At 61.2% G+C, this 55381-nt stretch carries 53 protein-coding genes, 5 tRNA genes and 3 pseudogenes; 16 read left to right on the forward strand and 45 right to left on the reverse strand.

Annotated features, from left to right (window positions below):
• The first annotated feature begins 220 nt into the window (after positions 1-220).
• The 4 genes from B3397_RS00530 to B3397_RS00545 all read left to right on the forward strand — a co-directional run bounded on the left by B3397_RS00530 (position 221) and on the right by B3397_RS00545 (position 5392).
• A complete protein-coding gene (locus B3397_RS00530; protein WP_296246285.1) occupies positions 221-1993 on the forward strand; it encodes an N-acetylglutaminylglutamine amidotransferase in 1773 nt (590 codons plus the stop codon).
• A 3-nt stretch (positions 1994-1996) separates the two neighbouring features.
• On the forward strand, positions 1997-3739 hold the full coding sequence (gene ngg / locus B3397_RS00535; protein WP_296246287.1) for an N-acetylglutaminylglutamine synthetase: 1743 nt from the start codon (positions 1997-1999) through the stop codon (positions 3737-3739).
• A 142-nt stretch (positions 3740-3881) separates the two neighbouring features.
• On the forward strand, positions 3882-5069 hold the full coding sequence (locus B3397_RS00540) for an osmoprotectant NAGGN system M42 family peptidase (protein WP_296246290.1): 1188 nt from the start codon (positions 3882-3884) through the stop codon (positions 5067-5069).
• A gap of 95 nt (positions 5070-5164) precedes the next feature.
• The gene (locus tag B3397_RS00545) at positions 5165-5392 is read left to right on the forward strand and encodes a YheU family protein (protein WP_296246291.1); all 228 of its coding nucleotides are present in this window, start codon (positions 5165-5167) and stop codon (positions 5390-5392) included.
• Between the two features lies 1 nt (position 5393).
• Here the strand turns inward: B3397_RS00545 and csrA are convergent, their stop codons facing one another.
• The 3 genes from csrA to B3397_RS00560 form a co-directional block, all read right to left on the reverse strand.
• Positions 5394-5591 carry a carbon storage regulator CsrA gene (csrA, locus tag B3397_RS00550; RefSeq protein ID WP_296246294.1) on the reverse strand — a complete coding sequence of 66 codons (198 nt, stop codon included), beginning with the start codon at positions 5589-5591 and terminating at the stop codon, positions 5394-5396.
• A gap of 305 nt (positions 5592-5896) precedes the next feature.
• A complete protein-coding gene (locus B3397_RS00555) occupies positions 5897-6229 on the reverse strand; it encodes a YnfA family protein (RefSeq protein ID WP_296246372.1) in 333 nt (110 codons plus the stop codon).
• A gap of 41 nt (positions 6230-6270) precedes the next feature.
• Positions 6271-7086 carry an SDR family oxidoreductase gene (locus B3397_RS00560; protein WP_296246296.1) on the reverse strand — a complete coding sequence of 272 codons (816 nt, stop codon included), beginning with the start codon at positions 7084-7086 and terminating at the stop codon, positions 6271-6273.
• 232 nt (positions 7087-7318) lie between these two features.
• Here B3397_RS00560 and B3397_RS00565 point away from each other — a divergent pair, with 232 nt between their 5' ends.
• Positions 7319-7477, forward strand: coding sequence for a DUF3309 family protein (locus tag B3397_RS00565; RefSeq protein WP_122479270.1), 159 nt, complete (start codon positions 7319-7321; stop codon positions 7475-7477).
• A 59-nt stretch (positions 7478-7536) separates the two neighbouring features.
• On the opposite strand, the gene B3397_RS00570 is transcribed toward B3397_RS00565, so the two are convergent.
• The 5 genes from B3397_RS00570 to B3397_RS00590 form a co-directional block, all read right to left on the reverse strand.
• Positions 7537-9195 (reverse strand): cation acetate symporter, encoded by a 1659-nt coding sequence (locus B3397_RS00570; protein WP_296246298.1) that lies wholly within the window; start codon positions 9193-9195, stop codon positions 7537-7539.
• Positions 9192-9503, reverse strand: coding sequence for a DUF485 domain-containing protein (locus B3397_RS00575; protein WP_296246300.1), 312 nt, complete (start codon positions 9501-9503; stop codon positions 9192-9194). Before B3397_RS00575 ends, B3397_RS00570 begins: the two co-directional genes overlap by 4 nt.
• A 285-nt stretch (positions 9504-9788) precedes the next feature.
• Positions 9789-10643 carry a glycine betaine ABC transporter substrate-binding protein gene (locus tag B3397_RS00580; protein ID WP_296246302.1) on the reverse strand — a complete coding sequence of 285 codons (855 nt, stop codon included), beginning with the start codon at positions 10641-10643 and terminating at the stop codon, positions 9789-9791.
• A 259-nt stretch (positions 10644-10902) separates the two neighbouring features.
• Positions 10903-11682, reverse strand: coding sequence for an ABC transporter permease (locus B3397_RS00585; RefSeq protein WP_296246303.1), 780 nt, complete (start codon positions 11680-11682; stop codon positions 10903-10905).
• Positions 11679-12611, reverse strand: a complete 933-nt coding sequence (locus B3397_RS00590) for an ABC transporter ATP-binding protein (protein ID WP_296246305.1) — start codon at positions 12609-12611, stop codon at positions 11679-11681. The genes B3397_RS00585 and B3397_RS00590 overlap by 4 nt, the downstream gene beginning before the upstream one ends.
• A gap of 373 nt (positions 12612-12984) precedes the next feature.
• Here B3397_RS00590 and B3397_RS00595 point away from each other — a divergent pair, with 373 nt between their 5' ends.
• Both B3397_RS00595 and B3397_RS00600 read left to right on the forward strand, forming a co-directional pair.
• Positions 12985-15432, forward strand: a complete 2448-nt coding sequence (locus B3397_RS00595; RefSeq protein ID WP_296246306.1) for an acyl-CoA dehydrogenase — start codon at positions 12985-12987, stop codon at positions 15430-15432.
• Between the two features lie 87 nt (positions 15433-15519).
• On the forward strand, positions 15520-15930 hold the full coding sequence (locus B3397_RS00600) for a PA2817 family protein (protein ID WP_296246308.1): 411 nt from the start codon (positions 15520-15522) through the stop codon (positions 15928-15930).
• A gap of 202 nt (positions 15931-16132) precedes the next feature.
• On the opposite strand, the gene B3397_RS00605 is transcribed toward B3397_RS00600, so the two are convergent.
• The 4 genes from B3397_RS00605 to B3397_RS00620 all read right to left on the reverse strand — a co-directional run bounded on the left by B3397_RS00605 (position 16133) and on the right by B3397_RS00620 (position 16545).
• Positions 16133-16208 (reverse strand) — tRNA-Gly (locus tag B3397_RS00605).
• A gap of 3 nt (positions 16209-16211) precedes the next feature.
• Positions 16212-16287 (reverse strand) — tRNA-Glu (locus B3397_RS00610).
• Between the two features lie 102 nt (positions 16288-16389).
• A tRNA-Gly gene (locus tag B3397_RS00615) sits at positions 16390-16465 on the reverse strand.
• A gap of 4 nt (positions 16466-16469) precedes the next feature.
• A tRNA-Glu gene (locus B3397_RS00620) sits at positions 16470-16545 on the reverse strand.
• Positions 16546-16866: 321 nt separating this feature from the next.
• Here B3397_RS00620 and B3397_RS00625 point away from each other — a divergent pair.
• A complete protein-coding gene (locus B3397_RS00625; RefSeq protein WP_296246310.1) occupies positions 16867-17637 on the forward strand; it encodes a hypothetical protein in 771 nt (256 codons plus the stop codon).
• 30 nt (positions 17638-17667) lie between these two features.
• Here B3397_RS00625 and B3397_RS00630 read toward each other — a convergent pair whose 3' ends face one another.
• Together B3397_RS00630 and B3397_RS00635 are read right to left on the reverse strand one after the other, a co-directional pair.
• Positions 17668-18159 (reverse strand): GAF domain-containing protein, encoded by a 492-nt coding sequence (locus B3397_RS00630; protein WP_296246311.1) that lies wholly within the window; start codon positions 18157-18159, stop codon positions 17668-17670.
• On the reverse strand, positions 18156-19046 hold the full coding sequence (locus B3397_RS00635) for an ATP-binding protein (RefSeq protein WP_296246313.1): 891 nt from the start codon (positions 19044-19046) through the stop codon (positions 18156-18158). The genes B3397_RS00630 and B3397_RS00635 overlap by 4 nt, the downstream gene beginning before the upstream one ends.
• Positions 19047-19174: 128 nt before the next feature.
• Here B3397_RS00635 and B3397_RS00640 point away from each other — a divergent pair, with 128 nt between their 5' ends.
• A complete protein-coding gene (locus B3397_RS00640; RefSeq protein WP_296246315.1) occupies positions 19175-21484 on the forward strand; it encodes a hybrid sensor histidine kinase/response regulator in 2310 nt (769 codons plus the stop codon).
• 12 nt (positions 21485-21496) lie between these two features.
• Here B3397_RS00640 and B3397_RS00645 read toward each other — a convergent pair whose 3' ends face one another.
• A complete protein-coding gene (locus tag B3397_RS00645; RefSeq protein ID WP_296246317.1) occupies positions 21497-21979 on the reverse strand; it encodes a glutathione peroxidase in 483 nt (160 codons plus the stop codon).
• 20 nt (positions 21980-21999) lie between these two features.
• Positions 22000-22407 (reverse strand): peptide-methionine (R)-S-oxide reductase MsrB, encoded by a 408-nt coding sequence (msrB, locus tag B3397_RS00650; protein WP_296246319.1) that lies wholly within the window; start codon positions 22405-22407, stop codon positions 22000-22002.
• Between the two features lie 164 nt (positions 22408-22571).
• Between msrB and B3397_RS00655 the strand changes: the two genes are divergently transcribed.
• The 4 genes from B3397_RS00655 (at position 22572) to B3397_RS00670 (ending at position 30255) form a co-directional block, all read left to right on the forward strand.
• Positions 22572-23783 carry a pyridoxal phosphate-dependent aminotransferase gene (locus B3397_RS00655; protein WP_296246320.1) on the forward strand — a complete coding sequence of 404 codons (1212 nt, stop codon included), beginning with the start codon at positions 22572-22574 and terminating at the stop codon, positions 23781-23783.
• A 130-nt stretch (positions 23784-23913) separates the two neighbouring features.
• Complete coding sequence (gene htpX / locus B3397_RS00660) at positions 23914-24801, forward strand: protease HtpX (RefSeq protein WP_296246321.1); 888 nt, start codon at positions 23914-23916, stop codon at positions 24799-24801.
• A gap of 169 nt (positions 24802-24970) precedes the next feature.
• Positions 24971-25738 carry a DODA-type extradiol aromatic ring-opening family dioxygenase gene (locus B3397_RS00665; RefSeq protein ID WP_296246323.1) on the forward strand — a complete coding sequence of 256 codons (768 nt, stop codon included), beginning with the start codon at positions 24971-24973 and terminating at the stop codon, positions 25736-25738.
• Positions 25739-25965: 227 nt separating this feature from the next.
• Positions 25966-30255 carry a DEAD/DEAH box helicase gene (locus B3397_RS00670; RefSeq protein WP_296246324.1) on the forward strand — a complete coding sequence of 1430 codons (4290 nt, stop codon included), beginning with the start codon at positions 25966-25968 and terminating at the stop codon, positions 30253-30255.
• Between the two features lie 24 nt (positions 30256-30279).
• Here B3397_RS00670 and B3397_RS00675 read toward each other — a convergent pair whose 3' ends face one another.
• On the reverse strand, positions 30280-30546 hold the full coding sequence (locus B3397_RS00675; RefSeq protein ID WP_296246326.1) for a type B 50S ribosomal protein L31: 267 nt from the start codon (positions 30544-30546) through the stop codon (positions 30280-30282).
• A 181-nt stretch (positions 30547-30727) separates the two neighbouring features.
• Here B3397_RS00675 and B3397_RS00680 point away from each other — a divergent pair, with 181 nt between their 5' ends.
• Together B3397_RS00680 and B3397_RS00685 are read left to right on the forward strand one after the other, a co-directional pair.
• On the forward strand, positions 30728-32347 hold the full coding sequence (locus tag B3397_RS00680) for an FMN-binding glutamate synthase family protein (protein WP_296246328.1): 1620 nt from the start codon (positions 30728-30730) through the stop codon (positions 32345-32347).
• Between the two features lie 155 nt (positions 32348-32502).
• Positions 32503-33648, forward strand: a complete 1146-nt coding sequence (locus B3397_RS00685; protein ID WP_296246331.1) for an OpgC family protein — start codon at positions 32503-32505, stop codon at positions 33646-33648.
• On the opposite strand, the gene nadA is transcribed toward B3397_RS00685, so the two are convergent.
• The 28 genes and pseudogenes from nadA to B3397_RS00825 all read right to left on the reverse strand — a co-directional run bounded on the left by nadA (position 33649) and on the right by B3397_RS00825 (position 54413).
• Positions 33649-34707: a quinolinate synthase NadA gene (nadA, locus tag B3397_RS00690; RefSeq protein WP_296246332.1), complete on the reverse strand. Its 1059-nt coding sequence runs from the start codon at positions 34705-34707 to the stop codon at positions 33649-33651.
• Between the two features lie 216 nt (positions 34708-34923).
• A complete protein-coding gene (locus B3397_RS00695) occupies positions 34924-35565 on the reverse strand; it encodes a hypothetical protein (RefSeq protein WP_296246334.1) in 642 nt (213 codons plus the stop codon).
• A gap of 2 nt (positions 35566-35567) precedes the next feature.
• The gene (locus B3397_RS00700) at positions 35568-35831 is read right to left on the reverse strand and encodes a PAAR domain-containing protein (protein ID WP_296246336.1); all 264 of its coding nucleotides are present in this window, start codon (positions 35829-35831) and stop codon (positions 35568-35570) included.
• 31 nt (positions 35832-35862) lie between these two features.
• Positions 35863-36111: a hypothetical protein gene (locus tag B3397_RS00705; protein ID WP_296246338.1), complete on the reverse strand. Its 249-nt coding sequence runs from the start codon at positions 36109-36111 to the stop codon at positions 35863-35865.
• On the reverse strand, positions 36104-36439 hold the full coding sequence (locus tag B3397_RS00710) for a hypothetical protein (protein WP_296246340.1): 336 nt from the start codon (positions 36437-36439) through the stop codon (positions 36104-36106). Before B3397_RS00710 ends, B3397_RS00705 begins: the two co-directional genes overlap by 8 nt.
• Positions 36440-36864: 425 nt before the next feature.
• Positions 36865-37432 (reverse strand): annotated as a pseudogene (locus B3397_RS00715) (type VI secretion system ATPase TssH); the annotation flags it as partial.
• 15 nt (positions 37433-37447) lie between these two features.
• A pseudogene (locus B3397_RS00720) lies at positions 37448-37537 on the reverse strand (type VI secretion system tube protein Hcp); the annotation flags it as partial.
• A gap of 18 nt (positions 37538-37555) precedes the next feature.
• Positions 37556-39304 carry an OmpA family protein gene (locus B3397_RS00725; RefSeq protein ID WP_296246342.1) on the reverse strand — a complete coding sequence of 583 codons (1749 nt, stop codon included), beginning with the start codon at positions 39302-39304 and terminating at the stop codon, positions 37556-37558.
• Positions 39301-39972: a type VI secretion system protein TssL, short form gene (gene tssL / locus B3397_RS00730; protein ID WP_296246344.1), complete on the reverse strand. Its 672-nt coding sequence runs from the start codon at positions 39970-39972 to the stop codon at positions 39301-39303. The genes B3397_RS00725 and tssL overlap by 4 nt, the downstream gene beginning before the upstream one ends.
• 8 nt (positions 39973-39980) lie before the next feature.
• Positions 39981-40157: pseudogene (gene tssK / locus B3397_RS00735) on the reverse strand (type VI secretion system baseplate subunit TssK); the annotation flags it as partial.
• A gap of 626 nt (positions 40158-40783) precedes the next feature.
• Positions 40784-40859 (reverse strand) — tRNA-Lys (locus B3397_RS00740).
• Positions 40860-40919: 60 nt separating this feature from the next.
• Complete coding sequence (queC, locus tag B3397_RS00745) at positions 40920-41594, reverse strand: 7-cyano-7-deazaguanine synthase QueC (RefSeq protein WP_296246373.1); 675 nt, start codon at positions 41592-41594, stop codon at positions 40920-40922.
• Positions 41595-41610: 16 nt separating this feature from the next.
• Positions 41611-42258, reverse strand: coding sequence for a 7-carboxy-7-deazaguanine synthase QueE (queE, locus tag B3397_RS00750; protein WP_296246346.1), 648 nt, complete (start codon positions 42256-42258; stop codon positions 41611-41613).
• 162 nt (positions 42259-42420) lie between these two features.
• Positions 42421-43260, reverse strand: coding sequence for a tol-pal system protein YbgF (ybgF, locus tag B3397_RS00755; protein WP_296246348.1), 840 nt, complete (start codon positions 43258-43260; stop codon positions 42421-42423).
• Positions 43261-43266: 6 nt separating this feature from the next.
• Positions 43267-43770, reverse strand: coding sequence for a peptidoglycan-associated lipoprotein Pal (gene pal / locus B3397_RS00760; protein WP_296246350.1), 504 nt, complete (start codon positions 43768-43770; stop codon positions 43267-43269).
• Between the two features lie 52 nt (positions 43771-43822).
• Positions 43823-45106 carry a Tol-Pal system beta propeller repeat protein TolB gene (gene tolB, locus B3397_RS00765; protein ID WP_296246351.1) on the reverse strand — a complete coding sequence of 428 codons (1284 nt, stop codon included), beginning with the start codon at positions 45104-45106 and terminating at the stop codon, positions 43823-43825.
• A gap of 17 nt (positions 45107-45123) precedes the next feature.
• Entirely contained in the window at positions 45124-46203 is a 1080-nt protein-coding gene (gene tolA / locus B3397_RS00770) for a cell envelope integrity protein TolA (protein ID WP_296246375.1), read from the reverse strand.
• Positions 46200-46655, reverse strand: coding sequence for a protein TolR (gene tolR, locus B3397_RS00775; protein WP_296246352.1), 456 nt, complete (start codon positions 46653-46655; stop codon positions 46200-46202). Before tolR ends, tolA begins: the two co-directional genes overlap by 4 nt.
• A gap of 14 nt (positions 46656-46669) precedes the next feature.
• The gene (tolQ, locus tag B3397_RS00780) at positions 46670-47365 is read right to left on the reverse strand and encodes a protein TolQ (RefSeq protein WP_296246354.1); all 696 of its coding nucleotides are present in this window, start codon (positions 47363-47365) and stop codon (positions 46670-46672) included.
• A gap of 2 nt (positions 47366-47367) precedes the next feature.
• On the reverse strand, positions 47368-47823 hold the full coding sequence (gene ybgC, locus B3397_RS00785) for a tol-pal system-associated acyl-CoA thioesterase (protein WP_296246355.1): 456 nt from the start codon (positions 47821-47823) through the stop codon (positions 47368-47370).
• A 140-nt stretch (positions 47824-47963) separates the two neighbouring features.
• Positions 47964-49019: a Holliday junction branch migration DNA helicase RuvB gene (ruvB, locus tag B3397_RS00790; protein ID WP_296246357.1), complete on the reverse strand. Its 1056-nt coding sequence runs from the start codon at positions 49017-49019 to the stop codon at positions 47964-47966.
• Entirely contained in the window at positions 49020-49628 is a 609-nt protein-coding gene (ruvA, locus tag B3397_RS00795; RefSeq protein ID WP_296246359.1) for a Holliday junction branch migration protein RuvA, read from the reverse strand.
• Positions 49629-49746: 118 nt separating this feature from the next.
• Positions 49747-50271, reverse strand: coding sequence for a crossover junction endodeoxyribonuclease RuvC (gene ruvC, locus B3397_RS00800; RefSeq protein WP_296246361.1), 525 nt, complete (start codon positions 50269-50271; stop codon positions 49747-49749).
• 96 nt (positions 50272-50367) lie between these two features.
• Entirely contained in the window at positions 50368-51114 is a 747-nt protein-coding gene (locus B3397_RS00805) for a YebC/PmpR family DNA-binding transcriptional regulator (protein ID WP_296246363.1), read from the reverse strand.
• Between the two features lie 105 nt (positions 51115-51219).
• Positions 51220-52995: an aspartate--tRNA ligase gene (gene aspS / locus B3397_RS00810; RefSeq protein WP_296246364.1), complete on the reverse strand. Its 1776-nt coding sequence runs from the start codon at positions 52993-52995 to the stop codon at positions 51220-51222.
• Between the two features lie 103 nt (positions 52996-53098).
• Positions 53099-53320: an FmdB family zinc ribbon protein gene (locus tag B3397_RS00815; protein ID WP_296246366.1), complete on the reverse strand. Its 222-nt coding sequence runs from the start codon at positions 53318-53320 to the stop codon at positions 53099-53101.
• Between the two features lie 59 nt (positions 53321-53379).
• Entirely contained in the window at positions 53380-53751 is a 372-nt protein-coding gene (locus B3397_RS00820) for a ribbon-helix-helix domain-containing protein (protein ID WP_296246368.1), read from the reverse strand.
• Between the two features lie 191 nt (positions 53752-53942).
• Positions 53943-54413, reverse strand: a complete 471-nt coding sequence (locus B3397_RS00825; protein ID WP_296246370.1) for a Dps family protein — start codon at positions 54411-54413, stop codon at positions 53943-53945.
• Between the two features lie 316 nt (positions 54414-54729).
• Between B3397_RS00825 and B3397_RS00830 the strand changes: the two genes are divergently transcribed.
• Positions 54730-55320, forward strand: a complete 591-nt coding sequence (locus B3397_RS00830) for a cold-shock protein (protein ID WP_296246371.1) — start codon at positions 54730-54732, stop codon at positions 55318-55320.
• Positions 55321-55381: the final 61 nt, after the last annotated feature.

Consider the following 55381-nt stretch of genomic DNA (forward strand, 5'->3'; position numbering starts at 1 on the left):
CCCTTTCCCTGAGGGAGAGGGGGTTTTGAGCTCCCTCTCCCTCAGGGAAAGGGCTGGGGTGAGGGGACCATTCACCACCGTCCTCAAATCTCGCCACCCCCCGTACATCCAGCCGCCTTATAACCGATCGATCTAAAACTCCTACTCCCCTCCCCGGTCAGTTTCTTACCTGGCCGAGCTTCCCTCGGCCCATCCCCAACGGAAAGACCGGTAAGGACTTATGTGCGGATTAGCTGGTGAGTTACGTTTCGACTTTCAACCTGCGGACCTCGCGGCCGTGGAACGCATCACCCATGACCTGGCCCCACGTGGCCCGGACGCCTGGGGTTTCCAGGCCCAAGGGCCCGTCGCCCTCGGCCATCGCCGCCTGAAAATCATGGACCTGTCCGACGGGTCCGCACAGCCGATGACCGACGGTCAATTGGGCCTCAGCCTGGCCTTCAACGGTGCCATCTACAACTTCCCGGAACTGCGCACCGAACTCGAAGCATTGGGCTACAGCTTCTATTCGGGCGGCGACACCGAAGTGCTGCTCAAGGGCTATCATGCCTGGGGTGAAGCCCTGCTGCCCAAGCTCAATGGCATGTTCGCTTTCGCCATCTGGGAACGCGATGCCCAACGCCTGTTCATTGCTCGCGACCGTCTGGGCGTCAAGCCGCTGTACCTGTCGCGCACCGACAAGCGCCTGCGCTTCGCCTCGGCCCTGCCTGCGCTGCTCAAAGGCGGCGACATCAGCCCGATGCTGGACCCAGTGGCACTCAACCACTACCTGAATTTTCACGCCGTGGTGCCAGCGCCTCGCACCCTGATCGCCGGCATCGAAAAGCTGCCACCCGCGACCTGGATGCGCATCGATGCCGACGGCACCACCGAGCAGAAAGTCTGGTGGACTCTGCCCTACGGTCCTCGCGCCGATGAACTGAACCTGACTCTGGAAGACTGGCGCGACCGCGTGTTGCAGAGCACCCGCGACGCCGTTGCCATCCGTCAGCGTGCTGCGGTGGATGTAGGCGTATTGCTCTCGGGCGGCGTCGACTCGAGCATGCTGGTGGGTCTGCTGCGAGAAGTGGGCGTGGAAAATCTGTCCACCTTCTCCATCGGTTTCCAGGATGCCGGCGGCGAGCGTGGTGATGAGTTCCAGTATTCCGACCTGATCGCCAAGCATTACGGTACCCAGCATCATCAGCTGCGCATCGACGAACGGGAGATCATCGAGCAACTGCCGGCGGCTTTCCGCGCCATGAGCGAACCGATGGTCAGCCACGACTGCATCGCCTTCTACCTGCTGTCGCGGGAAGTGGCCAAGCATTGCAAGGTGGTGCAGAGCGGCCAGGGCGCCGACGAGTTGTTCGCCGGCTATCACTGGTATCCCCAAGTGGACGGCGCCGCCGACCCTTATCAGGCCTACCGTGATGCGTTCTTCGACCGCAGCTACGACGACTATGCCGCCACGGTGGCACCGAAATGGCTGACGGCCAACGACGCTGCTGGCGATTTCGTACGGGAACATTTCGCTATGCCCGGCGCCGATGCCGCCGTGGACAAGGCACTGCGTCTGGATAGCACAGTGATGCTGGTGGACGACCCGGTCAAACGCGTCGACAACATGACCATGGCCTGGGGCCTGGAAGCGCGCACGCCTTTCCTGGACTACCGCCTGGTGGAGTTGTCGGCACGGGTGCCGGGCAAGTTCAAATTGCCGGACGGTGGCAAACAGGTGCTCAAGGAAGCGGCGCGCCTGGTGATCCCAAGCGAAGTCATCGATCGCAAGAAGGGCTATTTCCCGGTGCCGGGCCTCAAGCACCTGGAAGGCAATACCCTGAACTGGGTCCGCGAGCTGCTGCTCGACCCCAGCCAAGACCGCGGTCTGTTCAATCCGACCATGCTCGACCGCCTGCTGACCGACCCGCAGGGCCAGCTCACGCCTCTGCGGGGCTCGAAACTGTGGCAGTTGGCGGCCCTGAATCTGTGGCTCAGCGAACAAGGAATCTGATCGATGAAAGCTCATGCCACGGCATTCAACCAGCGCTTGCTGCGCGGCCAGGCGCCGTCCTATGAGCGGCTGCAGGCGCGCTTTGCCGAAGATGGCAACAGTGACGAACTGAGCCAGCGCCCGCTGCACTGCGGTTGGGGGCGCCTGCTGATCGGCCACACCTACCCCGACCCGGCCGCGCTGGCCGCCGACCTGCTCAAGGAGCAGCAGGGCGAGCGCGACATTGCCCTGTACGTGGCCGCGCCGCAGCAGGTGCTGGCGCAGGCACCGCAGCAGTTGTTTCTCGACCCCTCGGATACGCTGCGCCTGTGGTTCAGCGATTACCGCCCGGCCCAGCGCGTGTTCCGGGGTTTCCGAATCCGCAGGGCACAGACCGACGGCGACTGGGAGGCGATCAACCAGCTGTATCTCAAGCGCCGCATGCTGCCCATCGACCACAATCTGCTGACGCCGCGCCATCAGGGCGGACCGGTGTACTGGCTGGCAGAGGATGAAGACACTGGCCACGTGATCGGCAGCGTCATGGGCCTGAATCATCAGAAGGCCTTTCGCGATCCCGAGCACGGCAGCAGCCTCTGGTGCCTGGCCGTGGACCCCCGCTGCACCCGCCCCGGCGTGGGTGAAGTGTTGGTGCGCCACTTGGTCGAGCACTTCATGAGTCGCGGCCTGGCCTATCTGGACTTGTCGGTACTGCACGACAACCGCCTGGCCAAGAACCTGTATGCCAAGCTGGGTTTTCGCAACCTGCCGACCTTCGCCGTCAAGCGCAAGAACGGCATCAATCAGAAGCTGTTTCTGGGGCCAGGCCCTCAAGCCGAATTCAATCCGTACGCGCGGATCATCGTCGACGAGGCGTTCAGACGGGGCATCGACGTGCAGGTGGATGACGCCGAAGCGGGTCTGTTCACGTTGATCCACGGCGGACGCCGAGTGCGTTGCCGCGAATCGCTGTGCGACCTGACCAGCTCGGTCAGCATGACCCTGTGCCAAGACAAGAGTCTGACGCACAAGGTCCTCAAGGCTGCAGGTCTGAGCCTGCCAGCGCAGCAGTTGGCGGGGAGTGCCGACGACAATCAGGATTTCCTCGATGAGCACCAGCGCATCGTGGTCAAGCCGCTGGATGGTGAGCAAGGCAACGGTGTTGCCGTGGACCTCGACAACCTGGAAGAGGTACAAGCCGCTATCGAGCACGCCCGGCAGTTCGACAGCCGGGTCCTGCTGGAAAGCTTCCACGAAGGTGCCGACCTGCGCATTGTGGTGATTGGCTATGAAGTCGTTGCCGCCGCCATTCGCCGGCCAGCCCAGATCATCGGCGACGGACAGAACTCGATCAGCCATCTGATCGACGTTCAGAGCCGCCGCCGGCAAGCTGCCACGGCGGGTGAAAGCCGTATTCCGATGGACCAGGAAACGCAGCGTACCGTGCAAGCCGCCGGTTTCGACATGGACAGCGTCCTGCCCCGTGGCCAGACGCTGGCCGTGCGCAAGACCGCCAATCTGCACACGGGCGGTCACCTGGAGGACGTCACCGATATCCTCCATCCGGTCCTGGTGGACGCCGCCGTACGGGCCGCTCGCGCGCTGGACATTCCGGTGGTGGGCCTGGACCTGCTGGTGCCTGCCGCCGACCAGCCCGAGTACGTGTTCATCGAAGCCAACGAGCGGGTCGGGTTGGCCAACCATGAACCTCAGCCCACTGCAGAGCGTTTCGTCGACCTGCTGTTTCCTCACAGCCGCCCGATGTAACCGTTCGCACGCCTCTCACCGGCAAGGAGTCCCTTGCCGGTGAGCCAGGCCAGTGCTCCGCTTTGCCCGCGCGAGGCCCTGACGAACATCCACATCCAAAGCCGGGCATCCGCCCATTCCACTATCCAAATCAGGAGTTTCCATGACCTCTAAAATTCCCGAACCGGATATCCAGTACTTGCAGAAAGTCCTACTGGAGATGCTTGCCATCCCTAGTCCCACAGGCTTTACCGATACCATCGTGCGCTACGTGGCCGAGCGCCTCGAAGAGCTTGGCATCCCGTTTGAAATGACCCGCCGTGGCACCATTCGCGCCACCCTCAAGGGTAAGCAGAATTCCCCGGACCGGGCCGTTTCGGCCCACCTGGACACCATCGGCGCCAGCGTGCGCGCCGTGCAGGACAACGGCCGCCTGTCGCTGGCGCCGGTTGGCTGCTGGTCGAGCCGCTTCGCAGAAGGCAGCCGGGTCAGCGTGTTCACCGATAACGGCGTGATCCGCGGCAGCGTATTGCCGCTGATGGCCTCGGGACACGCCTTCAACACGGCCGTGGACCAGATGCCGGTCAGCTGGGACCACGTCGAACTGCGCCTGGATGCCTACTGCGCAACCCGCGCCGACTGCGAGTCGTTGGGCGTGAACATTGGTGACTATGTAGCGTTCGATCCACTGCCAGAGTTTACCGACAGCGGTCATATCAGCGCCCGCCATCTGGATGACAAGGCGGGTGTGGCTGCACTGCTGGCCTCGCTCAAGAGCATCGTGGAAAGCGACTACGAGCCCATGATCGACTGTCACCCGCTGTTCACCATCACCGAGGAGACAGGCTCCGGAGCCGCCGCCGCGCTGCCGTGGGATGTGAGCGAGTTCGTCGGCATCGATATCGCGCCGGTCGCGCCAGGGCAACATTCCAGCGAACACGCGGTGAGTGTGGCGATGCTCGACTCCGGTGGGCCGTACGACTATCACCTGTCCCGCCACCTGTTGCGCCTGGGTGAAGAGAATGAATTGCCGGTGCGTCGCGATCTGTTTCGTTACTACTTCAGCGATGCGCATTCGGCTATCACCGCAGGGCACGACATCCGCACCGCATTGCTGGCCTTCGGCTGTGACGCGACCCATGGTTATGAACGCACCCATATCGATAGCCTGAGCGCACTGAGCCGAATTTTGACCGCCTATATGTTGAGCCCGCCGGTATTTGCCAGCGATGCCAAGCCCAACAACAGTTCGCTGGAGCGGTTCAGCCATCAGATCGAGCACGATGCGCAGATGGAGTCCGATACGCGGGTCCCTGCCGTTGAGGATGTGGTCGGGCAAAGGAACGAGTAAACGGTGCCCCTTCCCCAGTCCTCCCCGGAGGGCTGGGGTGAGGGGACCCGCCACCACTGTAGTATCCTGTCCCCCCGCCCTCAGAGCCCCACCTCATGCTGATCCCCTACGACCACCTCGAAGCCGACACCCTTACCCGTCTTATCGAAGACTTCGTGACCCGGGACGGCACCGACAACGGCGACGAAACCCCACTCGAAACCCGAGTCCTGCGGGTTCGTCACGCCCTGTCGAAAAAGCAGGCGTTCATCGTTTTCGACCCCGACAGCGAGCAGTGCACGCTGATGCTCAAGCACGATATCCCGCCGGAACTCTTCGACTGAGCTACACCACCGGCACCTCCTTGCGCGCCTTGCCGAGTTTGTCCTGAATGCGTCGATACACTTCGGCGCGGTGCACTTCCACCGTCTTCGGTGCCTGGATACCAAAGCGCACGGTGTTGCCGCGCACGTCCAACACCTTGACCCATACGTCATCGCCGATGGAAATCAGTTCGCCCACATGTCTTGTCAGTACCAGCATGGTTTCGCTCCCTCAAATGAATGCCTTCTGAGGGTGGACCCTGTTTTTCAAGTGCACAATACAAGCGGAATAATACAGTCGAAACCTACGAAAGTTGGTAACTTGCCTGTCAGAAGTTTCGTACCTGATTTTCGGAAGTTGTACGAAGTTGAACCCGAATATTACCACCTCGCTGTAGGGGCGGCGTTCAGCCGCGAATAGCCATACTTTCGCACATAGGCTGGAAGATACGCTGGGCGGGCGGGCGCATTCGCGGCTTGGACGCCGCTCCCCCCCCTGTAGGAGCGGAGTGGAGTCAGGGGGGATCAGGCGGAGTGGAGTCTGGGGCCCCACAGGATGATGCTGGCGCCGATCACGCAGAGCAACGCGCCCAGCCAATCCGAGCCAGCGGGTCGGACCTTTTCCACCACCACCAGCCACAGCAACGAACTGACGATGTAGATACCGCCGTAGGCTGCGTACGCTCGGCCTGCATAAGCCGCCTCGACGCGGGTCAGCAACACTGCGAAGGCGCTCAGGCTGAGCATCGCGGGCACCACCCACCAGGCGCTCTTGCCCAGGCGCAGCCACAGGTAGAAGCCATAGCAACCGGCAATCTCGAACAGCGCAGCAAGGAAGAACCAGACGTAATTGAGCACAGCGCGCAGCCTCATGGAGTTCAGCGCGCCAGCATAATGGCTCAGGCTCGCGACTGGCGAGCCTTGGCACGCATCTTTTCGGCCATGTCGGCCATCTGCTGATGGATCAACTCCGGCTGTTGCTGCTTCACCGCCCAGGCTTGTCGGCCCTCTTCGTGGGGCAGAATCATGAAGTCGCCCACCGCTACCCGTTCATGGATGTAGTCGGCAATGAAAGCCGCATCGATCGGCGAGCTCTCCAGCAACTTGCCCACCGCCGCTTTCATTTCTGGCGTGGGGCCACGGAAACTGTCGAGCAGATTGGTTTGAAAGAACGACGGGCATACCACATGAACCGCCACTCCCTGCCCGCGCAACTCCACCAGCAAGCTTTCGGACAATGCCACCACGCCGGCTTTGGCGACGTTGTAGTTGCTCATCGCCGGTCCCTGCATGAGCGCCGCCATGGAAGCGATGTTGATGATTTTGCCCCTGCTTGCCAGCAATTGCGGCAAGAAGGCCCTGCAGCCTTTGACTACGCCCATCAGGTTGATCGCCAACTGCCAGTCCCAGTCTTCCAGCGAGAGTTCGTCGAAGAACCCGCCTGAAGCCACCCCAGCGTTGTTGACGATTACATCGATGCCGCCAAAGCGCTCCTGGCAGGTCTGCGACAAGGCCGTAAGCTGACTGAAATCACGTACGTCGCAGCGTTGGGTGAAGCCGCTGCCGCCGACCGCCTCGACCAGGCGCAGGGTCTGCGCGACCCCCGCATCGTTGATGTCCGCCAATGCCATGCGCCAGCCCTCGCGCGCCCAGCGTACGGCGATTTCACGACCCAGCCCGGAACCGGCGCCGGTGATCATCATACGGTTAGCCATGGTGGAACCCCGTGAGATTAATGTGCCAGCGAGTCTAGCCAACTCCCTGTGCTCAGCCATCCACCATCACCCGGCTGAATACCGAACCTTGCGATTCTTCGTACTGGATGGGCTTTGCTGTAGAAACATTTTCAAAAACTTTGGGGACTTTTTACGTATAGACACAGTCCGACCTATTAAGCGGTCGAGCCCCTGGCTGACTGACGAACACCTCAAAAGTCCAAATAAGGAAATCGCCATGGGCACCATACTTATCATCGTACTGATTCTGCTGTTGATTGGCGGTCTGCCAGTATTCCCGCACTCCAGAAGTTGGGGCTATGGCCCGTCGGGTATCATCGGTACCGTGCTGGTCATTCTGCTGATCCTGGTACTGTTGGGCAAAATATAGTTGTTGCCCAGCCATGAAAAAGGCGGCCCATTGGCCGCCTTTTTCATGGCTGTTGCAGATTAGTGCGATACCGCCCCACTCGCGCCCAGACCGGTCTGCGAGCGAACGAACTGCGGGTAGAACAGCGCCCGCTCTTCGTCGGCAGCGGCCGACTTGTCGGTGATGGAGAAGAACCAGATGCCCACGAAGGCGATAGCCATCGAGAACAGCGCCGGGTACTCGTACGGGTAGATCGGTTTCTCGTGGTGCAGGATCTGCACCCAGATGGTTGGGCCGAGGATCATCAGGCCAACGGCACTGATCAGCCCCATCCAGCCGCCGATCATGGCGCCGCGAGTGGTCAGCTTTTTCCAGTACATCGAAAGCAGCAGTACCGGGAAGTTGCAACTGGCGGCGATGGAGAACGCCAGGCCAACCATGAACGCGATGTTCTGGCTTTCGAAGGCAATGCCCAAGCCAATCGCCAGGACGCCGAGGCAGACCGTGGTGATCTTCGAGACCCGGATTTCATCCTTGTCGTTGGCCTTGCCCTTCTTGATCACGCTGGCGTACAGGTCGTGAGACACCGCCGAGGCGCCGGCCAGGGTCAGACCTGCAACCACCGCCAGGATAGTGGCGAACGCTACCGCCGAAATGAAGCCCAGGAAGATACTGCCACCCACCGCGTTGGCCAGGTGCACCGCGGCCATGTTGTTGCCGCCGAGCAAGGCGCCTGCCGCATCCTTGAACGCCGGATTGGTGCTGACCAGCAGGATCGCGCCAAAACCGATGATGAAGGTAAGGATGTAGAAGTAGCCGATGAAGCCCGTGGCGTAGAGCACCGACTTACGGGCTTCCTTGGCGTCGGACACGGTGAAGAAGCGCATCAGGATGTGTGGCAGACCGGCCGTACCGAACATCAATGCCAGACCCAGCGAGAAGGCCGAAATCGGATCCTTCACCAGGCCGCCGGGGCTCATGATCGCCTCGCCTTTGGGGTGAACCTTGATGGCTTCGGAAAACAGCGCATTGAAGTCGAAGTTGACGTGCTTCATCACCATCAACGCCATGAACGAAGCGCCGGAGAGCAGCAGCACCGCCTTGATGATCTGCACCCAGGTGGTGGCCAGCATGCCGCCGAACAACACGTACAGGCACATCAGGATGCCCACCAGGATCACGGCTACGGTGTAGTCCAGGCCGAACAGCAACTGGATCAGCTTGCCAGCGCCAACCATCTGCGCGATCAGGTAGAACGCGACCACCACCAATGATCCGCAGGCCGACAGGGTGCGGATCTCTTTCTGCTTCAGACGATACGAGGCCACATCGGCGAAGGTGTATTTGCCCAGGTTGCGCAGACGTTCGGCGATCAGGAACAGAATGATGGGCCAGCCCACCAGAAAGCCGATGGAGTAGATCAGACCGTCGTAACCGGAGGTGAACACCAGGGCGGAAATGCCCAGGAAGGACGCCGCCGACATGTAGTCACCGGCGATGGCCAGACCGTTCTGGAAGCCGGTGATCTTGCCACCGGCGGCATAGTAGTCGGCAGCCGACTTGTTGCGTTTGGAGGCCCAGTAGGTAATGCACAGGGTCGCGCCCACGAACAGCACGAACATGATAATGGCGGCGACGTTGAGCGGCTGCTTCTGCACCGCGCCGGTCAGCGCGTCCGCCGCCATGGCGCTGGGCGCCAAGGCCGCGACGCCCAGGGTGGTCAGTAGGCGCCGGCTCATTGCTGTGCCTCCTTCAGGATCGCTCGGTTCAGATCGTCGAACTCGCCGTTGGCGCGCTTGACGTAGATACCGGTCAGCACGAACGCCGAAAGAATCAAGCCGATCCCCATGGGAATCCCCCAGGTGATCGATGACCCGGCGCTGATCTTGGCGCCGAGAATCTGCGGCCCGTAGGCAATCAGAAGGATGAAGGCCGAATACAGCCCGAGCATGATCGCCGAGAGAATCCAGGCGAACTTTTCCCTTTTTTGCACCAGCTCCTTGAAACGCGGGCTGTTTTGAATCGAGAGGTAAATGCTGTCGTTCATTGTTTTTGTCCTCGCAGCACAGATGGGTAGAACGTATTCCACTTTATGCTGCTGTAGAACGCGCTCCAGACGACCTTAGTATTAGATCGACATGAGTCGGTGCGCCAATGAGGGGGTACATAAAAACGAAAAGGTCGCCATTGGGCGACCTTTTGGGGTGTCTGTGTGTGCTCCATCGCGGGTAGAACCCGCTCCCACAAGGGTTATCCGCAGGGACTGGAACCACCCTTTTGTACGGTGGGAGCGGGTGCTACCCGCGATGAGGCCCTTCAACTCAATAGTTAATTACTTGCCAACCCACTCAGCCACACGCTCAGGGTGCTTGGCTACCCAGTCCTTGGCGGCCGCTTCCGGCTTGGCGCCATCCTGGATGGCCAGCATCACTTCACCGATCTCATCCTTGGACGACCACGAGAAATTCTTCAGGAAAGCGGCCACTTCCGGCGCCTTCTTGTCCAGTTCCTTGCTGCCAATGCTGTTCACGGTTTCAGCCGCGCCATACACGCCCTTCGGGTCGTCCAGGAAACGCAGTTTCCACTTGGCGAACATCCAGTGCGGCACCCAGCCGGTGACGGCAATGGACTGCTTGGCGTTTTCGGCGCGGGTCAGTTCGGAAATCATGCCGGCGCCAGAACTGGCCTGCAGCTTATAGCTGGTCAGCTCGTAGTCCTTGATCGCCTGGTCGGTCTTGAGCATCACACCCGAACCGGCGTCGATGCCGACAATGCGATTCTTGAAGGTGGTGTCGGTCTTGAGGTCATCGATGGTCTTGGCTTTCACATACTCGGGCACGATCAGACCGATCTTGGCATCCTTGAAGTTGGCGCCGTAGTCGACCACCTTGTCCTTGTTCTTGGCCCAGTACTCACCGTGGGTGACCGGCAGCCAGGCGGAGAGCATCGCGTCGAGCTTGCCGGTGGCCACGCCTTGCCACATGATCCCGGTGGCAACGGCTTGCAGTTTGACGTCGTAGCCCAGCTTCTGCTTGATGACCTCGGCGGCAACGTTGGTGGTGGCGACGCTGTCTGACCAGCCGTCAACGTAACCGATGGTGACTTCCTTGGCGGCAGCGTTGGCCCAGGTACAGCCCATGGCCAGAATCAGAGCGGCGCTCGCTCCGAGAACTTTTTTCATGTTCATCCTGCTTCCCCGATAAGGCGGCGCCCGGCGGATGCCGAGCGGCATGTTGGCGTACAGATCATCGACCTCACGGGCCAACCAGCATGCTCTGCCTACGACCTTGAACCATCGAGAAACGACAAAAACCGGCCATTAGCCATAAACCGTGTACGGGCATCCGCCACCCCCATCCAGGCCTTGCACGGCGGGGGCTCCAAGACGGGGCAAGACACGCCGCGGTGCGCCAGTTTGGGCCACATCGCGGCGATCTCCGCGCACCTCAGCTACGCATACCGCGCCCGCTCACCAGCAGTTTTACGCAGGCGACGTAGAGCACCACGGTGGCAACCACCATGAACGCCACGGCAACACCGATGCTGATGTCACTGACACCCAGAATGCCGTAGCGAAAGGCATTGACCATGTGCAACACCGGGTTGGCCAGCGACACGGTTTGCCAGAACGGCGGCAACAGGCTGATGGAGTAGAACACCCCGCCCAGGTAGGTCAGTGGCGTCAACACGAACGTCGGGACGATGGAAATATCGTCGAAGTTGCGCGCAAACACGGCGTTGATGAAGCCCAACATGGAAAAGATGGTAGCGGTGAGGATCACCACCAGCACGGTGATCCCCAAGTGGTGCACCTGCAGGTGGGTGAAGAACAGCGACAGCGCGGTGACGATCACCCCCACCATCAAGCCGCGCAGCATGCCGCCGATCACGTAACCCGTGAGGATCGTGTGAGGTGACAGTGGCGATACCATCAGTTCTTCGATAGAGCGCTGAAACTTGGCGCCGAAAAAGCTCGATACCACGTTGCCGTAGGAGTTGGTGATCACCGACATCATGATCAACCCCGGCACGATGTACTCCATGTAGCTGAAGCCACCCATGTCGCCGATCTGCCGGCCGATCAGGTTACCGAAGATGACGAAGTACAAGACCATAGTGATGGCTGGCGGCAGCAGTGTCTGCGGCCAGATGCGGGTGAAGCGCCGCACTTCGCGGTAGACGATGGTGTTGAGCGCCACCATGTTGGCCTGGAATTCGGAACTCATACCGCCACCTTCTTCAGATTCTTCTCCACCAGGGAGACGAACAGCTCCTCCAGGCGGTTGGTCTTGTTGCGCAGGCTCAGTACCTGGATGTTCTGCAATGCCAGTTGGCCAAACAGCGCGGTGATGCCCACCTGTTTGTCGACCTGGACCTCAAGTGTATGGGGGTCCAGCAGCGTGCACGGGTAACCCTCCAGATACGGCGGCGCGGTAAGGTTCTGGCCCAGGTCGAGCAGAAAGGTCTCCACATGCAGGGTACCCAGCAGCTGACGCATGCTGGTGTTCTGCACGATGGTGCCGTGGTCGATGATGCCGATGTTGCGGCACAGCTGCTCGGCTTCTTCCAGATAATGGGTAGTGAGGATGATGGTGATGCCTTTCTCGTTCAACTCGGTGAGAAAGCTCCACATCGAGCGTCGCAGCTCGATGTCGACGCCTGCTGTCGGCTCATCGAGGATCAACAGCCGCGGCTCGTGAATCAGTGCGCGGGCGATCATCAAGCGGCGCTTCATGCCCCCGGACAGCGAGCGAGACGGGGTGTCGCGCTTGTCCCACAGCCCGAGCTGGGTCAGATACTGTTCCGCACGCTCCTTGGCGACTTTCATCGGAATGCCGTAGTAGCCGGCCTGGGTCACGACGATGTCGAAGGTTTTCTCGAACTGGTTGAAATTGAATTCCTGGGGCACTACACCGATGCTGCGCTTGAGCGCGGCCGGCTGGCGGTCCAGGTCGTTGCCGAAGATGTTCACCGTGCCGCTGGTCTTGTTGACCAGGGTGGAGAGGATGCCGATGGTGGTGGATTTGCCCGCGCCATTGGGGCCCAGGAGTGCAAAAAAGTCGCCTTCCGCTACGTCGAGGTCGATGCCACTGAGGGCCTGAAAGCCATTGCCGTAGGTTTTGGTCAACTGTCGGATGGACAGAGCAGAACTCATAAAGGGTCTATACGCCGTAATAGGAAGTGTATTCAGGTGAGGGCGGCCGCGATCAATTGCAACCAGATGTTTGAGCCAAGGCTGAATGATGAAGGCCACTCGACCGCCCGTACAGTGAGCATTATCGATAGTAAACATCAGCCCGACGCAGTCCACGCCGTCTTATGGTAGGCCGCACCCGCCTGTAAACGTTCAGGGCAGTGTGAGACACGCCGAACTCCCCTACCCGTGGAGGGTCACTATCGAGGCAAGCCCCAGCGTTTTCCCACATACCGAAGCTGGCAGTTCCGACCGCTCGATTTCCGCCTGCCGTCTAAGCTCTGGGGGCACTCGCAAACGGGTCGTCGCGCCCGGTCTTCACGGAGGAACCCCTATGCTGTTGTTGTGGATCGTAGTTCTGGTTGTCGGCATTGCCTGGTTGGCCCACCGGCGTACCCCCGCCCTGCCCGCCATGGGCGTGGTCGCGGTTTACCTGTTGGCCATGGGCATTTTCAGCCATGCCCCGGGTTGGCTACTGGGCCTTTTCTGGCTGCTGCTGATCGCCGCCGCCCTGCCTCTGCTGTTGCCGGACCTGCGGCGCCGGCTGTTCACTGCGCCCCTGTTCCAGTGGTTTCAGAAAACCCTGCCGCCGATGTCCGACACCGAGCGCGACGCCATCGACGCGGGCACCGTGTGGTGGGATGGCCAACTGTTCAGCGGGCGCCCGGACTGGCACACCTTGCTGGCCTACCCCAAGGTGCAACTGACCGAAGAAGAACAGGCGTTCATCGACGGTCCCACCGAGCAGCTCTGCGCCATGGTCAGCGACTGGCAGATCGGCCAGGACATGGACCTACCGCCCGAGGCCTGGGCACACATCAAGGAACACGGGTTCTTTGCCCTGATCATTCCCAAGGAGTTTGGCGGCAAGGGCTTCTCGGCCTACGCCCACTCCCAGGTGGCAATGAAGCTGGCCACCCGCAGCGGCGACCTGGCCTCCACCGTGATGGTACCCAACTCGCTGGGCCCGGCCGAGCTGCTGCTGCACTACGGCACCGACGAACAGCGCAACCACTACCTGCCCCGCCTGGCGCGGGGTGACGATATTCCCTGCTTCGCCCTCACCGGCCCGCTGGCCGGCTCCGATGCCGGGGCCATGCCGGATGTCGGCGTGATCTGCAAAGGTCAGTGGAACGGTGAGGAGGTCATCGGCCTGAGCCTGACCTGGGAAAAGCGCTACATCACCCTTGGCCCGGTGGCGACCCTGCTGGGCCTGGCGTTCAAGGCCCACGACCCGGACCACCTGCTGGGCGACAAGGAAGACCTGGGCATCAGCCTTGCGCTGATCCCCACCGACACCCCTGGCGTCGAGATCGGCCGCCGTCACCTCCCCCTGGGGGCGGCCTTCATGAACGGGCCCAACTCGGGCAAGGATGTGTTCATTCCGCTGGACTACCTGATTGGCGGCCAGCCCATGCTGGGCAAGGGCTGGATGATGCTGATGAATTGCCTGTCGGTGGGCCGCTCGATCTCGCTGCCCGCCGTCGGCACGGGCGCGGCCAAGTACACCAGCCTGGTGACCGGTCAATACGCTCAGGTGCGCGAGCAGTTCAATGTGCCCCTGGCGGCCTTCGAGGGTATTCAGGAATCCCTAGCGCGCATCGGCGGCAATGCCTGGCTGATGGACAGCGCCCGCATGCTCACGGCCAATGCCGTGGACCTGGGCGAAAAACCCTCGGTGCTGTCGGCCATTCTCAAGTATCACCTGACCGAACGCGGTCGCGAGTGCATCACCCACGCCATGGACGTCCACGGCGGCAAGGGCATCATCATGGGCCCGAACAACTACCTGGGGCGCAACTGGCAAGGCGCACCGATCTTCATCACGGTGGAGGGCGCGAACATTCTGTCGCGCAACCTGATGATCTTCGGCCAGGGCGCCATCCGCTGCCACCCCTTCGTGCTCAAGGAAATGGCCTTGGCCGCCCGCGAAGACAAGGCCCAGGCTCTGGTGGAATTCGATCACCTGCTGCTCAAGCACATTGGTTTCGCCGTGAGCAACGCCGCCAGCACCTTTGTGCTGAACCTGGGCCTTGGCCATTTCGAGCCAGCGCCCGGAGACTCCCTGAGCCAGGGCTATTTCCGCGCCCTGAACCGTCAGGCGGCGGCCTTCGCCCTGCTGGCCGACTTGAGCATGATGCTGCTGGGCGGTGAGTTGAAACGCCGCGAACGGCTCTCGGCTCGCCTGGGTGACGTATTGAGTTATCTGTACCTGAGCTCGGCAGCCCTGAAGCGCTATCACGACCAGAACTCGCCGGAGTACCTGCGACCGTTGCTGTGCTGGGCCATGGAAGAAAGCCTGGGCAAGGCCGAGCACGCCCTGGACGAGATTCTCAAGAATTTCCCCAACAAGGTCCTTGGCTATCTGCTGCGCGCTGTGGTGTTTCCTTTTGGTCGCCGCCACACCGGGCCGTCGGACAAGCTGGACGCCGAAGTCGCAGCCATCACCGGCCGGCACAAGGGTGACCCGGCCCTTGAGGAAATGCTGGCTGGCTGCTATCGCCCGCAAGGCGCCGACGACCCGGTGGGTGCTTTGCAGGTGGCGTTCGATCAACTGCGCGCCAGCCAGCCGTTGCACAAGAAGCTGCAGCAGGCCTACAAGGCTCGGCAGTTCAAGGCCACGCCAGGCCAGTCGCTGATCGACGCAGCGCTGGAAGCCGGCGTGCTGCAGGCCAACGAAGCGCAAACCCTGCACCAGGCTGAAGCCGCACGGCGCAAGGTGATCGACGTGGATGATTTCAGCAAGGAAGAGTTGCTGGCCACTGAAGGCAAAGTGCGCTGATGCATCGGCAGCAATAACAGCTGCATAAGACAGCGGGCGCGTGGAGCTTTATACTCCCGCGCCCGTTTTGCTCAAGAGGACCCCATCATGGCCAATGCCCATCTCGAACACCACCTGGTCCTGCTGGACCACCTGCGCGGCATACTTGTAGCGCTGGGTGAGGCGGAACAGGTTCCCGAAGAGAGCCACGCGCTGTTCCTGGACCGCTTCGATGACCTGCGTGCGCAATTGCCGGTCGAACCGCTGGAGAGCCAGTATCTGGGGCAGGATCTGATGTGCCAGGTGATCACCCGTTACCCGCAGATCGCCCACCTGGTGCCGCGGGATCTGCTGTGGTTCTTTGCGGGGGATTGCTTGCATTACATGCCCGACGAAGAAATCGAACTGTACCAGGCGCTGGAAGAGCGGCGTTTCGAAGCCGAAGAGAACGAGGAGCCGTTTGACTGGAATCAGGAGAAACAACTGCTGGCCATGTCCACGCCGCAGACCCCCCACTAACCCCCCCCCATCCGCTGTAGCAGCGGCGTAAGCCGCGTCACGTATCCCGCTGTAGTAAGCCGCGTCACGCATCCCTCAATGGCGTAAGCCGCGTCACTTATCGCGGTGAATCAACTGCAATGAGGGGGGAGGACGCGGCTTACGCCGCTGCTACAGACGAACGAAAACGCCGCTCATTGCTGAGCGGCGTTTTCATTGAATTTGGAGCGGGAAACGAGACTCGAACTCGCGACCCCGACCTTGGCAAGGTCGTGCTCTACCAACTGAGCTATTCCCGCAAATGGCGTCCCCTAGGGGACTCGAACCCCTGTTACCGCCGTGAAAGGGCGGTGTCCTAGGCCACTAGACGAAGGGGACACGCTAACTGAAACACATGGTGTGTATTTCAGCGCCCAGATCAAATCCAGAGACTTGACGCTGGTTTCACTCGATGCCGCCCGAAGGCCACACCGCTTAAACTGGAGCGGGAAACGAGACTCGAACTCGCGACCCCGACCTTGGCAAGGTCGTGCTCTACCAACTGAGCTATTCCCGCAATATGGCGTCCCCTAGGGGACTCGAACCCCTGTTACCGCCGTGAAAGGGCGGTGTCCTAGGCCACTAGACGAAGGGGACACACGTACAACATTCACTCCCTGCCGCGCTTCGCTGTGTGCTTTACGCTGCAAGTGGCGCGCATTCTAGGGATGCTTGAGAGGGTCGTCAACCCCCTGTTATAAATTTATTTAAATCAATGACTTCGCTGCCGTTTGCAGGGGGTGGCACGAAGCGTGCGAGCGACTTTATCCATCGCCGTTTTTTGACACCATCGGTAGCACTACGCCCCAAACGTATGAAGCCGAGCCAGTAACAAGCCCGGCCAGCCGTCCGCTGCACTACCGATGCCACTGTATAGCCATTACACTGACCCCTACCCCTTTTGCCGAGGTCTCGCCGGTGACACCACTCATGATCACCCTGTACATCGTTACCGGGATCGCCATCCTTATCGTGATCGGCATTCTCAACAATATGGTAGAGAGCAACAAGCTGGCCAAGGCCCGCAGCAAGGTCGAGCTCAACGACCGCCTGCGTCGCTGCGGTCAGATCAACGAAACCTTCCCTGGCCAGTTGGTGACCCCTGGCCTGAAGATGTTGTTCGCCCGACTCGAGTTCAACATCAACCAGCGCCTGCTGCAGTTGGACAAGCACAACACCGCACTCAAAGGGCGGCTGGCCGAACTGGAAACGGAAATAGCCAAGGGCGATGCCATCACCATCAACAACCCGCCTGCGCCGATCATGACCGAGGCCAAGGCCAAGGACATACGCTTCCTGCTCGAGGCGCTGCACGCCCAGGTCACCCGCGCAGCACAAGAGGGGTTCCTGCCGCCCAACGAGGCCAAGCACTGGGTCAAGGAAATCCGTCATATCCTGGTACTGCTGCACATCGAGTTCTTCAACAATCTTGGCCAGCAACTGCTGGAGACCGAACAGCCGGGCCAGGCCCGGCTGGCATTCGAGCGCGGTGTGCAGTATCTCAAGCACCAGCCGGAGCCGCTGTTGTATCAGGAGCAGTTGCAGTATCTGGAGCGGCTGCTCAAGCGCACCACCGCGATGGTGCTCAGCGAAATGGAGCCGGCCGAAGATGAAGTCAACGAATTGACCGAAGGCCTGAAGGCCGATGAGGAAGAGGATCCGTTCAAGAAGAAGGTGAACTACGACTGACGGCACCACCGGCACCGCCAGTCGGACCACTCAATAGTGGCTGCAATCGGTCAGGCGCAGAAAGATCGCCGCCAGTTGCTCGATGCCCTGTTGGTCGGCTGCACCGAAACGCGCCAGCTTGGGGCTGTCCAGATCCAGCACGCCGATCAGCGCGCCATCCTTGACCAACGGCACCACCAGCTCACTGTTGGACGCACTGTCGCAGGCAATATGGCCGGGAAACGCATGCACGTCTTCGACGCGTTGGGTTTCACGCGTCGCCGCTGCCGCCCCGCAGACGCCGCGATTGAACGCAATCCGCACGCAGGCCACCTGTCCCTGGAAGGGGCCCAGCACCAGCTCTTCATTGCGGTTCAGATAAAACCCGGCCCAGTTCAGATCCTCCAGCTGGTTGAACAGGAATGCAGAAAACTGCGCGGCGTTGGCGACGAAGTCGCGCTCGTCCGCCAGCAGCGACTCCAGCTGGGCGCAGAGCATCGGGTAGCCTTCCAGGCCCTGACCCTGGCTGTCGAGGTCGATCATGGTTGTTGCTCCAGCAGTTTGAGACCCACCCAATAACGGGCAAATTGATAAGCACAGCGCCCGTTGCGATTGCCCCGCCCGGTCGCCCAGCGCACGGCAAGCACGTCCAGTTGTTCATCGCGTGACCATTGCAACCCGCTTGGCCTGGCCAGCTCGCCGATCCAGTGCTCGACCACGCTGAGGAAATGCTCCTGGGTAAAGGGGTAGAACGACAGCCACAAGCCGAAGCGATCGGACAGGGCGATCTTGTCCTCGACCGCTTCGCTGGGATGCAGCTCACCGTCGACGCGGGACCAGTTCTCGTTGTCGCTCTGATGTTCGGGCACCAGGTGGCGGCGGTTGGACGTGGCATACAGCAGCACGTTGTCCGGCGCCTGCTCCAGGGAGCCGTCGAGCACGCTCTTGAGCACCCGGTAGTCGCCCTCCCCGGCCTCGAAGGACAGATCGTCGCAGAACAATACAAACCGCTGCGGCAGCTTCTGCAGTTGTTCGACCACCCGCGGCAGGTCGGCCAAGTGGTCGCGCTCGATTTCGATCAGGCGCAGGCCGGCCTTGGCGTGCTCGGCCAGCAGGGCCCGCACCAGCGAGGACTTGCCGGTGCCGCGCGAGCCCCAGAGCAAGGCGTGGTTGGCAGGATGGCCGTCGAGGAACTGCTGGGTGTTGCGGGCCAACTGCTGGCGCTGCAAGTCGACCCCGATCAGGTCGGACAGGCGCATGTCCAGGCTCACTTCCAATGGCAGCAGGTAACCACTGCGACCCTCGCGTTGCCAGCGTGCAGCCAGGCATTGATTCCAGTCGATGTCGGGCCGCAGGGCGGGCAGCAGGGGTTCCAGGCGGGCCAGCACGGATTCGGCACGCTCCAGAAAGGCGTTCAAACGAGGTTCCACGACTTCTCCTCGGGGCAAGTTGCGTGTAAAAGGTTCGGCGAGGCAATCAAGCCGCCACGCCATAAGGGGCCGGGGCGCTGGTCTATGCTTCGCCTTGCGCACGGAAACGGAAATTTGGCTCAGTACCCATGGATATAAAGTTCACCCAGCGGCTGTCCTACAAGCAAGCGCGCCTCACGGTACTGGTCGGCTTCATTCTGGGGGCATTGCTCAGCGTTATCCAGATCTGGATCGATTATGCCAATGTCGACGAAGCCATCAACCGGCAGATGGGCTCGTTGCTGGAGATCAGTCACAACCCGGCGTCGCGCATTGCCTATAACATCGATGCCGAGCTGGCCAAGGAACTGACCCTTGGCCTGCTGCAGTCCGAGTCGATCGTCGGCGCCCGACTGACCGACAACCACGGCAATGTGCTGGCCAGCGTGCAGCGGCCGCGGCTGGAGAGCAACTACCGCTTCCTCAGCGACTTGCTGTTCGACAGCCAACGTCAATATCAGGACCCATTGTTCCTGTCGCACATGCCCAACGACCGGCTGGGTACGTTGCAACTGACCGTCGACACCTTCGCCATCGGCAATCGTTTTCTCAAGCGCTCGGAAATCACCCTGGCCAGCGGCTTCCTGCGCACGGCATTGCTGACCGGCATTCTGCTGTTCTTCTTCTATATGATGCTGACCAAGCCGCTGAACCGCGTCATCCGGGCGTTGAGCAGCAGCGATCCGCAACAGGCCAAGCCCGCGCGACTGGATTTCCCGCCCGGCCACGAGCATGACGAAATCGGTGTGCTGGTGAAGGTCGCCAATCAGCAGTTCGTCAGCATGGCCACCGAGATCCAGCAACGGCGTACGGCGGAGAACCGCCTGACCGACTACCTCAGCGAGCTGGAAAACATCGTTTCCTCCCGCACCACCGAGCTCAAGGCCAGCAACGTGCGCCTGAGCCTCTCCAACGAAGAGCTGGAAAAGGCCCGGCGCACCGCGCTGGACATGGCTCAGGCACGGGCCGCGTTTCTGGCCAACATGAGCCATGAGATCCGCACTCCACTCAATGGCCTGCTGGGCATGATCGCACTGTCGCTGGACAGCCCGTTGAATGCCGAGCAGCGCCAGCAGCTGTCGATTGCCCATGACTCCGGCAAGGTGCTGGTGGAGTTGCTCAACGATATTCTCGACCTGTCCAAGTTCGACGCCGGCCAGCTGGAACTCGAGCGCATCCCGTTCGACCTGGGCGCGCTGATCGAGGACACCGCCAACCTGCTGTCGCAGAACGCTGCGCCGAGTGTGGAGCTGACCTGCCTGATCGACCCGCACTTCCCGGCGTTGGTGCTGGGCGATCCGACTCGGGTCAGACAGATCGTCAGCAATCTGCTGTCCAACGCACTGAAATTCACCCGTTTCGGCCGGGTCGATGTGCGCCTGTACACCCGGCCCGGCGGCGTGCGTATCGAAGTCAGCGATACCGGTATCGGCATCGCCCAGGAAGCTCAGGTCAAGATTTTCCAGCCCTTTACCCAGGCCGGTGCAGGCATCACCCGCCAGTTCGGCGGGACGGGACTTGGGCTGGCCCTGACCAACAACCTCTGCGAGGCCATGCAGGGGCGCCTGAGCATCAGCTCGGAAGCGGGCTTTGGCAGCCAGTTCTATGCCGACCTGCCGCTGCAGGCTCATAGCCCTGCCAGCCCCCCTGCCCTGCTACGCGGCCAGGTGGCGATGATTGGCCATGCCGGCAGCGGCCTGGCGGAATTGCTGCTGGACCTGTTGCCGCTGTGGGGCATCGACTATCAGCGCTATGACCTGGGCGCCGACCTGAGCAATATCGCGCCGGATCTGGTGATCACCGACAACCTCGATGCGCTGTTCAATCTGCGCCCGGCCATCCAGGCGCCGATCCTGTTGGTGACCGCCTATGGCAACTTCCTGCCGACCGAGCAGGCCAATGCCCTGATGCCCTTGCAGCAGCAGGCGCGACCGCTGGCACGCAATGCGTTGTACCAGGCCTTGCGGCGCAGCCTGGCCGGCCACGAACCGGCGGTGCTGGACACCTACAGCGCCAGCAGTTCACCTCAACGTCGGGCGCGGATTCTGTTGGTCGAGGACAATCCGGTGAACCAACTGGTGGCCAAGGGCATGCTCAGCAAGCTGGGCTGCGAAGTCACCGTGGCGGCTCATGGCGGCGAGGCGCTGACCGAATTGGAGAACCGCGAATTCGATCTGGTGCTGATGGACTGCAACATGCCGGTGATGGACGGCTACGAAGCCAGCCGGCAGATTCGCCGCAGCGGGCGCTGGCCGCAGTTGCCCATCGTCGCCCTGACCGCCAACGCCATGCCCGAGGAGCGCGAGCGCTGCCGGGCGGCGGGCATGAGCGATTATCTGGCCAAGCCGTTTCGACGCGAAGAATTGATCATGCTGATCGATCAGTGGGTGCCCGTCTGAGGCAGCACCCGATCAACGCAAGGCTTTTTCGATCTCGTCGGTCAGGGCCGCCGGTTTGGTGGTGGGTGCAAAGCGTTTGACGCTGCCGTCGGCCGCGACCAGGAACTTGGTGAAATTCCATTTGATGCGCTCGGAGCCGAACAGCCCCGGCGCGCTCTTCTTCAACTGCACGAACAGCGGATGAGCCAGCTCGCCGTTGACGTCGATCTTGCGGAACATGGGAAAGCTCACGCCGAAGTTCTTTTCGCAGAACTGCACGATATCCAGCGTGTCACCAGGTTCCTGATTGCCGAACTGGTTGCAGGGGAAACCCAATACCACCAGGCCCTGCTTGCGGTAGGTCTGCCACAGTTCCTCCAGCCCCTTGTACTGAGGGGTGAAACCGCACTGGCTGGCGGTATTGACCACCAGCAAGGCTTTGCCGGCGAAGTCACCGACGGTCTTGTGCTGGCCGTCCAGGGTGATGCAGGGGATGGAGAGTAGCTCTTTGCTCATGGTCACTTTCTTGTCAGGGGTCAGGCGGGCTGTTCGGCCCGGGGCTGGAAGTCCAGGCACACCGAATTGATGCAGTAACGCAGGCCGGTGGGCGGCGGGCCGTCCGGGAATACGTGGCCCAGGTGCGAATCACAGGTAGCGCATTTGACTTCGGTGCGGATCATCCCGTGGCTGGTGTCGCGAATTTCCACCATGGCCTGCTCACCAATAGGCGCATAGAAGCTCGGCCAGCCGCAGCCGGAATCGAATTTGGTCCGGGAGTCGAACAGTGGTTCGTCGCAGCCCACGCAGGTGAAGATTCCGTCAGCTTTGAAGTCGTTGTACTTGCCGGTGAACGGCCGCTCGGTGGCGCTCAGGCGGCAAACGTTGTATTGCTCGGGGTCGAGCATGTCTTGCCATTCTTTTTCAGTGCGGGTCAGCTTGTTCATCAGTACACCTCGGCGGTTCAAAAAGCCCGATCTGTATCTTTTGCAACGATCAGGTGGCACGTATGATTGCGCCTTTGGACAGCAGTCTGTCACCCGCGTTTCACCGGTTCAATTTTTTCATGTCCACGTCCGGCGCGGCGCTCTTCACCTTTCGGGATCACATCATGCAGTTCAGTAAATCGAACAAGCTTGCCAACGTCTGCTACGACATCCGCGGGCCTGTGCTCAAGCACGCCAAACGCCTGGAAGAGGAAGGTCATCGCATCCTCAAGCTGAACATCGGCAACCCGGCACCGTTCGGTTTCGAAGCGCCTGAGGAAATCCTTCAGGATGTGATCCGCAACCTGCCGACCGCCCAGGGCTACAGTGACTCCAAGGGTCTGTTCAGCGCGCGCAAGGCCGTGATGCAGTACTACCAGCAGAAACAGGTGGAAGGTGTCGGTATCGAAGACATCTACTTGGGCAATGGCGTGTCCGAACTGATCGTGATGTCGTTGCAGGCCTTGCTCAACAACGGTGACGAAGTGCTGATTCCAGCGCCGGATTACCCGCTGTGGACGGCTTCGGTGAGCCTGGCCGGCGGCAACGCGGTGCATTACCTGTGCGACGAGCAGGCCAACTGGTGGCCGGATCTGGACGACATCAAGGCCAAGATCACGCCCAACACCAAGGCCATGGTGATCATCAACCCGAACAACCCCACCGGCGCCGTCTATTCCAGGGAAGTGCTGTTGGGCATGCTGGAGATTGCCCGCCAGCACAACCTCGTGGTGTTTTCGGACGAAATCTACGACAAGATCCTCTACGACGACGCCGTGCACATCTGCACCGCCTCTCTGGCGCCCGACCTGCTGTGCCTGACCTTCAACGGGCTGTCCAAGTCGTACCGAGTGGCGGGCTTCCGTTCCGGCTGGATCGCCATCTCCGGGCCCAAGCACAACGCCCAGAGCTACATCGAAGGCATCGATATCCTGGCCAACATGCGCCTGTGCGCCAACGTGCCGAGCCAGCATGCCATCCAGACCGCGCTGGGCGGCTACCAGAGCATCAACGACCTGGTGCTGCCCAACGGTCGCTTGCTGGAACAGCGCAACCGCACCTGGGAATTGCTCAACGACATCCCGGGTGTGACCTGCGTCAAGCCCATGGGCGCGCTCTATGCATTCCCGCGCATCGACCCGAAAATCTGTCCGATTCACAACGACGAGAAGTTCGTGCTCGACCTGCTACTCTCCGAGAAGCTGCTGGTGGTGCAAGGCACCGCGTTCAACTGGCCCTGGCCCGACCACTTCCGCGTGGTCACCTTGCCGCGGGTCGATGATCTGGAGCAGGCCATTGGCCGCATCGGTGGTTTCCTGAAGAATTATCGTCAGTAACGGCGTTGCCTGAGCAAGTGTTCAAGTGCGTGTACACAGTTTGAAATAGTCGCCCGGTTGAATCGGCCGGGCGCGCACCTTATATACCCGCATACGCAACACTTTTATCCGTCAGGAGAACGTTACAACCATGATGCGCATCTTGCTGTTTCTGGCCACTAACCTTGCGGTCGTGCTGATTGCCAGCATCACCTTGAGCCTTTTTGGCTTCAATGGGTTCATGGCGGCCAACGGGGTTGATCTGAACCTCAATCAGCTGCTGATCTTCTGTGCCGTGTTCGGCTTCGCCGGTTCGCTGTTCTCGCTGTTCATCTCCAAATGGATGGCGAAGATGAGCACCGGAACCCAGATCATCACCCAACCGCGCACCCGTCACGAACAATGGCTGCTGCAGACCGTCGAGCAGCTGTCCCGCGAAGCCGGCATCAAGATGCCCGAAGTGGGTATCTTCCCAGCCTACGAGGCCAACGCCTTCGCCACCGGCTGGAACAAGAACGACGCGCTGGTTGCGGTGAGTCAGGGCTTGCTCGAGCGTTTCTCGCCCGATGAAGTCAAGGCCGTGCTGGCCCACGAGATCGGCCACGTCGCCAATGGCGACATGGTCACCCTGGCGCTGGTGCAGGGTGTGGTGAACACCTTCGTCATGTTCTTCGCACGCATCATCGGCAACTTCGTCGACAAGGTCATCTTCAAGAACGAAGAGGGCCAAGGTATCGCCTACTACATCGCGACCATCGTCGCCGAGCTGGTGCTGGGTATCCTGGCCAGCGTCATCGTCATGTGGTTCTCGCGCAAGCGTGAGTTCCGCGCCGACGAAGCCGGCGCCCGGTTGGCGGGTACCAGCGCAATGATTGGTGCCTTGCAGCGTCTGCGTTCGGAACAAGGCGTACCGGTGCACATGCCCGATACCCTGAATGCCTTCGGCATCAACGGTGGCTTGAAGCACGGCCTGGCCGGCCTGTTCATGACCCACCCGCCGCTGGAAGATCGTATCGAAGCACTGCGCCGTCGCGGTTGATCGCGGCTTGCATGAGAAAGGGCGACCTCGGTCGCCCTTTTCTTTGCCTGATCGACAGCCGCCCGCTCTGACACAACGATGTTTTCGATCAATACGGCGTAAAACTTATATTAGATGTGGATGTGTTCATGAACGAAGATAGGCTCATTCCATCGTTCAGGACATCGCCATGCTTCCCAGCCTGTTCATCTCCCACGGATCCCCCATGCTCGCCCTGGAGCCCGGCGCCAGTGGCCCAGCCCTGCGTCGGCTGGCCGAGCAGTTGCCGCGGCCCAAGGCCGTGGTACTGGTGTCGGCGCACTGGGAAAGTCGCGGCCTGCTGGTAGCCAGCGGCGCCCAGCCGCAAACCTGGCACGACTTCGGCGGTTTCCCGGCAGCGCTGTTCGCGGTGCAGTACCCGGCGCCCGGCGACCCATCGTTGGCGGCACGCGTCGCACAGCACCTGAGCGACGCCGGGCTACCGGCGCAACTTGACCCTGAGCGGCCGTTCGATCACGGCGCCTGGGTGCCGTTGTCACTGATGTACCCCGCTGCCGACATTCCCGTGGTGCAGGTTTCGCTGCCCAGCCATCTGGGCCCCGAATTGCAGCATGCGGTGGGTCAGGCGCTGGCACCGCTGCGCGAGCAAGGCATTCTGCTGATCGGTTCGGGCAGCATCACCCATAACCTGCGCGAGCTGGAATGGCGGGCCGGGCCAGAGAAAGCCACGCCGTGGGCCCTGGAGTTTCGCGACTGGATGGTGAGCAAGCTGGCGTCGAATGACGAAGGTGCCTTGCACGACTACCGCCGACAGGCGCCCCACGCCGTGCGCAATCACCCTAGCGACGAGCACCTGTTACCGTTGTTTTTCGCTCGCGGTGCGGGCGGGGCGTTTGCGGTAGCGCATCAGGGGTTCACGCTGGGGGCGTTGGGGATGGATATCTATCGGTTTGGTTAAGATGGGTGGTGGGCAGATGCTCACCCCAGCCCTCCCGAATCGCCATATCGGCCCGAGGAAGATGGAGCCATAGCAGATCGCCGATAGCCGCAACCCCTCCGTACGACCCCCTCTCCCTCAGAGAGAGGGCTGGAGTGAGGGGACCATCCACCACAAAATCCACCCGCCAACCCCCGAACCAAAAAGCCCCCACTGCAACTTCCACCCCGCGCTGCCCTCAATAGCACATGACCCTCCCCGCCCTACCCGATCCAGCACTAGACGGTTTCCATCCCGCCGTACGCGCCTGGTTCCAGCACAGTTTCCCCGCCGTCACCCCGGCGCAGGCCCAGGCATGGCCGCTGATCCAGGCCGGGCAATCGACGCTAATCGCCGCGCCCACCGGCTCCGGCAAGACCCTGACCGCTTTTCTCGCTGTGCTCGACGAACTGATACGCCAAGGCCTCGAACATCAAGGCCAGCTACCACCGTGCACCCAGGTGCTGTACATCTCGCCGCTCAAGGCCCTGTCCAACGACATCCAGCTGAACCTGCAACGCCCACTTGAAGGCATCAACGCTCAGCTCGTCACCCTGGGCCTGCCCCCAGTGCCCATCGTTGCCAGCGTGCGCACCGGAGACACCCCGCAGCGGGAGCGTGCTGCCATGCGCAAGCGTTCTCCGCATATCCTGGTGACCACGCCCGAATCGCTGTACGTATTGCTGGGTTCTGATTCCGGTCGCAGCATGCTGGCCGATGTCGGCACCGTGATCGTCGATGAAATTCATGCCATTGCCGGCAGCAAACGCGGCAGCCACCTGGCCTTGAGCCTGGAGCGCCTGCAGGCGCTGTGCACGAGCCCATTGCGACGAATTGGTCTGTCAGCGACGCAGAAGCCCGTGGAGCAAGTCGCCCGCTTTCTCGCGGGCCACCAGCGCCCCTGCGCGATCGTCGACATCGGCCACGCCCGCCCTCGCGACCTGGCCATCGAAACGCCGCCCGTGCCACTGACCGCGGTGATGGCCAATGATGTCTGGGAGTTGGTCTACGACCGTCTGGCGCAACTCGCCCGGGAGCACCGCACCACCCTGATATTCGTCAATACGCGCCGTTTGGCCGAGCGTATGGCCCGTCATCTGAGCGATCGTCTGAGCCGGGAGTCGGTGGCGGCCCACCACGGCAGCCTGGCCAAGGAACACCGACTCGACGCCGAACAGCGCCTCAAACGGGGCGAGTTGCAGGTGCTGGTCGCCACCGCATCCCTTGAACTGGGCATCGATATCGGCGATGTCGACCTGGTCTGCCAGATTGCCTCGCCTGGCTCGATCTCGGCGTTTCTGCAGCGTGTCGGCCGCTCTGGTCATCAGGTCGGCGGCACGCCCAAAGGCCGGCTGTTTGCGACCTCACGGGACGATCTGATCGAATGTGTGGCGCTGCTCGACGCCGTGCGTCGCGGTGAACTGGATATCTTGCACATCCCCAACGCGCCGCTGGACGTGCTGGCGCAGCAGATCGTCGCCGAAGTCAGCTGCCAGGAATGGCCGGAACAGAAGCTGCTACAGATGTTTCGCAAGGCGACTCCCTACGCCCAGATGGATGAAAAGCACTATCAGGCCCTGCTCGGCATGCTCAGCGAAGGCTATAGCGGCCAGCAGGGCGTGCGGGGCGCCTATCTGCACCGCGACAGCGTCACCGCGACGCTACGGGGCCGCCGAGGCAGCAAGCTCACTGCCGTGACCAGCGGTGGAGCCATTCCCGACAACGCCGACTACAACGTCATGCTCGATCCACAAGGGCTGAACATCGGCACCGTCAACGAAGACTTCGCAGTGGAAAGCATCGCTGGCGACATCTTCCAACTCGGCAACCGCTCCTACCGCATCTTGCGTATCGAAGGCGGCCGAGTGCGTGTCGAAGACGCTCAAGGCCAGCCGCCGAACATTCCGTTCTGGCTGGGCGAAGTGCCGGGCCGCAGCAACGAGTTGTCCGCTGCCGTTGCGCGGCTGCAGGCCGAGATCGATACGCGTCTGCAGGCCAGCGAGGGCGACACCGGGCCACTGGCCGTGTGGCTGGGCGAGGATCTGGGGCTGGACCGCGACAGCGCCGAGCAATTGCTGGATTACCTGGCGCGTACGCGCTCGGTGCTGGGCGCCCTGCCGTCTCAGCAGACGCTGGTGATGGAGCGTTTCTTCGATGAGTCCGGCGGCACCCAACTGATCATTCACAGCCCATTCGGCAGCCGCATCAATCGCGCCTGGGGTCTGGCGTTGCGCAAACGGTTCTGCCGCACCTTCAATTTCGAATTGCAGGCAGCGGCCAGCGAGGATGCCATCGTGCTGTCGCTGTCGACAAGTCACAGCTTCGCGCTGGAAGAGGTGTGGCGCTACCTGCACAGCAACAGCGCCGAGCATGTGCTTGTCCAGGCCTTGCTCGATGCGCCGCTGTTCGGCGTGCGCTGGCGCTGGAACGCAGCGACCGCGCTGGCATTGCCTCGCTATGCCGGTGGGCGCAAGGTGGCACCACAGCTGCAACGCATGAAGAGCGAGGACCTGATCGCCAGTGTCTTTCCCGACCAGATCGCCTGCCTGGAGAACATTGTCGGCGAGCGGGAGATTCCCGATCACCCGCTGGTCGAGCAGACTCTGGACGACTGCCTGCACGAAGCCATGGACAGCGAGAGTTGGCTAACGCTGCTGCGACGCATCGAAACGGGCGATATCCGCCTTCTCAGCCGCGATCTGCCCGCCCCGTCGCCACTGGCCGCGGCCATCCTCAACGCGCGCCCCTATGCATTTCTCGACGACGCGCCCCTGGAGGAGCGCCGCACCCAGGCGGTCCTCAACCGCCGCTGGAGCGAACCGCAATCGGCGGACGATCTAGGTGCCCTGGACTCCGATGCCATCAGCGCCGTCGAAACGCAAGCCTGGCCCGCCCCCGGCAGCCGCGACGAAATGCATGAAGCGCTGATGACGCTGGGCGCCGTTGCCGGCGAAGAAGTCGACCCGTCGTGGTCGGCACTGCTGGCTGGCCTGGCGGACTCGAGTCGCGCCACGCGCCTTGGACTCAGTGATGGGCGCCATCTGTGGGTAGCCCTGGAGCGCCTCGAAGGTTTGCAGACGCTTTACCCCCAAGCCCCCCTGTCGCCACCGCTGACCCCGTTACACCGGCTCGATCATGCCTGGGACAAGGAAACTGCAGTACTGGAGTTGGTACGCTCACGGCTCAGCGGTTTCGGGCCCTTGCGGTTGGGCGAGGTGGCAGCGCCGTTGAACCTGCATCCGGCACTGGTGGAGCAAGCGTTGATCCGCCTGGAAAGCGAAGGCTACGTGCTGCGCGGCGAGTTTCGCCCCGGCGTGCAGGAAACCCAATGGTGTGAGCGGCATCTGCTGGCGCGTATTCATCGCTACACCGTCAAGCGCCTGCGCCGGGAAATCGAGCCGGTCAGCCTGCAGGATTTCATGCGTTTTCTACTCGACTGGCAACACCTGGCACCCAGCTCACGCTTGCAAGGCGAAGCGGCCCTGGGCGAGGTGCTGCAATTGCTGGAAGGCTACAGTGCTCCCGCCGCAGTCTGGGAGAGTGATCTGCTGCCGGCGCGCCTCAAGGATTACAACCCACAATGGCTGGACCAGTCCTGCCGCAGTGGCAAGACCGTGTGGGCACGCCTGGCCGGCAGCGCCAAGGGCGCCACTCTCAAAGGCACGCCCATTGTGCTGCTGCCGCGCGCCCGGCTGGCCATCTGGCGCAGCCTGGCACCGCCCAGCGATCTGCAGGCGCTCTCGCTGCGGGCGCAGAAAGTCCACCAGGCGTTGCAGGAACAAGGCGCCATGTTCTTCGACGAATTGAGCCATGAAGCCCACCTGCTGCGTACCGAACTGGAAAATGCGCTGCAGGAACTGGTCGCTGCAGGACTTGTAAATGCCGATAGCTTCGCTGGCCTGCGAGCCTTGATCACCCCTGCCAGCAAACGGCAGACACGCAGCAGCCGGCGCGGACGTGGCGCCTTCATCGGCGGCATGGACGACGCTGGACGCTGGGCATTGCTGCGACCGCCCGGTACCGCAGCCGACGATGTGGCTGAGCAAGTGGTGATGACGCTGCTGCGTCGATATGGCGTGGTGTTCTGGCGCTTGTTGCAGCGCGAAGCCGACTGGCTGCCCAGCTGGCGAGACCTGCTGCGCGCCTGTCACAGACTCGAAGCGCGCGGCGACATCCGCGGCGGGCGCTTCGTGAGTGGCTTGGCCGGCGAACAGTTCGCCTTGCCCGAAGCGATCCCGGTGCTGCGCGAGGTGCGCAAACGCCCATTGGACGGCAGCCTGGTCGCTGTCAGTGCCAGTGACCCACTGAATCTGGTCGGCACCCTGCTGCCGGTGGGCGCTGCCAACGCTGAGGGCGCTCATCGGTTGGTGCCAGCACTGGCCAGCAACCGCATCGTCTATGCAGACGGCTTGCCCGCCGCCGCGCTGGTGGCGGGCAAGCCGGTGTTCTGGAGCGAGGAGACGGCGCCGCTTCGCGAGAAGCTGGTGCGCCATCCGTAAGCGCAGATTGGCCTGAGCTGTTGCTTACTGAGCGGCGCTCTTGCCAGCAAAACCACCAAAGCGCTTGTTGAAACCAGCGATACGGCCTTCCGCCTGAGTCTTGCGCTGCTGACCGGTATAGATCGGATGAGAAGCGCTGGACACGTCCAGGGCCACGTAAGGGTAAGTGTTGCCATCGCTGTGCTTGTGTGTGCGATCGGTGTCGGCGGTAGAGCCAATCAGGAAATACACGTCAGCGGCGGTGTCGTGAAACAGCACGGTGCGATAAGCGGGGTGGATTCCGGGTTTCATGGAAGCGTCTCCTGAGCAATGAATGACTTGTTATATCATAACATTTATTGCCCGTACACTTCTGAAGCTTTCTTCATGTGAGGCTTGCCGCCGGCTCCGCGCCTGTCGCAAATGCCTTGATCGGATATAGTCCAAACGACCGACAGGCCGAACCGAGCCTGAGCCTCTGAAAGGAAACCGTATGAGCCTATCGCTGCTGAGCCGCTACGCCTTCTTCGTCGCGTGCGTGGTGTTCACACTTGCCTGCATCCCCTTCATGCACCACGAATGGCTCTGGCCGTTCGCCCTGACCACAGGGGTGCTGAGCGTGATCGGTGTGTTCGACCTGCTGCAGACTCGCCATGCCGTGCGCCGCAACTACCCGATACTGGGCAACATCCGCTACCTGGTGGAAGGCATCCGTCCAGAGATTCGCCAGTACCTGCTGGAATCCGACAGCGACGCCCTACCCTTCTCGCGCGCGCAGCGGTCGCTGGTGTATTCCCGTGCCAAGAACGAAACGTCCGACAAGCCTTTCGGTACGCTGATCGACGTCTATCAAACCGGTTTCGAATTCATCGGTCACTCCATGCGGCCTGCGGCACTGAGCGATCCCAGCGCATTTCGGGTGACGGTGGGCGGCCCACAATGCAGGCAACCGTACTCGGCCTCGGTCTTCAATATTTCCGCGATGAGCTTCGGCTCACTCAGTGCCAACGCCATCCGCGCCTTGAACCAGGGGGCCAAGCTGGGCAACTTCGCCCACGACACTGGCGAAGGCAGTATCAGCCCCTACCACCGCGAACACGGTGGCGATTTGACCTGGGAGCTGGGCAGCGGCTATTTCGGCTGCCGTACCAGTGACGGCCACTTCGATCCGGAGCGCTTTGCCAAACAGGCTCAGGACCCGCAGGTACGAATGATCGAAATCAAGATGAGCCAAGGCGCCAAGCCTGGCCACGGTGGCATCTTGCCCAAGCACAAGGTAACACCCGAGATCGCGGCGACCCGCGGCATTCCCCTGGGCGAGGACTGCGTCTCGCCTTCGCGCCACAGTGCGTTCAACACCCCTCTGGAGCTGATGCAGTTCATCGCCCAACTGCGTGAACTGTCCGGTGGCAAGCCGGTGGGGTTCAAGTTCTGCCTGGGCCATCCCTGGGAGTTCATGGGGATTGCCAAGGCCATGCTGGAAACCGGCATCCTGCCGGACTTTATCGTGGTCGACGGCAAGGAAGGGGGTACAGGCGCCGCGCCTGTAGAGTTCACCGATCACATCGGCGTGCCGATGCGCGAGGGCTTGCTGTTCGTTCACAACACCTTGGTAGGGCTCAATCTGCGCGACAAGATCAAGCTCGGTGCCAGCGGCAAGATCGTCAGCGCCTTCGATATTGCCAGCGTGCTGGCTATCGGTGCGGACTGGGCCAACTCGGCGCGCGGGTTCATGTTCGCCATCGGTTGCATTCAGTCACAAAGTTGCCACACCAACAAATGTCCCACGGGCGTGGCCACTCAGGACGCCCTCCGCCAACGCGCGCTGGTCGTTCCCGACAAGGCACAGCGCGTGTTCAATTTCCACCGCAGTACCCTTAAAGCACTGGCCGAAATGCTCGCGGCCGCGGGTCTTGAGCACCCTTCCCAACTGGAAGCCAAACATCTGGTACGACGCATGTCGGCCACTGAAATCAAGCTGTTCTCGCAGCTGCACCTCTTCCTCAAGCCTGGCGAACTGCTGACAGGCGAAGCTGGCGGCGAGTTCTACCAACGCATGTGGGCCATGGCACGCGCCGACAGTTTCGATGCCAACGAGGCGGTTGCCGCATAACAGCGTTGTGACATTCGGTAATACCCAAACTTTTGCAATTGATTGCGAAAGCCGCCACCCTGCGCGCCGCTGATCGATAATGGCCGCGCGTGGGGGAACCTCCCTTGCCGCTGGCCTATCCCTACTACATATTTCTTGTGCAAGAGCCCGCCGCCATGACTAACGATCGAGACCATCGGATCGATTTCTATCGGGGTTTGGCATTGATCTTCATATTCTGGGATCACATACCGCAAAATCCGCTCGCCAGCTTCACCCTGCGCAATTTCGGCTTCAGCGATGCTGCCGAGGTATTCGTGTTCCTGGCCGGCTACGCGGCGGTGCTGGCCTACGGCAAGATCGCCCTGCGCGACGGCTACCTGGTGGCCAGCGTGCGCATCCTCAGGCGCGCCTGGGTGCTCTATGTGGTGCACATCTTCCTGCTGGCGGTGCTGATGGGGATCATTTTTGTAGCCAACAATCATGTCGAAACCCGAGACATGATTCAGGAAATGAACCTGTCATATTTCGTCGCCAACCCTCAGCAAGCGATGGTCGATGAGTTGCTGCTGCGCTTCAAGCCCAACCTGATGGACCCGCTACCGCTTTACATCGTGCTGCTGGCCGGATTGCCAATCATGTTGCCGCTGCTGATCAAGCGTCCTGGACACGCTATTGCCCTGTCCCTGGCCCTGTACGGGCTGGTGCAGTGGCAGGGCTGGAACATTCCCGCCCACGACAACGGCCTGTGGTATTTCAACCCCCTGGCCTGGCAGGTGCTGTTCGTGCTCGGCGGTGCGGCGGCGCTGCACTCCAGAGCCTCCACGCCCGCGGCCTCGGTCAGATCGCTTGGCCAACAACCTTTGTTCGTGGCCAGCGCCGGCGTCGTGGTGATCAGCGCGCTGTTGGCAATCGTTGCACGGTGGCCTGAACTGCAGGAGGCCCTGGTGCCATCCTGGATGACCGAGTTGCTCTACCCGGTCGACAAGACCAACCTGGCGTTATCCCGACTGGTGCACTTCGTTGCCCTGGCGTATTGCGCAGCCAAGCTCATCCCTCAGGGCCCCTGGGTCCAGCATTGGTCGGTGCGCAAGGTCGGACTGATGGGCCGCTATTCCCTGGAGGTGTTCTGTCTAGGCGTAGTGTTGGCACCATTGGCCGATATGGCCAATGCGTTGGCGGACGATAGCCTGGTCATGCAACTGGCCAGCGCCATGGCAGGCGTCGGCCTGATGCTGGCTTTGGCCGAATGGCTGGATTTGAATAAACGGCTGGGGCGCCCGACCGTCGCGGCCGCCCCAGTACTGCCCAAACGCGCTTGATCAGGCGTTGCCGGCCAGTTTCAGGCGGGCGGCTTGTGTGAAATCCAGCATGCGCTTGAGCGGCCGGATTGCATGGGGAATGACGGCCGGATCGACGAAAATCTCGCCGCTGCCGTGGCGCAAGCAATCGAGCGTGCGCTCCAGGGTGTTCATGGCCATCCACGGGCAATGGGCGCAGCTGCGACAGGCCGCGCCATTACCCGCCGTGGGTGCCTCGATCAGGATCTTGTCCGGTACCGCCTGCTGCATCTTGTAGAAGATGCCTCGATCGGTGGCCACGATCAGGGTCCGGTGCGGCAAGGCTTTCGCCGCTGCGATCAATTGGCTGGTAGAGCCTACGGCATCGGCCAGGGCAATCACCGCTTCGGGTGACTCGGGGTGCACGAGGATCGCCGCGTCCGGGTACACCGCACGCATGTCCTCGAGTTGCCGCGATTTGAACTCCTCATGAACGATGCACGCCCCGTCCCAGAGCAGCATGTCCGCGCCGGTGTGCTTCTGGATGTAGTTGCCCAGATGTTTGTCAGGCGCCCAGATGATCTTCTCGCCGTTGTCCATCAGGCTTTCGACGATCTCCACCGCGCAGCTGGAGGTTACCACCCAGTCCGCACGCGCTTTCACTGCGGCCGAGGTATTGGCATACACCACCACGGTGCGCTCCGGGTGCTTGTCGCAGAATGCCGAGAACTCCTCAACCGGGCAGCCCAGGTCCAGCGAACAAGTGGCTTCCAGGGTCGGCATCAACACGCGCTTTTCCGGATTGAGGATTTTCGCCGTCTCACCCATGAACCGCACACCCGCCACCACCACGGTCTTGGCCGCATGCTGGTTGCCGAAGCGGGCCATCTCCAGGGAGTCGGACACGCAACCCCCAGTCTCTTCGGCCAAAGCCTGGATCACCGGATCGCAGTAATAGTGGGCCACCAGCACGGCGTCCTGAGCCTTGAGCTCGGCGGCGATGGCGGATCGGTAGTCGGCTTCCTGTTCAGGTGTCAGCGGCTTAGGCTGCTTGGCATCCAGGTGAGCCTGAACCAGGAGGCGTTCGGATATCTGCGTCATGAGGCAAGACCTGCGGGCGCTGGTGCGCGAGAGTCGAGTATACCACCCGGGCGGACACGAGCCTGGGGAGTGGATACCCCGAGTTTATTAGGGTTTTTCAGGGCTGGCGCAGGCTACAGATAAAACCGTTGGATTCCAACGGTTTTCACGTACTCACCTACAACGACGCCGCGCAGCCACCTTCTACCGCGACCAGGCGAATATCCACCCGCCGATTCAAGCCCTGCCCGGCCATCGCCACGTTACCTTCCAGCGGCTATCCGGCAGTCGCCACCCAGGCTTCAGCGCGATGGACGAGCCGGGCGTGGAGCGCTCGACCAGACCCATCATCTGTTGACGCAACGCCATCAGCGGCACGATATCCGTTCCTGTCACAAGCACCAGCAGATCGTGCAGACGCTCGAGGCCAGCCTGGGCTTCATTCAGGCTCCGGGCCTGTGACCTGAGGGCGGCCTGACCGCTGCGCAACCCCTGAAGCTGCGCCTGCGGCCCTTCGCTGCCCGTCGTGCGCAAGGCCGTGTGCAGGCTCACCCCCAACACCTGTTGAGAGCGCCGGCCGCAACGGCGGCGCTGCCATAAATCGGTTTCTCGTGCGGCGTCCCAGGCGTCAGCGGCCTGGTGCCCGCCCACATAGACGATCCAACGCACGAACAGCAGCACGGCCCATACCAGTGCCGGCAGCACCAACCCTATCGCCCACGAACGTCCCGGTGGTTGATCGGGCCCCTGATCGGCAAACAGCCACACCTGTGCAACGCCAACTATCAGCAGCACCAGCAGCAGGGTAAGCCAACGCCACAACCGAGGGCTGTCGGGGCGCCACGCCGGCGCAGGCACATGATCCAGTCTGACCGCCATGATCAACGTGCACACGCTTGGGGCAGGGACGAAATCAAGGTACAGCCACAGGCGCAACGGTGGCCATGAAAAGCGATGGGAACGCCGTCCTCGTGGAACGTCGGATGCCCTTCGACAATGACCGTATGCCCATGGCCAGGCAGGGGACAGACCGCCTCGTCGCCCTTGCGCGCCACACCGATGCCGGCAAAGCGCATGGCGCTTGACCCGGACACGACCAGGCCACCGCTGCTCAGCAGATCCCCAATACGAATGATGCCGTTCATGTGTTATTCCTTGTAATAAGTTGCAAGCCAATCATTGACTTTGTGCTGTATCAGCGAGGACATCGTGGCGTTCAAAGCGTTGACCGTCGAATTGATATCGGCTCATTTCAATCGGTACCCCGACTGGGTCATAGTTGTTGTCCCAACGAATACTGAACCCTTCCTCATTCCAGCCAATAGAGGAGAAATCGGTCGCCTGCCCGCGCTGCCCCGTGCGCTGGCTCAACAAACCGAATGTTTCAAGACAACTGCTGATCAATACACTTGTGCGCTCATGCAAAAATGGTTTCCTGCACTTCGTAGACATACAGCCATGTTTCATGACCGGCACCACAAAAACCACCAGGGCGATAGGGACTCGAAGCTACCTGCTGGAGCACCGCAATGAACTCGCGACCACCCACAACATGCCTGACTGATTCAAACAGCACTTTGTCGGCGTCCAGGCGAGCCCTGATCTTGAATACCGCACCGTCGTCCATCTGCAACTTCACCAATGGACGTTCTGCCGTTTTCCATACACCGATGGTCTGAGCGGCGACGCCATTGCCGAGCATAATGAGTACGGCCACCGCGATCGCTCTACTCACCCAATACATGGTCTGCATAACACACTCCTGTGTAGGACCATACATGCTCTTCAGTCTGACCTTCCCTGCCCTTCTGGTAAGTTTCCTTGTCACGCTCGCGAAGTTCCGACTCGGTCTTTCCAGGAGATACCCAGGTAAGTTCCGGACCCGATGATACAACTTTGGTTATTCCCGTACCCGAAGCATCGGTAGCCCCGGCGTGCTTTAAAACTTTCATAGTGTTTCCCTGACAATATGTTCGAGTTATTTTATTTTTTTGCGCCGGTTATCCGCATGGCTTCTTCACCAGGAGCCATAAGGAATTCCGTGCTGGTCGATGTAGGCCTGCGCTTTGGGATTAGGCGCTCGGTAGTAGCGATGGTCACCGTTTCTGTGAGGTCCGATGGGTTCAACTTTGGCTTGGAACCGGCCGACTTCGGTAAACCCCAGACACGCGCCGCCCTCTTGAGGCTGTCCGGTACGTTGCCTTGAGCAATGCACAAGGCCAGCCCTTCGACCAGCGCCGTCTTGCCCACACCCGGATCGCCGATCCAGGATGGGATTGTTCTTGCGGCGCCGGCTCAGCACATCGATCACCTGACGGATCTCGTTGTCCCGGCCATACACCGGGTCGACTCCGCCATCGCGCGCCTGGCCGGTAATATCATGGGTAAACCGATCAAGCACCGCTTGCCGGGCATCGGCAAGCCCGGCGACGTCCTGCTGAGCACTGGGGTCGCACGAGACAGACGGCGCAGCGCGCTGCTGCAACTGCGGCCGCTCTTCGGAATGCTTGTCCAGCAGCGGCAGTAACTGTTGCAACTGCTGTTGCCCCAAGCTGAACAGTGGCCAGGCTGCCTCGCATGCCACCAGGCTCGGCGTTTCCCTGAGCCCGTACAAAAGATGCGCGCTACGCAGACTCGTACTCTGGTCGTCTACCGATGCATGAAGCCAGGCGTTCCTGATCAGCAGATGCAGGCTGTCGCTCAGTTGCGGCTTGCCATGAACGCTGCGTGGCAGGCCGTCCAGGTGGTGGGCGACGATCTAGATGCTGCCCTCACGACCCTGCACGTCAACCGAACCCTTGATGTCCGCGTCGCCGTCGTTCTTCAGCCATAGGTATACGGGGATTGCCATTTGGAGCTCCTTGGTTGCTTATTGAATGCCGCTCACTGCGGCACCGGGTTGGACGCCTGACACTGCAGCGGGGCGCGTACAGCCCCCCGCGTGCGGCAGCAGGCGGATATCGACGCGACGGTTGGCCGTGCGTCCTGATTCGGTGTCGTTGCTGGCGATCGGTTGGCTTTCGCCGAAGCCCTGGACGGCAAAACAGTCGGCAGGTAAATCGCCCATGCTTTGCAGCCATTGGCGTACGGCCGCAGCACGCGCCTGGGATAGCGCCAGGTTGTGTTGTGGGCTGCCGATGGCGTCGGTGTGCCCGGCAATGACGATCAGCCTGTCGGGCTGAGCCTTGATATCGGCCAACGCACCGATCATTACCTTGGTGGCGTCAGGGCGCAGTTGTGCGCTGCCACTGTTGAACAGCGAAAGACTGTTCAACCGAATGGTCGGCTCGCCACTGTCTGCCTGTGGCGCGATGCGCTGCACGGGATGGCGACCGATCACATTCCATATCAACGGTCGCAGCAATTCGCCGCGGTACAGGCCCAAGCCCAGCCCAAGTGGCTCGCCTTGGCTGAAATAGTTGTCCAGGACCAGAGCATGTCGACGCAGTACGGCAACGGCCGCTTCGCTCCGGGCAGGATCGGCTTGCCCACCGTGCGGCGGATACATCACTCGCTGATAGCGCCAGAGGTCATCTGCCACCTGCCGGACCAGCTGGTGGTTGTGCCAACCGGAGCTGATGATGGCCAGCATCAGTGCGGACACGAATAGCCAAAGGGCTATGCGGTTCGCCCGACTTTGTTGGGTCGAACGCGGGCCCGCTGCCAGCAATGGCAACAAGGGGTCCGGGAACGGCAGCCAGGTGCTGGGCTCCTGGCCTTGGGGTGCATCGACCATCAGTGCGGTGCGACTGCGCGACCAGTGCTGCCACAGGTTGCCGTCCACGGTCCCGGGCACGGTAGGTACGAAGGTAAAGGCCACGGCAACCAGTGGGCCACTGCCAGGGCCCCGAACGTGTGCCTGGAACGCCGGCAGGATTTGATCCTGGAACCAGGTTGCCAGGCTTTCGAGCTGTATGCTGATGCGCAGGCGGGCGGCGCACTCAAGGCTGTCACCCGCTTGACGCTGCCAGTCGCTCAGCGTGGTGCACGCACCGTTGTCGCGCACCCAAGGCTGGGACTCGCCAGCTTCCCAACTGAACCATGGGCCTTCGCCGGTGGCAGCCTGAGCGTAGCCAACCAGCATCAGGGGCAGCGGTGCTCCCAGCGTGCGGGCGATGGTCAGTTGGTAGATAAAGGTTCGCAACGCGCCGGCCAGCACGGCAGCGTCGCGATGCGCGCTGGGGCTGACCGTCAGCACGATACGCAGTTGAGCCTGCCAGTCCGGACGCAGCGACAGCAGCTCGCGGACCAGGCCGGATAACTGTGGAACGGCAGGTACCCGCACATAGCAGCCTTCATTGGTGCTGCGCAGTTGCAGCACGCCCGGTGCGAACGGACCAAACAGTCCGCACGGGCTGTCCCCGCAAACCAGTATGACCGGCAGCCGATAATCGTCCGGGGGCAAATTGGGGGCGTCGGCCAGCATCGACAGACTGTCTGGCTGTACGGTCCGACGCCCTGCTTGCCTGCATGCCCAGGCAACCACAGCAATGGCCAGCGCCGACATCGCCAGTCGCCAACCGGTGTTCCCCGGGATCACCATGAGCAGACCGACGATCAGCACTCCAGTCCAGAGCCAGAGGCGACGAATCATGGCCAACGTCAGCGGTGCGCTCATAGGCCACCCGGTATCAAGTGGTGCGCCGGATCACCGAGCAATTGATCCAACACCCACCAGCAAGCGACCAGCAGCAACGCGGCCAGCACACCCTGCACTGCAGGCATTTGCAGCCAACGTGAAATCTGCAGGCGGCGCCTTGGCTCTGGGCGGGTCGGCAGCGCGCTGCTGGGAAGCAAGGGGGCGACGCGCTCACTCAGGCTTTGCCAAAGCTGCTGGCGCTGGGGGGCATCCTCCGTGGCGTAGCGCCCCTTGAAACCCAACATCAGCACGCGCTGGAACACCGTCAGCACCTTTATGTCCGGTGCCCTCTCGGCCAGCACCTCGCGTATGTCCTCATACAGCGATTCACCCGCATAATGGCGACCGAAGTAGCGGGTCTGCAGGGGTTCGGCTGACCATCTTGCACGGACATCTTCACCCGCACCGGCCAGTACGCTTTCATCGAGCAGGGCGCACTGGGCGTGCAGGATGTGGTCGAGACTGCGCTGGCTGCTGTTTGCCGCTTCGAGCGCATGACGGGTCGCATCCACCTGCGCACAGCACAGTGTCCACAGCTCCCCGGCATCGCAGACCTGACTGCCCTCACGCAGCCTCACGACCAGCAGGTAGCTGTCCTGCAACAAGGCATCGATGTCCATGGTTGCCGTCACGGCTGTAGCGTTCATCGATGGCGTCATGTGCGCAGCACCGCAAACTGTTCAAGCTTCACATCGACCAAGGTGCTGGGCACGTAGAACGCGCAGACGCCCTCGGCGAGCATGGTCTGACCCCTGACGTGGTCGAGTTCGAGATGGAAGTACTGGTTTTCCAGGCGCAGCGGAATGGCCGCGGGCACATGACTCAGCCGCTCGTCAGGGGTAGCTTCGGACAAAGCGTCATTGGTTTGAAACGCCTCGATGTCGCTAAGTATTGTGACCGGGCTGAGATTGATCTTCTCGAACAGCGCGGTATAGGCGCCCTGACCCGCCTCTACGGCTTGAACAGTGCTGGTTGAAGACGCGACGACCCCTTCTGCAGGCATGCGCAATTCCTTCTGTTGGACCAATTGGAGGGGTCAGCGAGCGGGCTGAGCCATTTCGGCGAGCTCGGTGCGCAGTGCGTCGCTCGTGCCTTGGGCATCTCGTTCTGAAAACTGCTGCTCGCCATACCCCCTCCCGTCTGGTACTTCCCCTGGTTAGTTTGTAAAACGCAGGGGCATAAAAAGCCGCCGCCCGCACGCTTCGAAAACCGTCGGGAACAAAGGTACAGAGTCTTGAAGGGCCTGCAATTCAGCCTTTTCTGAACGTTTTTGGGATTTCTCTGAAGCGGCTGTAGGAAAAGTTACCGGGGCATCGAATTGGGGTTTCGTGGACGCAGGGACGCTTCGATTTCAACGTCGGCGGGCCAGCCAATCCGGTGGCGGCGGACCGGAAAATGAAGGGCTCGAATCGCAGGCACAAAAAAACCCGCAGCCTTTGCAAGCTGCGGGTTTCGAAATGGTGGGTCGTGTGGGATTCGAACCTACGACCAATTGGTTAAAAGCCAACTGCTCTACCAACTGAGCTAACGACCCGTTTCGTGGTGCGTATAATACTGATTTTTAAGGCTTATTCAATACCCTAACGCAAAAAAATTAAAAATAACGGGTGGGGTCGCTGACACCGGCGGCGTCAAAGCCTTCAGCACGCAGACGACAGCTGTCGCACTTGCCGCACGCCTGGCCTTCGTCGTTGGCTTGATAGCACGACACGGTAAGGCTGTAATCCACGCCATGAGCCAGCCCGGCTTTGACGATGTCCGCCTTGCTCATGTTCTGCAGCGGTGCCTGGATCGTGAACCCCTGCCCTTCGACGCCGGCCTTGGTGGCCAGGTTGGCCATCCGCTCGAAGGCCTCGACAAATTCAGGTCGGCAATCCGGGTAACCGGAATAATCCACCGCGTTGACACCGATGAAGATGTCGCGGGCACCCAACACCTCGGCCCAGCCCAGGGCGAGTGACAGAAAGACCGTGTTGCGCGCCGGTACGTAGGTGACCGGGATGCCCTCGCTCGGCCCCTCGGGAACATCGATCGAGGGATCCGTGAGCGCCGAACCGCCCATGCCATCAAGGTTCAGACCAATGACTTTATGCTCGATAGCGCCCAGATCCCTGGCCACACGCGCGGCGGCATTGAGTTCGGCGCGATGGCGCTGGCCGTAGTCGAAGCTCATGGTGTAGCAGGCATACCCCTGGGCCTTCGCCATGGCAACCACGGTCGCCGAGTCCAGACCGCCAGACAGCAGAATCACCGCCTTCTTTTCGTTCAGTGCTTGCTCGTTCATGTCAGCGCCCCGGCTCGTCGTTCCAAAGAATTTTATGCAGTTGCATCTGCAGGCGCACCGGCAGATTGTCGGCCACGATCCAGTCCGCCAGATCGGTAGCGCGCATCTGGTCCTTGCTCGGTGAGAACAAGACCTCGCCGGCGCGCTGATCGAGACCATACTGGATGAGCTTCGACACCGCCCAGTCATAGTCTTCCCGCGAGCACAGCACGAACTTGACTTGATCGTTGCGGGTCAGCAGGTCAATGTTTTCGTAGCGGTTACGGGTGACTTCCAACGAGCCGGGAGTCTTGAGATCGAGCACGCGGCTGACGCGGGTGTCCACTTTGCTGATATCCAGCGCGCCGCTGGTTTCCACCGACACTTCGTAGCCGGCGTCGCACAGGCGCTGCATCAGCGGGATCGCATTGGGCTGCGCGAGTGGTTCTCCACCGGTCACGCAGACGTAGCGCGGCTTATAGCTGGCGACCTGTTCCAGGATGGAGTCAAGGCTGCGAACAGTGCCACCGGTGAAGGCATAGGCGCTGTCGCAGTACTGGCAGCGCAGGGGGCAGCCGGTCAGGCGCACGAAAACCGTGGGCAAGCCGGCGGTGCGAGTCTCACCCTGCAACGAGTAGAAGACTTCGGTAATACGTAATGTGTCTTGCATAGGGTCCACGGGCATGACAGCTAAACAGGCTGACCGCCTCCGTTGGGCACTTCAGGAAACCCGCAATCGCGCAGCTTCAGGAAGCGTGTTCATAAAATGGCGGCAAATTCTAACGAAAAAACCCGCGCCAGGCGCGGGTTTCTTTGAACGACCGGTCGAACTTCACATTCTCTGCAGGTCTTTCTGGGCCAGCTGAGCAGCCGAGGTGCCCGGATACTGGGTCACAACCTGCTGCAGAATACCCTTGACCCGGTCGATATGGCCCAGACGACGTTCGACGTCAGCGAGCTTGTACAGCGAGTCAGGCACCTTGGAGTGCTTTGGGTAAGCTTGGCTAACCTTGGCGAAGGCCTGTCCCGCACCTTGCAGATCGCCCTTGGCCAAGTTGACTTCACCCAACCAGTATTGGGCATTGCCCGCGTACTGGCTGTTGGGGTACTTGCGCAGGAAGGCGCCAAAAGCCTGGCTGGCCTTGTCGAAGTCCTTGGCCTTGATCAAGTCGAAGGCGGCGTCGTAGTACAGCTTTTCCTTGGCGGGATCAGCAGGTTCGGTGCCAGCAGCCGGTTGGCTGGCTGACGCCGATGGAGCACCGGCGGCGCTTATCGCGCCTCCGGCTGAAGAATTATCCGGTTGTGCCGCGGGCGCTGGTGCGACTCCGGAGCCAATCCGACTATCGAGTTCCTGATAACGCTCCAGACCTTCCTGCTTGAGGCGCTGGATATCGTTCTGCTGAACTTCGACCTGACCGCGCAATCGCGCGATGTCTTCCTGCATTTGCTGCAGTTGCATGAACAGCTCGCCCTGTGCCGAGACAGGCGCCGAAGCACCTGACCCGGCAGAGGCGCCGTTCGTACCGTAACCTGAGGGCGGATAACTGCTGGCAACGGTTGGGCTATTGTTATAGCCACCATTGTTGTTGTCATCGACCACAGGCACTGCGCCCCAAGCCATTACGGGCAGGGCGAAAGCCAGAACAGTTACAGCACGACGGCACGTTCGCATGACGAATTACTTACGCAGTTCGACGCGACGGTTTTGAGCCCACGATTGCTCGTCGTTGCCGGTAGCAACTGGACGCTCTTCACCGTAGGAAACCAGTTCCAGCTGAGCTGGCGAAACGCCTTGCAGAACCAGGTAGCGTTGAACGGCCTTGGCGCGACGCTCGCCCAGTGCCAGGTTGTACTCGCGAGTACCGCGCTCGTCGGTGTTACCTTCCAGGACGACGCGAGCGCCGTTGGCTTTCAGGTCCTTGGCGTGAACGTCCAGAGCGCGCATGGCTTCTGGCTTCAGGTCCGAGCTGTCGTATTCGAAGTAGAAGGTGGTGATTGCGCGCAGAGCGGCTTCTTCGCTCAGGGAACCGTCAACGGCACCGGTGTTTGCGCCGTAACCAGCGTTAGGGTCGACAGCAGCGCCGCCTTGACCAGCGTCTTCGCCGCCTTTGGAGGAGCAACCTACAGCTACAGCCATGGCCAGAGCCAGCGCAGCAAACTTACCAAACTTCAGCATTTCCATCGTGAAACTCCTAATGAACCCCAGTGTGTTAAGTACAACGTATAGCGCCGCGTCAGTTCAGGTAAGGGGACCAGGACGGTTCTCTGACTTCGCCTTGAGCGGTAGGAAGCGGGAGCCTCACGCGGCCGTTTAGCGACACGAGCATCAAGACTCCCCGGCCCTGCTGGCGGGTGGCGTAGATTACCATGGTGCCGTTGGGCGCAACAGTAGGCGACTCATCAAGAGTTGAATCTGTGAGGATCTTTACGCTTCCGCGCACCAAGTCCTGCGCCGCCACCTTGAAATTGGTGAAGCCATCCTGACGATGGATCATCACCAGCGTCTTTTCGTCGGCAGACAGTTTGGGGTTGGCATTATAGTTGCCGACGAAAGTCACTCGTTCAGCATTGCCGCCACCGGCAGTGCTGGTCTTGTAGATCTGCGGCTTGCCGCCACGGTCAGACGTGAAATAGAGGGTGGTGCCATCCTTGCCCCAGAAGGGTTCGGTGTCGATGGCCGGGCTATTGGTAACACGTGTGAGGCCGCGCGAGGCCAGGTCCATTACGTAGATTTCCGGGTTGCCGTCCTTGGACAGTACCAGCGCCAGGCGGTTGCCATCGGGCGAGAATGCAGGAGCGCCATTCAGGCCTTCGAAGTTGGTCAGCTGCTCACGGCGACCAGTGTCGACGTTTTGCAGGAAGATACGCGGACGGCGCTGCTCGAACGACACGTAGGCAATGTTGCGGCCGTTGGGCGAGTAGCGTGGCGACAGGATCGGCTCACGGGACTGCAGCAGGGTCACGGCGCGGGCGCCGTCGTAGTCCGAGCGCTGCAAGGTGTATCGGGTAGCGTTGGTGCCCGCGCGCTCGGCAGTGACGTAAAGCATGCGCGTGGAAAACGCACCCTTGATACCTGTCAGTTTTTCAAACGACTGGTCGGAGATGTAATGCGCCATGTCGCGCAGCTGGTCGGTGGTGCCCGAAACACTGCCGGTCAGCACTTGCTGCTGGGTGTTTACGTTGAGCAGTGCATATTGCACCTGCAAACGGCCACCGGCAGGGGTGATGCTGCCAACCATGACGTACTGGGCACCCAGCGCCTGCCAATCGCGATAGATGACTTCGCTGGCCTGAGACGGCTGGCTGATCATGTTCTGCGGTGGAATAGGCGCGTAGTAGCCGGAGTTGCGCAGGTCGTTGCCGACGATTTCGGCAATGTTGTCCGGCAGCACGCTGCCGCCCTGGAACCCGAAGGGCACCACGGCGATAGGCGTGGCACGGTCGGCGCCGCTGGTCACAAGGATGTTCTTTTCCTCGGCGACGGCCAATCCCGCCGCGCAGCAAAGAACTACAAGCATTCCTCGAAGAAGGTTAATCACAAGGCAAGATCCTCAGGTGTAAATGTCATCTTGAAGGAACGATAGGGGTTGAAGTCAGCTGGTTTCAAACCCTGCATTTCCGTTAAGCGGCCGATGTTCTTGACCGCGGCCACTGCTGAACTGTCAAAAGGTCCATCGCCGCTGGAGCGCGAAACGCTCACGTTGGTGACGGTGCCGTCGGGCAGCATGTTGATCTGCAACACCACGGTCATGTTCTTGCGAGCCGACGGCGGACGCGCCCAACCTTCGGCGGCACGGGAGCGGATCAAGTCGTCGAAGTTACCGGCCACTTCATCACCGCGCTCGTCGGCCAACGCTTGCTGGCGCTCGGGCTTGTCGGACAGGAGGTCGGCCAGGGCCTGAGCCTTCTTGTCTTCAGCAGCTTTGCGAGCAGCATCCTGAGCCTTTTTCTTGGCAGCATCGGCAGCGGCTTTCTTTTTCGCGTCCTCGGCAGCCTTCTTCTTGGCATCCTCGGCAGCGGCGGCTTTCTTCGCGTCTTCCTCGGCCTTTTTCTTGGCGTCTTCTGCAGCTTTCTTCTTGGCGTCTTCGGCAGCCTTCTGCTTCGCTTCCTCGGCGGCCTCTTTCTTCGCCTCTTCTTCCTGAGCCTTCTTCTTGGCGATGTCGGCCTGCTCGGCTTTCTTCGCTTCAGCAGCTTTTTCAGCGGCCTCGGCCTTGGCGGCAGCAGCGGCCTCGGCCTTGGCGGCCGCGTCGGCCTTCTTGGCTTCGTCCGCCTTCTTCGCCTCTTCGGCCTTTTGAGCAGCCTCTTCTTTCTTTTGTTCCGCGGCCTTTACAGCTTCCTGCTCGACCTTCTTGGTTTCCATCTGCTCGACCTCAGTCTGGCGCGCAGCGGATTTCTTGGCTTCGCCGGCCAGCTTCTGATTGGTCTGAGTGGTCGCCTGGCTCTTGGATTTGAGCTGGTAGAGCGTGGCTTGCACGATGGGTCGGGATTCGGGCAGTTCAGGCGTCATGGCGAAACTGACGAACAACATGCCGAAAATCAGGACGTGCAAGGCCACGGCCCACACCGTGGGCCAGAAGTAGTTTTCCGAGGCGGAATGCTCTCGCTGTCGCATCAGGGCGCCTCGGTAATCAAGCCGACGTTACCGACACCCGCCTGCTGCAACCCGCCCATGGCACCCATGACGGAGCCATAGTCGACCGTCTTGTCGCCACGGATGAATACCTGAGTACGCTTGCCGCTCTCGGTACCCTGGCGAATGATCGCGGTCACCGCCTGGGTCATCTGCGGCAAGGTCATGGCCTTGTCCATCTGCTTCTGTGTGTCGACTTCGCTGCCAAGGTTCCAGTAATAGGTCTTGTCAGCCTTGATCGAAATGGTCAGGACCTGGGTATTGTTGTCTTGCGGCAAGGCTTCACTGGAAACCTTGGGCAAGTCTACCTTCACGCCCTGGTTGAGCATCGGTGCGGTGACCATGAAGATGACCAGCAGTACCAACATCACGTCGATGTAGGGCACCACGTTCATCTCGGCTACCGGCTTGCGTTTTGGGCGACGACCTCGAGTCATTGGGATATCCCTGCTCACTCTTCGCTGGTGTGCACTTTACGGTGCAGGATGGCCTGAAACTCGTCAGCGAACGTGTAGTAACGGTTGATCAGGGTTTCGCTGCGGGCGGCGAAACGGTTGTAGGCGATGACCGCTGGAATGGCCGCGAACAGACCGATCGCGGTGGCGATCAGGGCTTCGGCGATACCCGGTGCGACGGTTGCCAAGGTGGCTTGCTGGGCGGAAGCCAGGCCACGGAACGAGTTCATGATGCCCCATACGGTACCGAACAGACCGACATACGGGCTGGTGGAACCCACGGTGGCGAGGAACGGCAGGCTTTGCTCGAGCTTCTCTTCCTCACGGGAAATAGCCACACGCATGGCACGGCCGACCCCTTCCATGACGGCATCAGGGTCAACGCCCTGCTGCTGGCGCAGGCGGGAGAATTCCTTGAAACCGGCACGAAAGACCTGCTCGACGCCGGAATCCGGATCCGGGTTGCTGCCAGCCTGACGATATAGCTTGGACAGGTCGATCCCCGACCAGAAACGCTCCTCGAAGCTGTCCAGGGCGCGACGACCTGCGCGCAGCATGCTGCTGCGCTGAAAGATCATGATCCACGAGGTGACCGAAGCGGCCACCAGAATCAGCATTACCAACTGCACCACGACGCTGGCATTGCTGACCAAACTCCACATGGAGGTATGGTCGACGACGTTAGCTTCCACGCTTAATCTCCTGCATTCGATTGTGTACCCGGACCGCCCGCGTCGGCGAAGGCCGCACGCAAGGCTGGGGGAATGGCCCGGGGTCTGAAATTGTCGGCGCGCACACAGGCCACCAGAAACTGCCCTTCACAGAGCAGCGTTGCATCCGCAACGCGCCTGACCTGCTGCTTGAAACGCAGGCTGGCACGGTTCAACTCGACCACTTCGGCGCTGACCAGCAGTTCGTCGTCCAGTCGGGCGGGCGCGTGATAGCGCGCCTCGGCCGAATGGACCACGAACAGCAAGTTGTCGCCGACCAGTTCCGACTGGACGAAGCCCAGCTCGCGCAGGCGCTCGGTACGCGCCCGCTCCATGAATTTGAGGTAATTGACGTAGTAGACGACGCCGCCGGCATCGGTGTCTTCGTAATAAACCCGACAACGATGAGCGAACGTTTCAACCCCGTTTTGCGCGCGCATACTCTAGTGCTTACTCCTCGGGTTGCCAATCCGCCCAGGCAACTGTTTTTTCGTGGTTTTTGCCGCAGTGGCGGTTGCTAAAGCCGCGTCTGCCCCTAGGACCACGAAAAGTGCATTTAGGTCGATGCCATGATGGCTTTTCATGCGTCTGCTTCACCCAGAAACGGATCGCTGGTGGGCATGTCACCCAGGCGATTGGGAATGTTGAGACCAAAATGCAGGTAGGCATGCCGGGTGACCACCCTGCCCCGCGGGGTACGCATGATGTAACCCTGTTGAATCAGGTAAGGCTCGAGCACGTCCTCGATGGTATGGCGCTCTTCGCTGATGGCCGCGGCCAGACTGTCTACCCCTACCGGACCACCGTCGAACTTCTCGATCATGGTCAGCAGCAAGCGCCTGTCCTGGTGATCGAAGCCACGCTCGTCGACGTCCAGCATGTTCAGCGCCAGGTCGGCAATAGGTTTGGTGATATGGCCCTTGCCGCGGACCTGGGCGAAATCGCGCACGCGGCGCAACAGACGGTTGGCGATGCGCGGTGTGCCGCGTGCCCGGCGGGCGATTTCGAACGCCCCTTCGTCTTCGATTTCCAGGCCCAGAATGCCGCCGGATCGACTGACGATGGTGGCCAGGTCGGCGGTGCTGTAGAACTCCAGGCGCTGAACGATACCGAAGCGGTCACGCAATGGATTGGTCAGCATGCCCGCGCGGGTAGTCGCACCCACCAGGGTGAACGGCGGCAGATCGAGCTTGATCGACCGCGCCGCGGGCCCTTCACCGATCATGATGTCCAGCTGGAAATCCTCCATGGCCGGATACAGCACTTCCTCGACGATGGGTGACAGACGGTGAATTTCGTCGATGAACAACACGTCGTGAGGTTCGAGGTTGGTCAGCAGCGCAGCCAGATCGCCGGGCCTCTCCAGCACCGGACCTGAGGTGCTCTTGATCGACACGCCCATTTCCTGAGCGATGATATTGGCCAGGGTAGTCTTGCCGAGCCCCGGGGGACCAAAGATCAGGGTGTGGTCCAGAGACTCGCCGCGCCCGCGCGCGGCCTGGATGAACAGCTCCATCTGCTCCCGCACGGTAGGCTGGCCGATGTACTCGGCCAGGCTCAGTGGGCGGATGGCACGGTCTTGGACTTCTTCACGGTCGCGGCCAGTGGCGGCGATCAGGCGGTCGGCTTCGATCACTTAGATCATTCCTTTCAGCGAACGGCGAATCAATTCTTCGCTGCTCAGGCCCTTGGCGTCGATGGCCGCCACCGCGCGGCTGGCTTCCTGAGGCTTGTAGCCCAGGGAAATCAGCGCACTGACGGCATCGCTTTCCGCGCTGTTGACCGGTGCGGGCCCTTGCGGCCCACTTGGCACCAGCTCGAACATGCTCGGCGTGGTTTCCCAGGCCTTGAAGCGGTCCTTGAGTTCCACCAGCAGGCGTTCGGCGGTTTTCTTGCCGACCCCCGGAATCTTTACCAGTGCCGAGGTATCCTGGGCCTGTACACAACGTACCAGTTCGTCGACATCCAGACCCGACATCAAGGCCAGCGCCAGCTTGGGACCTACGCCATTGAGGCGAATCAGTTCGCGAAACAGCTCACGTTCGCGCTTTTCATAGAAGCCGTACAGTAACTGAGCATCCTCGCGGACCACCAGATGGGTGTGCAGAGTCACCGTTTCACCGACCGATGGCAGGCGATACAGGGTAGTCATCGGCACCTCGAGCTCGTAGCCCAGGCCGTTGACATCGAGAATCAGGTGCGGAGGCTGCTTTTCAGCCAAGGTACCGCGCAGGCGTCCAATCACGTTTGAATCCTTTGTCGGAAGGGCGCATCAGCGCCCTACTCATACCGGCAAGCTCGCTCGCCATCATTGCAGGGTTGAAGTCAGCTGCAAGCAAAAAAGTTTAAATTGATGTGAGCCATCACAGCCTCAGGCGCCCGCCTCGGCTTCGTGCGGTACTCAGCCCATGGGGCATCAGGCTGGAGCGGGTATGCGCGTGAGTCAAGGCGATAGCCAGGGCATCGGAGGCATCGATCTGGGGTTTCTGGGTCAGCTTCAATAAATGCATGACCATCATTTGCACCTGCTCCTTGTTGGCAGCCCCCGTGCCGACGATGGCCTGCTTGACCTGGGTCGCACTGTATTCGGCGATTTCCAGGCCTTCTTCCGCAGCCGCCACGATGGCTGCACCGCGCGCCTGCCCCAGCTTGAGCGCCGAGTCGGCGTTGCGGGCCATGAACACCCGCTCGATGCCCATGGTAACCGGGCCATACGTCTGGATAACCTCACGCACCCCACGAAAGACGATTTGCAAGCGATCATGCAGCAGACCACTGCCGGTGCGGATGCAGCCCGACGCCACGTATTCGCAGCCACGGCCAGTCTCGCGCACCACGCCGAAGCCGGTAATGCGCGAGCCGGGGTCGATTCCAAGAATTAAAGTCATAAGGTCTGCAGTAGTGGTAGGCGGGTCTGACCTCTTCGCGGGCAGAGCCCGCTGCCACGGTGGGCGCGAAGAGGCCAGCATTGAAGCAGTATCGGCTCAGCCGAGCTGCTCCATGACCTCTTCGGAGATTTCAGCATTGGAATAGACGTTCTGTACGTCGTCCAGGTCTTCGAGCATGTCGATCAGCTTCAAGACCTTTTCGGCGCCCTCCGCATCCAGCTCGGCGCTGGTGGTCGGGGCCATCACGATTTCCGCATCGTCGGCCTTGAACCCTGCAGCCTGCAAGGCATTACCCACAGCGTAGAAGCTGGCGAAGGACGTGAATACATCGACCGAACCATCGCTGTGGCTGACCACATCGTCAGCGTCCGCCTCCATGGCGGCCTCCATCAGCGCATCCTCGTCGACCCCAGGGGCGAAGGACAACTGCCCCTTGCGATCGAACAGGTACGCCACCGAGCCATCGGTCCCCAGGTTGCCACCGCACTTGCTGAACGCATGCCGCACAGCGGCTGCGGTGCGGTTGCGGTTGTCGGTCATGCATTCCACCATCACCGCAACGCCACCCGGGCCGTAGCCTTCGTAGCTCAGCTCGACCACGTCATCGCTGCCGGCGGCACCGGTGCCTCGGGCGATGGCGCGGTCGATGATGTCTCGACTCATATTGGCGCCCAGCGCCTTGTCCAGCGCCAGACGCAGCCGCGGATTGGAGCCGGGCTCACCGCCGCCCTGGCGAGCGGCGACCGTCAGCTCGCGAATCCACTTGGTGAAGATCTTGCCTCTCTTGGCATCCTGGCGCTCTTTGCGGTGCTTGATGTTCGCCCACTTGGAATGACCTGCCATAACGCAACTCCGAATTCTGCCTGTTACCTTTACGAACCCCGCCCCAGGCGAGATTTACCACCGCTCAACGCAAGGGCGCATCCGAAGATGCGCCCAGTCCAGCATTTACTCAGCCTTGGGCTGTTCACGCAAACGAATGTGCAGTTCGCGCAGAGCCTTGGCATCCACCACCCCAGGAGCCTGGGTCATGACGTCCGCGGCACTCTGGGTTTTCGGGAAAGCGATGACTTCGCGGATCGACTGCGCGCCAGTCATCAGCATCACCAGGCGGTCGAGGCCGAAGGCCAGGCCGCCATGGGGAGGAGCACCGTACTTCAGGGCGTCGAGCAGGAAGCCGAATTTCTCTTCCTGTTCAGCTTCCTCGATGCCCAGCAGACGGAACACTGCCTGCTGCATTTCCTTGCGGTGGATACGGATCGACCCGCCACCCAGCTCGGTACCGTTCAACACCATGTCGTAAGCGCGGGACAGCGCGGTCGCAGGGTTGGCTTCCAGCTCTGCCGGAGTGCACTTTGGCGCCGTGAACGGGTGGTGCAGTGCACTGAAGCTGCCGTCGTCGTTTTCTTCGAACATCGGGAAATCGACGACCCACATCGGTGCCCACTGGCAGGTCAGCAGTTCGAAATCGTTGCCGACCTTGATGCGCAGCGCGCCCAGGGCCTCGCTGACGATCTTGGACTTGTCGGCACCGAAGAAGACGATGTCGCCGTCGACAGCACCTACGCGATCCAGGATCACGTTGAGGTTGGCCTCGGGAATGTTCTTGACGATCGGCGATTGCAGACCTTCGACACCCTTGGCGCGCTCGTTGACCTTGATGTAGGCCAGGCCCTTGGCGCCGTAGATGCCGACGAACTTGGTGTAGTCGTCGATCTGCTTGCGCGGCATGCTCGCCCCGCCCGGTACGCGCAGTGCGGCGACGCGGCACTTCGGATCGTTGGCCGGGCCGCTGAACACCTTGAACTCGACTTCCTTGAGCTGGTCGGCAACGTCGACCAGTTCCAGCGGGTTGCGCAGATCGGGCTTGTCGGAGCCATAACGGCGCATGGCTTCTTCGAAGGTCATGTGCGGGAACTCGCCGAACTCGACGTCCAGCACTTCCTTGAACAGCTGGCGCACCATCGCTTCGGTCAGGTCGATGATTTCCTTTTCGTCGAGGAAGCTGGTCTCGATGTCGATCTGAGTGAACTCAGGCTGACGGTCGGCACGCAGGTCTTCGTCACGGAAACATTTGGCGATCTGGTAGTAGCGATCGAAACCGGCCACCATCAACAGCTGCTTGAACAGCTGAGGCGATTGCGGCAGGGCAAAGAAGCTACCGGGGTGGGTACGACTGGGGACCAGGTAGTCGCGAGCGCCCTCAGGCGTGGCGCGGGTGAGGATCGGCGTCTCGACGTCGAGGAAGCCGTTCTCGTCCAGGTAGCGGCGGATGCTGGTGGTGATGCGCGAGCGCAGTCGCAGCTTCTCGGCCATTTCCGGACGGCGCAGATCGATGAAGCGGTAGCGCAGGCGGGTTTCCTCACCTACGTCGGAGTATTCGTTGAGAGGGAACGGCGGGGTTTCCGCTTCGTTCAGCACTTCCAGCTCGTAGCCCAGCACCTCGATGGCGCCGGACGCCATGTTCGGATTGACTGCGCCGGCCGGGCGTGCACGCACCTTTCCGGTGACCTTGACCACGTACTCGCTGCGCACGCGATCGGCGGCAGCGAAGCTGTCGGCGCGATCCGGGTCGAAGACCACCTGGGCCATGCCTTCACGATCCCGGATGTCGAGGAAAATAACCCCGCCATGGTCACGACGGCGGTGGACCCAGCCGCACAGGGTGATTTCCTGACCTTCCAGGGTCTCGTTCAGTTGGCCGCAATAGTGGCTGCGCATCATAGTAATGGTTTCACTTCTCGTAATTCGTGATTCGGTGGACGACGTTCAGGGCTGACGACATGCAAGGTAGATATAGTGCAAGAGGCTGCCCGTGGCGATCAACTCAATCGGCCTTGTCGCCGCCTGCCAGGTTCTTCTTGCTACCGGTCTTGAAGTCGGTCTCGTACCACCCGGTACCGCTCAGGCGAAAGCCTGGCATGGACAGCATCTTCTTCAGCTGCGGCGCCTGACAGGCCGGGCAGTCAGTCAGGGGGTCTGCGCTGATTTTCTGAATGACTTCCATCTGGTGACCACAGGAAGCACATTGATAGTCGTACATCGGCATGGGTAATGTCTCGGTAACCAAGCAAGCGCGGCGCAGCAGGCGCCAGGGGAAACGGGCGATTATATCCGGTTAATCGGCGCTGCGCAGCCGTCCACGGTAACAGAGCCTGACCGATCGCGCCCCAGCAGATGCGTCACGCAGACCACACGCACCAGGCCACTGAAGTTTTTGACCCCGCCATAGCGCAAGTGCACTTCGCGATCCACATAAGAGAGCAAGGCATTGACGGTGCAGTGATTGGCCACGGCAATGCGTTCAAGAATGTCCCAATAGACACGCTCGAGGCGCAAACAAGTGGCGAATCCGTTGAGGCGCACCGAGCGCGAAATGGGGCGCGCCTGGGACATATCGAAGTTTTCCGCGTAGGGATCGATGGCGAGTTTGCTGGACTTGTCGAGCTGACGCGCTCGGATAAAGGTGTTCCGTTCCATGGATTCATCGCTTCCGTAAAAGGATGACGCCTTCAACTCCGAAGGCGTCTTGATGAACCTATGGAAGCGCAACGCCGAAGCGCCGGAACAGAGGACTCGCGACGTTACCCCGTAGGATTGACGCCGCATGCCCGTAGGCAAAAACCGCGGCGGCCAGGCCGGCAAACGCGTGCCCAGCCATCGCCGAAGGCTTAGCCCTCCAGCAGGGAACGCAACATCCACGCGGTTTTTTCGTGCACCTGCATGCGCTGGGTCAGCAGATCCGCAGTGGGCTCGTCACTGACCTTGTCCAGCAACGGGAAGATGCCACGCGCCGTGCGAGTCACCGCTTCCTGACCCTCGACCAACTGCTTGATCATGTCCTGAGCAGACGGCACGCCCTCTTCTTCCTTGATCGAAGACAGCCGGGCGTACACCGAGTAAGCCCCCGGTGCCGGGAAGCCCAGAGCACGGATACGCTCGGCGATGGAATCGACCGCCAGTGCCAATTCGTTGTACTGCTCCTCGAACATCAAGTGCAAGGTACGGAAGGCAGGACCCGTGACGTTCCAATGGAAGTTGTGGGTTTTCAGATAGAGCACGTAGGTGTCCGACAGCAGACGGGACAAGCCATCCACGATGGATTTGCGATCTTCTTCGCTGATGCCGATATCGATTGCCATACATTATCCTTTCAAATGATGAGTGTTCACCCGACAGGTGGATGCCCACTTTAGCAAGACCAGCCGGCCCACGCAGCCTTTGCAGGGCAATGAACAGTGCGACCTATCCGCCCAACGGCTGGCCGCACGTAAGCGGTTGATTTGAGAAGGGCAGTGCTTTGCTGTTAAATAGATAGCGTGCCGCCTGGACCGATTACCAAGCCCTGGCGCATAGGCTGGCCCCCCAAGGCGCGCGGCGCTTTTCTTCATCACCTTGCCGCGAATCTCACGACGTCAGCTCTTCCTCTGTGCATGATCTTGAAAGTGAGCCAATCAAATGTTGAAAATAGTCCACCTCCTGACGGGAGCAGCCGCCGTGCTGTTGTCCTTCATACCAAGCCTGCGGGCCGATACCGCGCCCTACCTGCTCCAACCCGATGCTATCTACCTGGCGCTGTTCGGCCTGCTCAACCTGCTTTTGGCTCCGGTGATTCCCCACTGGAACAAAGGCCCACGTCACCTGCTGCAAAATCTGGTCAGCGTCCTGCTGGTCGTTGCTGTCATCACGCAAACCTTGACCCTGCTGGTGCCGCTGCCTGCAATCGGCATCGTGCCAGGCCTGCTCTGCGCATTGATCGCATGCCTTGCACATCTGGCAATCAGCTTCTACAAGTCCTCCCCCGCGCCGAGCGCCGTGCAGTACGACATGACCAACCGTGATACAGGCACGGTCAAGTGGTTCAACACATCCAAGGGCTTCGGCTTCATTTCGCGGGATTCGGGTGACGATATCTTCGTCCACTTCCGCGCGATACGTGGCGAAGGGCATCGCGTACTGGTCGAAGGCCAGCGCGTCGAGTTCTCGGTAATGAACCGCGACAAAGGCCTGCAGGCCGAAGACGTCATCGCTGCCTCCCCCCGCCGCTAACCGGCACCCCAAAAAAAACCGCGAGCCCAGCTCGCGGTTTTTCGTAGCAGCGGCGTAAGCC

Source organism: Pseudomonas sp. UBA4194 (genome assembly GCF_002379585.1).
Taxonomy (GTDB): Bacteria; Pseudomonadota; Gammaproteobacteria; order Pseudomonadales; family Pseudomonadaceae; genus Aquipseudomonas.

Excerpts from the sequence above, each read along its gene's own strand:
- B3397_RS00530 (WP_296246285.1), top strand. The coding sequence starts at position 221 with ATGTGCGGATTAGCTGGTGAGTTACGTTTCGACTTTCAACCTGCGGAC.
- ngg (WP_296246287.1), top strand. The coding sequence starts at position 1,997 with ATGAAAGCTCATGCCACGGCATTCAACCAGCGCTTGCTGCGCGGCCAG.
- B3397_RS00540 (WP_296246290.1), top strand. The coding sequence starts at position 3,882 with ATGACCTCTAAAATTCCCGAACCGGATATCCAGTACTTGCAGAAAGTC.
- B3397_RS00545 (WP_296246291.1), top strand. The coding sequence starts at position 5,165 with ATGCTGATCCCCTACGACCACCTCGAAGCCGACACCCTTACCCGTCTT.
- csrA (WP_296246294.1), bottom strand. The coding sequence starts at position 5,591 with ATGCTGGTACTGACAAGACATGTGGGCGAACTGATTTCCATCGGCGAT.
- B3397_RS00560 (WP_296246296.1), bottom strand. The coding sequence starts at position 7,086 with ATGGCTAACCGTATGATGATCACCGGCGCCGGTTCCGGGCTGGGTCGT.
- B3397_RS00570 (WP_296246298.1), bottom strand. The coding sequence starts at position 9,195 with ATGAGCCGGCGCCTACTGACCACCCTGGGCGTCGCGGCCTTGGCGCCC.
- B3397_RS00575 (WP_296246300.1), bottom strand. The coding sequence starts at position 9,503 with ATGAACGACAGCATTTACCTCTCGATTCAAAACAGCCCGCGTTTCAAG.
- B3397_RS00580 (WP_296246302.1), bottom strand. The coding sequence starts at position 10,643 with ATGAACATGAAAAAAGTTCTCGGAGCGAGCGCCGCTCTGATTCTGGCC.
- B3397_RS00585 (WP_296246303.1), bottom strand. The coding sequence starts at position 11,682 with ATGAGTTCCGAATTCCAGGCCAACATGGTGGCGCTCAACACCATCGTC.
- B3397_RS00590 (WP_296246305.1), bottom strand. The coding sequence starts at position 12,611 with ATGAGTTCTGCTCTGTCCATCCGACAGTTGACCAAAACCTACGGCAAT.
- B3397_RS00595 (WP_296246306.1), top strand. The coding sequence starts at position 12,985 with ATGCTGTTGTTGTGGATCGTAGTTCTGGTTGTCGGCATTGCCTGGTTG.
- B3397_RS00600 (WP_296246308.1), top strand. The coding sequence starts at position 15,520 with ATGGCCAATGCCCATCTCGAACACCACCTGGTCCTGCTGGACCACCTG.
- B3397_RS00630 (WP_296246311.1), bottom strand. The coding sequence starts at position 18,159 with ATGATCGACCTCGACAGCCAGGGTCAGGGCCTGGAAGGCTACCCGATG.
- B3397_RS00640 (WP_296246315.1), top strand. The coding sequence starts at position 19,175 with ATGGATATAAAGTTCACCCAGCGGCTGTCCTACAAGCAAGCGCGCCTC.
- B3397_RS00645 (WP_296246317.1), bottom strand. The coding sequence starts at position 21,979 with ATGAGCAAAGAGCTACTCTCCATCCCCTGCATCACCCTGGACGGCCAG.
- msrB (WP_296246319.1), bottom strand. The coding sequence starts at position 22,407 with ATGAACAAGCTGACCCGCACTGAAAAAGAATGGCAAGACATGCTCGAC.
- B3397_RS00655 (WP_296246320.1), top strand. The coding sequence starts at position 22,572 with ATGCAGTTCAGTAAATCGAACAAGCTTGCCAACGTCTGCTACGACATC.
- htpX (WP_296246321.1), top strand. The coding sequence starts at position 23,914 with ATGATGCGCATCTTGCTGTTTCTGGCCACTAACCTTGCGGTCGTGCTG.
- B3397_RS00665 (WP_296246323.1), top strand. The coding sequence starts at position 24,971 with ATGCTTCCCAGCCTGTTCATCTCCCACGGATCCCCCATGCTCGCCCTG.
- B3397_RS00670 (WP_296246324.1), top strand. The coding sequence starts at position 25,966 with ATGACCCTCCCCGCCCTACCCGATCCAGCACTAGACGGTTTCCATCCC.
- B3397_RS00675 (WP_296246326.1), bottom strand. The coding sequence starts at position 30,546 with ATGAAACCCGGAATCCACCCCGCTTATCGCACCGTGCTGTTTCACGAC.
- B3397_RS00680 (WP_296246328.1), top strand. The coding sequence starts at position 30,728 with ATGAGCCTATCGCTGCTGAGCCGCTACGCCTTCTTCGTCGCGTGCGTG.
- B3397_RS00685 (WP_296246331.1), top strand. The coding sequence starts at position 32,503 with ATGACTAACGATCGAGACCATCGGATCGATTTCTATCGGGGTTTGGCA.
- nadA (WP_296246332.1), bottom strand. The coding sequence starts at position 34,707 with ATGACGCAGATATCCGAACGCCTCCTGGTTCAGGCTCACCTGGATGCC.
- B3397_RS00695 (WP_296246334.1), bottom strand. The coding sequence starts at position 35,565 with ATGGCGGTCAGACTGGATCATGTGCCTGCGCCGGCGTGGCGCCCCGAC.
- B3397_RS00700 (WP_296246336.1), bottom strand. The coding sequence starts at position 35,831 with ATGAACGGCATCATTCGTATTGGGGATCTGCTGAGCAGCGGTGGCCTG.
- B3397_RS00710 (WP_296246340.1), bottom strand. The coding sequence starts at position 36,439 with ATGCAGACCATGTATTGGGTGAGTAGAGCGATCGCGGTGGCCGTACTC.
- B3397_RS00725 (WP_296246342.1), bottom strand. The coding sequence starts at position 39,304 with ATGAGCGCACCGCTGACGTTGGCCATGATTCGTCGCCTCTGGCTCTGG.
- tssL (WP_296246344.1), bottom strand. The coding sequence starts at position 39,972 with ATGAACGCTACAGCCGTGACGGCAACCATGGACATCGATGCCTTGTTG.
- queE (WP_296246346.1), bottom strand. The coding sequence starts at position 42,258 with ATGCAAGACACATTACGTATTACCGAAGTCTTCTACTCGTTGCAGGGT.
- ybgF (WP_296246348.1), bottom strand. The coding sequence starts at position 43,260 with ATGCGAACGTGCCGTCGTGCTGTAACTGTTCTGGCTTTCGCCCTGCCC.
- pal (WP_296246350.1), bottom strand. The coding sequence starts at position 43,770 with ATGGAAATGCTGAAGTTTGGTAAGTTTGCTGCGCTGGCTCTGGCCATG.
- tolB (WP_296246351.1), bottom strand. The coding sequence starts at position 45,106 with ATGCTTGTAGTTCTTTGCTGCGCGGCGGGATTGGCCGTCGCCGAGGAA.
- tolR (WP_296246352.1), bottom strand. The coding sequence starts at position 46,655 with ATGACTCGAGGTCGTCGCCCAAAACGCAAGCCGGTAGCCGAGATGAAC.
- ybgC (WP_296246355.1), bottom strand. The coding sequence starts at position 47,823 with ATGCGCGCGCAAAACGGGGTTGAAACGTTCGCTCATCGTTGTCGGGTT.
- ruvC (WP_296246361.1), bottom strand. The coding sequence starts at position 50,271 with ATGACTTTAATTCTTGGAATCGACCCCGGCTCGCGCATTACCGGCTTC.
- B3397_RS00805 (WP_296246363.1), bottom strand. The coding sequence starts at position 51,114 with ATGGCAGGTCATTCCAAGTGGGCGAACATCAAGCACCGCAAAGAGCGC.
- aspS (WP_296246364.1), bottom strand. The coding sequence starts at position 52,995 with ATGATGCGCAGCCACTATTGCGGCCAACTGAACGAGACCCTGGAAGGT.
- B3397_RS00815 (WP_296246366.1), bottom strand. The coding sequence starts at position 53,320 with ATGCCGATGTACGACTATCAATGTGCTTCCTGTGGTCACCAGATGGAA.
- B3397_RS00820 (WP_296246368.1), bottom strand. The coding sequence starts at position 53,751 with ATGGAACGGAACACCTTTATCCGAGCGCGTCAGCTCGACAAGTCCAGC.
- B3397_RS00825 (WP_296246370.1), bottom strand. The coding sequence starts at position 54,413 with ATGGCAATCGATATCGGCATCAGCGAAGAAGATCGCAAATCCATCGTG.
- B3397_RS00830 (WP_296246371.1), top strand. The coding sequence starts at position 54,730 with ATGTTGAAAATAGTCCACCTCCTGACGGGAGCAGCCGCCGTGCTGTTG.